We start from the raw sequence: 57224 nt of genomic DNA, 5'->3' as shown, positions 1-57224 counted from the left end.
TAGTCGAGAATTCTGATTTTAAAGAAATTTTCTCATAGTGCTTTGGTAATGTAGTGGCAATAAATGAGATACAACTTATTGTTATGATTATTGGTTTTAATACTCTTTTTGGTTCGAAAATTTGTTGAGAAGTAGAATTCCAATATTTATAAGAAATTGGTAGTATTGTTAGCACAAATAAGTCCGAATAATCTACTGTTCGGTTCATTCCAATTCCGTTTGAGAGAGCAAAATCAAAAATCGGTTGTGATAATTCCGATTTCCAAAACACGAATAAAATTCCGCTCAATATGTAAATCGGTTTTATTTTCTTTGGAAAGAACGTGCTGAAAAAATAAGGAAAAGCAAATAGTCCAGCAAAATCAGATAGTTTTCCAGTCAGATAATTATGATACTCAAATTTTAAGAACAAATCGTTAAGCAACAACAGAAAAATTGAAGCAAGAAATATAATCCGAAATAAGTGTTTATCTTTTGTCACGATTTTTTTCATACTTATTGCCAACTTAAGGATATGAATTCGTTTTAATGATTTATATACAACGTTAAACGAAGTTCGCTTTTTTTTATGACAAAATCAAAGACTATTTTTTGAGTAAATAGCCTATGAGCCTTTGACAGAGATTTTGTGCTTAGTGATGTGTTTCTTTACCATATTTTTTTAGAGCAGTTTCTACATCTAATAAAGGAACTCGCATAGTACCATCAGAAAGGTTTTGCTTTTCGTAAATATCTAAATTATGTATGTCGTAAGATTTTCCATTTAAGTCTATCATTATAACATCAAAAGTAAAAGCAGTATCTGTATGCGCTATAAACCAATGTACATTATCTTTTTCATCAGAAATAGATGAACTCTCACCAAGTTTGGCAATTTTATCAATGCTTGGTTTTATGATTAAATTGTTACTTTCTTTTCTAATTTTTTCATAATGCCGTAAATGCATTTCTCCTTTTAAAATTAAATGAGCCGATGCCATATTACTGTGACCATGCGGAATGATAGCTCTGTTTTTTTTCATTCCAAAAATCTTTTTTATAAATACAGTTTGTTCAGGTAAACCTTCTAGTTTTGGAAATTTTACAGGTTTTGTATTTACTCCAAGATTAGGATATTCAAACCCTTTAATAAGGTTTTCAAATTTTATGAATTTTAATAGGTCTTCTAGCTCTATTTGGTTATATAAGTCTTCAATTTTAGATTGCCATTGCGTAGCAGTAATAGTTTCTGTTTTTAAATCTGAACAGTACTCGTTTAATTGAATTGCCCAATGATTTGCAATTGGCTTTATGTTGTAGCCAAAAGCATTATAAGCAAAAAGAGAGTCTATAAGAGCAAAACTCGATACAGATGCCAAAAGTCCTTTTGTAAATTCTCTTCTGTCCATGTATTTATAGTACTTAAACTACTAATTTCGGTTATTTTTCTAACAAAATCAAGCAATTAAAATTGCACTGAATAAATTAGCAGTACCTTTGCAGCTAATAAAAGAATGACGCTAAAAAATAGATTGTCATTTAACAAACAATTTATATGTCATTTAATTCATTAGGTTTATCTGATGCTTTATTAAAAGCAGTCAGCAAACAAGGTTATACAACACCATCTCCAATACAACAAAAAGCGATTCCTTTAATTTTAGAACGTAAAGATGTTTTAGCATCTGCACAAACTGGTACAGGTAAAACAGCTGGTTTTACATTGCCAATGTTGCAAATATTATCTCAAGGTCAGCAATTACGTCATCGTCCTATACGTGCATTGGTATTAACACCAACACGTGAATTGGCTGCACAAGTGTATGATAATGTTAAAGAGTATAGTGCTTTTTTAGATATTAGAAGTACAGTAATTTTTGGAGGTGTTAACCAAAGACCTCAAGTTGCTACTTTGCGTAATGGTGTTGATGTGTTAATAGCAACACCTGGACGTTTGTTAGATTTGCACAATCAAAAACTGCTATCGCTTGCTAATGTTGAAATATTAGTTCTAGATGAAGCTGATAGAATGCTAGATATGGGATTTTTACGCGACATTAAAAAAATAATGAGCATAATGCCTGCTAAACGTCAAAATTTATTGTTTTCGGCAACTTTTTCAAAAGACATTAAAGCTTTAGCAAATGATATTTTACATCATCCAATTTTAGTTGAAGCCACTCCAGAAAATTCTACTGTTGATGCTATTGACCAAAAAGTGTATCGTGTGGCAAAAGGGTTAAAGTCTGACTTATTAGTGAAGTTAATTTCTGATGGTAATTGGGAGCAGGTTTTGGTGTTTACGCGTACCAAGCATGGTGCCAATAAGCTTACAAAAAAGCTAATAAGCAGCAATATTTCTGCAATGGCTATTCATGGTAATAAAAGTCAAGGTGCTCGTACTAAAGCACTCGATGGATTTAAAAAAGGAACAACAAGAGTGTTGGTGGCTACAGATATTGCAGCTCGTGGATTAGATATTCCGTTATTACCACATGTTGTAAATTATGAATTGCCTAATATTTCTGAAGACTATGTACACCGAATTGGTAGAACTGGTAGAGCAGGAGCAAGTGGTGAAGCAGTGTCGTTAGTAAGTGCAGACGAAACATCGTTTTTACGTGATATTGAAAAATTGGTTGGCCAACGTATTCCGAGTGAAATTATTGAAGGTTTTGAGCCAGATCCAAACGCATCAACCGAACCTTTTAAACCAGGACAAGGTAGACAGCGCAATGCTAATCCTAGGAATTCTAACACAAATAAGCCTAAAAGCGGAAATGCGAATAGAAATAGAAATAACAGAAACAAAAGACCAAATCGTCATAACGACAGAAAAGAATAACTTAATGCGTGCCACTTTAAAAGATAAAATTATTTCTATTTGTGATAAAAAAATAGAAACAAAAGGGTTAAATGTTGGGCTTTCATTCTATGCCTTTTTTGAAAATAAAAACACAGATCCAGAGTTGTTAATGGAAGCAGCAGAATGGTGGATTATGACACACAAGCTTAATCATTTTGAAAAAGCAACAAAAATTAAAAAGTTAGTTATAGGAGAATAATGTCTTCTCGAGCGCAGTCGAGAGGTTATTTTATATGAGATTTTAAAAACTTAGGTCTCGACTGCGCTCGACCTGACAATCAGATAATGGAATCACAACCAAACAATCCTTTACATGGTATTAAACTCGAGCAAATTGTAACCGAGTTAGAAGCTCATTATGGTTGGGAATATATGGGAACACTAATTAATATTAGGTGCTTTACTGATAATCCTTCGGTAAAATCTAGTTTAAAGTTTTTGCGTCGTACGCCTTGGGCACGAACAAAAGTTGAGAATATGTATTTAAATATGCTAAAAAATAAAGGCTAGTTATCGTCTTCGTCTTCTTCAAACTCAATTACTTCGACATCGTATTCAGCTTCTGTAAACTCATCTCTACTCATCCAATATTCAGAAGTGATTAACTGATAAGCAGATTCGCCAATAGGTTTTAAATTCCAAATAATACTTTCGGCTTCATCAAAATTTTCTTTACCTGCTAAGTGGTTTGAGTATAAACGTTTAATAACATTGCTGCCAGATAGTGTTTTGCTAATTGCTTTTAAAACAATCTCTTTATCAATGTCTTTGTTTGGTTGTATTTCAAATTCAACTACAGATGCTTTTGCGCTTGGAAATGTGCCATTATAAGCTTTAAACAATAACTGATTGATGTTAAATAACTCATGATGAAGCGAAATATCGCTGTATTCTTCAGAGATTTTGTCCAATAACATTTCGTGCGAAATTTGCTCAATCTGATTATCATTTAAACTATCAGAAAGTTTATATTTTAAAATTATTTCTGCAGCTTCATTTGGCTCGAAATCTGAAATAGCCATAAATAACAAATCACGTAGTTCTTCAGGTTTTGATTGCTCGGCATCTGGAAATCCAAAAAGATCGAGCAATTGAATAAAATCGTTATTTGTCCAAGCACCATTTAGTTCTTCAACAGTTTTAACGTTATTTATTATAATATGATAGGTCATTTCTTTTTATTTTTTTCTTAATTCGAATAAGTCTTTACGTCTGTCTTTTAAATTTCTAACACTTCCAAACTGATTAAGTTCTCGTAATAAATCGATATCAACATCAGCAATAAGAATCATTTCGGTATTTTGTGTTGTTTGTGCTTTTACACCATCGCTAGGAAAAGCAAAATCGCAAGGTGTAAATACCATTGATTGCGCAAACTGTATATCCATATTATGCACTTTAGGTAAATTACCAACACTTCCTGCAATAGCTACGTAGCATTCGTTTTCTATAGCACGAGCTTGTGCACAATGACGAACTCGCGAAAATCCGTTTTGTGTGTCTGTTAAAAAAGGAACAAATAGAATATCCATACCTTCATCAGCAAGAATTCTGCTTAGTTCTGGAAATTCAGAATCATAACAAATTAAAATTCCAATTTTACCACAATCGGTATCAAAGGCTTGTAATTTATTTCCACCAACCATTCCCCAAACTTTGGCTTCGTCTGGTGTAACGTGTAATTTTTCATAACGCTCAGTTGTACCATCACGTCTGCATAAATAGCCAACATTGTAAAGTTTATCTCCTACAATTTCTGGCATACTACCAGTAATAATATTAATGTTGTATGATATAGCTAATTTAGAAAAGCGCTGTACAATTTCCGTTGTATGTTTAGCTAATTCTCTTATAGCTTCTGGTGTAGATAAGTGATTGTTTTCAGCCATTAAAGGCGCGTTAAAAAACTCTGGGAATAATGCAAAATCACTACGATATCCAGATACTGAATCTACAAAAAATTCGGCTTGATGCATTAAATCATCTAGAGTTTTGTAAGAACGCATTTGCCATTGTACAAGACCTAGACGTACTATTTTTTTTACTGTTGATGCTTTTTTGTTTTTCTTCTCGTAATAGATATTATCCCATTCTAAAAGCACTGCATATTCTCCTGATGCATTATCACCTTCTAAGTAGTTTTTTAAAATTCTTGCTGGATGAAAATCATTAGATATTTGAAAGTTTAAAACAGGATCGTGAATTTCTTTACGACGAACTTTATCGATATACTCTTTAGGAGTTAAACTTTCAGAATATTTATGATAATTTGGAATACGTCCACCAAAAGCTAAACCTCTTAAATTTAGTCGCTCACATAACTCTTTTCTGTAGTCGTACAAACGTCTGCCTAAACGCAAGCCTCTATATTCAGGTCTGATAAATACATCTATACCATAAATTACATCTCCATCTTTGGTGTGTGTATTAAAAGTATAATTACCAGTAATATCTTTATAGGTATGGTTGTCTTCAAACTTATCATAATCAACCATAATACATAAAGCACAGCCAGCAATTTGATTGTTTATTTTAATTACAACTTGACCTTCTGGAAATTCGCTAACCAGTTTTTTAATCTGCTCTTCTTTCCAGATAGAATCTGGCATTGTTACATAAGAAGCAACCATAGCTTCTTTTAGCTCTTGGTAATCTTCAATTTTTAAAAATTCTAATTCAATATTTTCTATTGTATTCATAGCAGGGAATATAACTAAAAGTTATGGTAATTGGAAGTTAATCTTGTGTTTAATTAAGATAAAATATGGCATTACATGCTTCTTTTAGTAGCTGTAAAACTATCAATGTTTTTTATTTTTTTACCTGTTACTTTAAAAGACAATTCTTTATCGTTTTGTGTTAAAGTAGCTGATGATATTTTAGTATTGTTTTCGTCTAAAATAGTAGCTTTAAGCATTTCGTTTTCTACTACGCCTTTAATGGTAAGTTTGTTACCAATGATTTGTAATTTTCCGTTATTATCAAACTCTTTATAAGCTAGAGTTCCAATTATTTCATTATTGTTTTGATTAAGAATTACTTCTGTTTGTGAAGTAGCATTTTTAGTAGTCCACATGCCTGAATATGTAACTTTATCTGGTAATAACTCTGGGTCTATTTCGCCAACTACTGGTTTAGAAGTTGTTGTTTCTTCTTCAGGAGTTATTGTTGTTTTTGTGTCTTTTTTGCAACCAAAACTTAAGCTGCATAACATTACTAGCAATAAAAATTTAATTCTCATAAAGGTGATATTTATTTGGTTTAATAATCTGTCAAATGTAATTCTAAATACTATATTATTTAAAATTTACATCTTTTTTTTAAACGCAAAGAAATATAAGCTAAAAGATTAGAAATGATACAGAGTAGGATAATTATATAGATTGATTCTTCAAAAATTGGAAAGATATTTCTAGGGTCTTCTGTTATATCTTTATATAGAATAAGTGTGATTGTAAAAGTTAAAACAGAAATAAAAATATATAACCATTTAGGGACTGTCTTTTTTTTATTTTTTTCAAAAGTTAAAATAAAAAGAATACATACTAATGAAGGAAGGTTTAATACTGTCAACATCATAAAGAAAAGTAAAAGTCCTCTTATATTATAAAAAATGAATGTATAAAGCAAACTGAAATATGTTAGATACAAAATGCTGAATAAAATTATTTTTTCATCTTTTCTCATTTATAAATACATTTTCATTTCAATCATGTGCTTTTTAAAGCCAACTTTTTCATAAGCTTTTATAGCGTTTACATTATCATTATAAACTTCGAGTCTTGCTTCTTCTAAACCTCTGTTTTTAGACCACTGTAAAAGAGTTTCAATAATATTTTGTATTACACCTTTGCCTCTAAATTCTGGTTTTACATACATAAACCCTAAATAAGCATATTGAGAATTAATATGATATGGTTTTGCATTTACTATTTTGGCATAACCAGATGCAATAATGTTGTTGTTAATATGAGCAACAACAACTTCTACTTCCTGAGAGAGCAGCATTGCTTTTAAATCGTAATAATGTGTTGGGTCTGGTTTTAAATTACTGTCAAAAGCACGTTCAAAAGATATGATTTCGTATTCAAAATCTAATAATGTTGTTAAATCATCTAGATCAGCAGTTCTGTATTTAATATCTACCATGAGCTTAATTTACAATTTGAAAACTATTTTAATATACTACTAACAAAATTAGTAATCGTATTGACGCCATTGTTAGTTAGATGCTTAATAAAAGCACTTCCAATAATTGCTCCTTTGGCATGAGTGGTTGCTTGTGTAAAGGTTTCGTTATTAGAAATTCCAAAACCAATAATTTGAGGATTTTTAAGATTCATTTCTGCAATTCGTTTAAAATATTTTGTTTGCTCATCACCAAATCCAGAATTACTTCCTGTAACACTTGCGCTACTTACCATGTAAATAAATCCGTTTGAAATTGAATCTATAAAATTAATACGTTCAACACTTGTTTGAGGTGTAATTAAAAACATATTTATTAATTCATATTTTTCAAATGTTGCTTTGTACTGTTCATTATAGACATCGACTGGTAAATCAGGAATAATTAATCCATCAATACCAATTTCGGCACATTTTTTACAGAATGCTTCAACACCATATTGTAGCATTGGATTAAAATAACCCATGATAATAAGAGGAATATTAACCGATTTCCTGATGTCTTTTAGTTGACTAAACAACACTTCTGTTGTCATTCCATTTTTAAGCGCTTGGGTTGAACTTGCTTGAATAGTTGGACCATCTGCTAAAGGATCGCTAAATGGTAGCCCAATTTCAATCATATCTACACCACTTTTTTCTAAATCTTGAATGATAGTTACAGTGTCATTAAGATTAGGATAGCCTGCTGTAAAATATATGGATAGTAACTTTTTGTCTTCTTGTAATTTTTTGTTGATTCTATTCATAATTCGCCATTCCCGCGAAGACAGGAATCTATTTTTTATGTTACACTTTGTTTGTGGATTCCGCATCAAGTGCGGAATGACAAAAATTGATTTTTTATAATTTGAAATGGTTAATATATGTGTCTAAATCTTTATCTCCACGACCAGACAGACTCAAGACTACAATATCGTTTGGTTTAAATTTTTTCTGCTCAAAAATGGCTAAAGCATGTGAACTTTCTATAGCAGGAATAATACCTTCTAATTTACATAATTCTAATCCAGCTTTCATAGCTTCATCATCTGTAATAGATATAAATTCAGCACGACCAGTTTTATATAAATTTGCATGCATTGGTCCAACTCCAGGGTAATCTAATCCTGCTGAAATAGAGTAAGGTTCGATAATCTGACCATCTTTAGTTTGCATGAGTAGTGTTTTACTACCATGAATAATCCCTTCTTTTCCTAGAACTGAAGTTGCAGCGCTTTCACCAGAATCAACTCCTAAACCTGCTGCTTCTACTGCTATAAGTTTTACTTCTGTATCTTCTAAATAATGATAGTAAGCTCCAGCTGCATTACTTCCTCCACCAACACAAGCTACTACATAATTTGGTTTAGTTGTTCCTTCAAGTTCGTATAATTGCCATTGAATTTCGTCTGAAACTACAGACTGAAAACGAGCTACCATATCTGGATAAGGATGAGGTCCGACAACGCTACCAATTATATAATGTGTATCAACAGGATTGTTAATCCAATCGCGAATAGCTTCGTTTGTAGCATCTTTTAGTGTTCTGCTTCCTGATAAAGCAGGAACAACAGTCGCACCAAGCATTTTCATACGTGCAACATTTGGAGCTTGACGAGCAATATCAATTTCTCCCATATAAACAATACATTCTAATCCCATTAAAGCACAAACAGTTGCAGTTGCAACACCATGTTGTCCTGCACCAGTTTCGGCAATAATTCGTTTTTTACCTAAACGTTGCGCCATTAAAATCTGACCAATAGTATTGTTTATTTTATGTGCTCCTGTATGGTTAAGGTCTTCACGTTTTAAGTAAATTTTGGTTTTGTGTTTAGCAGAAAGACGTTTTGCAAAATAGAGCGGAGAAGGACGACCTACATAATCTTTTAAAAGCTGGTTAAACTCTTTTTGAAAAGATGGTTCTCCCATTATTTTTAAATAATTTTGACGTAATTCTTCTACATTTGGATACAGCATTTCTGGTATGTATGCACCTCCAAATTCTCCATAGTAGCCTTTGTTGTTGACGTTATAACTCATAATTTTTTTGTCATCCTGAACTTGATTCAGTATCTTTTTTATTTTAGTTCAATTTATGATGGATTCCGCATCAAGTGCGGAATGACAAATTTTGTTTAAATTCTTTTAATAATTTTATATTTTTAAATCCTGGTTCTATTTCAAATTTGCTGTTAATGTCTATTGCATAACAGTATTTTGAAGCATTACTTTCTTGAAATTGTTTTAAATTTTCAACTTGGTCCAGACCAATTCCTCCACTTAAAAAATAAGGTTTGGTAGATGGATATTGTTCTAAAACAGACCAATTAAAGGTGTAACCATTTCCTCCAGGAAGTTTGCCTTTTGTGTCAAATAAAAAGTAATCACAAACTTCTTCATAAGGCTCTAAAACTGAAAAATCGAACGTGTCTTTTATTGAGAATACTTTGATGACATTAACATTATTGTCATGCTGAACTTGTTTCAGCATCTCGTCATCAGATTCCGAAATAAATTCGGAATGACAAAGCTTCTTTAATTGTTTGCAAAATTCAGGTGATTCATGACCATGTAATTGAACACAATCAAGATTGTGTTCTTCAAACATTTCTTTAATAAAATCAATACTTTCATCTACAAAAACGCCAACTTTTTTTATTGTGTCTGAAATTTGAGGAATTGTTCCTTCAAAATGTCTTGCAGACTGATGGTGAAATATAAACCCGAGATAATCTGGTTGCAAGCTTGCAACTTCTGTGATGTTATCTTGATATTTCATTCCGCAAATTTTTAGTTTCATATTTCCTGTCATTCCTACGTAGGCAGGAATCTATTTAATTTTATGTTCGATTCATTGTCGATTCCGCACCAAGTGCGGAATGACAAACTCATTCATTTAAGTTATTAATAAATTCTTCTGCACTTTTTCCAGCATTTTCAGTTTTCATGAAATTCTCTCCAATTAAAAACCCTTTATAACCATAAGGTTCTAATTCTTTTATGGCTTCAATATTACTAATGCCACTTTCTGATACTTTTACAAAGTCGTTAGGAATTAATTGACTTAGTCTTTTACTAGTATCTAAACTAACTTCAAAAGTTTTTAAATTTCTATTATTTACGCCTAACATATCTAAGCTTGGCATGATAGATTTTTGTAATTCTTCTTCATTATGCACTTCCAATAACACTTCTAAATTTAGGCTTTTTGCTAACCTAGAAAATGTTCTTATTTCTTCTTTTGTGAGTATAGATGCTATTAATAAAATAACATCTGCTCCATAGGCTTTGGCTTCTATAATTTGATATTCGTCAATAATAAATTCTTTACGTAGTAAAGGTAAATTGCAACTTGCTCTTGCAGTCAATAAATCATCTAAAGAACCTCCAAAGTATTTTGCGTCTGTAAGTACAGACATTCCGCAAACTCCTGCTTTTTCATAGCCTTTTGCAACATCAAATACATTTAAATTTTGGTTGATAACTGATTTTGATGGAGAGCGACGTTTATGCTCTGCAATGATTCCAGTGGTACTATTTTTTAGCTTTTTGGCGAGAGAAATTGTTTCTCTGTTAAACAATACTGATTGTTCTACTTGCGATATTGGAATAAGTTGTTTTCGAAGTTTAACTTCAACGCTTTTGTCTGCAACTATCTTATCTAAAATATTCATTAATTCTTACTTAGTTTAACTAATTTATCAAAACTCTGCTTTGCCTTTCCTCCCAATAATGACTCTTTTGCCAATTCAAAACTATCTTCAATAGACTTTTTTGTAACTGTTGAAATTGCCATAGCTGCGTTTGCACAAACTACATTATTTTGCGAGTCAGTACCTTGACCATTTAAAATGTGTGAGAATATTTTAGCAGAAGTTGCCACAGAATTTCCACCATGTATTTCGCTCTGATTTAAATTTTCTAATCCAAAATCTTCAGGATTAATAATGTATTCAGAATCGTTTCTAATCACTTTAGTTGGTCCTGTTAGTGATATTTCGTCATAACCATCTAAGGCGTGAAGAATTGTATAATTTTTATCGGTATTTTGATATAAATAGCCATACATGCGCAATAATTCTAAATTAAAAACACCAACTAATTGATGTTTAGGAAATGATGGATTTACCATTGGACCTAACATGTTAAAAAATGTTTTTATGCCTAATTCTCTTCTAATTGGAGCAACATTTTTCATTGCTGGATGAAATAAAGGTGCGTGTAAAACACAAATTCCTGCTTCATCTAAACTATGTTTTAAAAAATCTTTATCTGATGTAAATTTTATTCCTAAATGCTCCATTACGTTTGATGAACCACAAGCTGAAGATACACCGTAATTGCCATGTTTTGCAACATTAACGCCAGCTCCTGCTGTTACAAATGATGCTAATGTTGATATGTTGAAAGTGTCTTTTCCATCACCACCAGTTCCGCATAAATCAATCGCTTCATATCCTTTTAAGTCAACAGGAATACATAATTCTAAAAGAGCGTCTCTAAACCCAAAAAGCTCTTCAATAGTTATACTTCGCATCATAAATACAGTTAAAAAAGATGCGATTTGGCTTTGGTTATAATCTCCTTTAGAGATGTTAACTAAAACTTGTTTTGCTTCTTCACTAGAAATATTTTCCTGATTTATAAGTCTGTTTAATATTTGTTTCATCTTAACTATTTATCCAGTTTTTTAATATTTGTTTTCCGTTAGGTGTTAAAACCGATTCAGGATGATATTGTACACCTCTAACATCATAAGTTTTATGTCTTAAAGACATTACTTGACCATTTTCATCAAAAGAAGTTGCTTCTAAAACTTCTGGTAGATTTGCATCAACAACCCAAGAATGGTAACGACCAACTTCAAAAGTTTTATCTAGTCCATTAAATAACATTTCGTCATTTACACAGCTTGTGACTTTAGTTGCAACACCATGAAAAACATTTTCTAAATTTATTAATGTGCCTCCAAAAACCTCACCAATAGCTTGCTGACCTAAACAAACACCTAGAATACTTTTTGTAGGAGCATATCTTGCTATAATAGGCTTAAGTAATCCAGCTTCATCTGGTATTCCTGGACCTGGTGATAATACAATTTTATCGAATGCCTCTACATCATCTATATGCAATTGGTCATTTCGTTTTACAGTAACTTGACAGTCTAAATCTTCTAAATAATGAACAAGATTATAGGTGAAACTGTCATAATTATCAATAACTAATACGTTTTTCATAGCTATAGGTTTTCTGCTAATTCAATAGCTTTTGTTAATGCTCCTAATTTATTGTAAACTTCTTGTAATTCGGTTTCTGGATTAGATTTTGAAACTAATCCTGCGCCAGCTTGCCAATGCAATTGATGGTTTTTACTTAAAAAGGTTCTAATCATTATGGCATGATTAAAGTTACCATCAAAATCCATAAAACCTATTGCACCTCCGTAAAAATCACGGCTTGTTTTTTCATATTTTTCTATAAGTTGCATGGCTTTGTGCTTTGGCGCTCCACTTAATGTTCCTGCTGGAAATGTATCTGCGACCACTTGCATGGTTGTTGTGTCTTTATGCTTATTACCAGTAACTTTACTTACTAAATGTATAACATGTGAGAAGAATTGTACTTCTCTATATTTTTCAACTTTTACATTACTACCATGTCTGCTCAAATCGTTTCGAGCTAAATCTACCAGCATAACATGTTCAGCATTTTCTTTGTCATCTATAGATAATTTTTTTGCCAATTCAGCATCTTTTTCATCATTGCCTGTGCGTTTAAATGTGCCTGCAATTGGATGAATTTCAGCCTTTCCTTTATTAATTACTAATTGCGCTTCTGGTGAACTTCCAAATATTTTAAAGTCACCATAATCAAAATAAAAAAGATAAGGAGAAGGGTTTATGCTACGTAATGCTCTGTAAACATTAAACTCATCGCCTTTAAACTGTTGAGAGAATTTTTTTGAAAGTACAAGTTGAAACACATCACCACGAGCACAATGCTTTTTTGCTAAATCTACGTGCTCTTTATATTCTACATCTGTAAGATTTGAGGATGTTTTGCCTTGAGTTGAAAAATTAAAAGCTGAGTAGTTTTTAGATTTTATTAGTTGAAGAATATCATCAATATTATTATCTGTATCAAAACAGTGTGCAAAAACGTAAGCTTCGTTTTTAAAATGATTTATAGCAATGATGTTTTGATATACTGCGTAGTATATATCTGGAATATTTAAATGGTCTTCCTTTTTTGAAATCTCAACATCTTCAAAATAACGTACAGCATCATAAGCTATATAGCCAAAAATGCCATTATTTATAAATTTGAAATTTTCTTCAGACTGAACTTTAAATCGTTTTGTGAACTTATGAATGACTTTAGTTACACTTGTAGTTTTCTTAATCTTATTTTTAAAGACTGTCCCATCTGGAAAAGTTTGAGTGATAGCTTCATCTTTTATTTTTATAGACGCAATAGGATTGCAGCAGATGTATGAAAAACTATTATCGTTAGCATGATAATCACTACTTTCTAATAAGATACTATTTGGGAATTTATCGCGTATTTTTAAATATATGCTTACAGGTGTAATAGTATCTGCTAGTATTTTTTTGTAGTGTGTGTATAAACTGAATGTCTTCATAAAATTTTAAATAAAAAAAAGGCTTGTCGTGAATGACAAGCCTTTATATGTTGATTTTTAAATATACAAAAGGGTTACTTCACGAAATTGAGTTTCGAAAGTTCCACCACCAAGTATGATTTAAAATTGTGTTCATTTTTGTTTTTAATGTTTGTCAAATATAGAAATGAAAATTAGTTTTTCAAACTATTTAAGTTAAAATTAAAAAAGAATCCTGCAAATGCAGGATTCTCGTCACTAAATGTTGCTAAAAATCAATTCTTTTTTAGAATTTTAAATTCACATTTAGGTCAAACTCATCGTAGATAGCTTTGTCTTGTAAGTTTTCAAAGAAGCTAGTCGATCCATATCTTACATCATATTTACTTCTGTCAATTTTTAAAGCAGCAGTTGCTGAGTTTTTATCAACAGTCATATCAAATGTATTTGTGTTTGTATTTCCTTTAATAGTTAAGGCTCCAGTAACTTTATATTTACCGTCTTTACCTTCAACTTTAGTAATTTTAAATGATGCAGTTGGGTGTTTTTCTACTCCAAAAAAGTCATCAGATTTTAAGTGACCTTCTAATTTACCTTTCATTCCACCTTCTAAATCTGTTACAGTTAAAGATGTCATGTCCATTACAAAATTACCTCCAGTAAGTTTGTTGTCTTTAAATGTTAGAGTTCCCTCTTTTAAACTAATTGTACCTTCATGTTGACCAGTTACTTTGTAACCTTTCCAAGTTATTTGGCTGTCTTTTACATTAACAGTTTTGTCAGAAATTGAAGTAAATGATACTACAGTTAACGCTAGTACAAATACAAATGCTGATTTTAAAATGTTGTTTTTCATAGTGTTTAATTTTAAGCTTTAAGTTTTGTTAATAAATTATTTAATTGTTCTAATTCTGTTTGAGATAAATTTGATGTCATTTGTTGTTCTATATCATCAATTATTGGATCTAATACAGATAATGTTTTAAGCCCATCTTGAGTTATAAAAATTTCAATCTTTCTGCGATTTTTTGCGCAAGTATTTCGCTCTACAAAACCTTTCAAAAGTAATTTATCAATTAAACGTGTAGTATTACTCATTTTATTGACCATTCGATCTTGAATATCTTGTAGGTTTAGCGGTTTTTCATTTTGACCTCTTAAAATTCTCAATACATTAAATTGTTCTACAGACAAGTCAAAAGGTTTTAAAACAGACAACATTTCGTCCTTAAAGTACGTATTTGACAAAAACACATTTATTATTGTTTTACGTGACAATGGTAATGTTTTACTGGTTTTTAAAATATCTTCTAACTCTTTCATATACAACAATTGTATATACAAATGTAATATTTATATCAACTCAAAAAATATATTTAGCTATAATATTTTGTTAAAGTTTTAATAGGTTTCATTCAGATTTATAACTTTATATCATGAGGATACTTACCTATTTATTAATAATTTTACTGGTTTCATGTAAGGATAAACCAGAAGCAACTAATAGTGCTGCAAAAATTGAAAACGATAATGTTGAGGAATCAATTGAGTTAGAAGTTTATGATTTTGATGGGTTGCAAAAATATTTGAGTACTACTACAGATAAGATTTATGTAGTTAACTTTTGGGCAACTTGGTGTGCACCTTGTGTAAAAGAACTGCCATATTTTGAAGAGTTAAACTATAAATATGCCGATAAAAATGTTGAGGTTATTTTAGTAAGTCTAGATTTTCCAAATAAATATGAGTCAAAGTTAAAACCATTTATAATTAGTAAAAACTTAAAGTCTAAGGTAGTTGCATTAAACGATGTAGATTCTAACACATGGATTCCAAAAGTTCATGAAACTTGGTCTGGCGCTATACCAGCAACTATCATTTTTAATAAAAATAAACGACAGTTTTACGAACAGTCATTTACATACAATGAATTAGAAACCGAAGTCAAACAATTCTTAAAATAAATATTATGTACACATTAAAAACATTTATTGCAGTTATTACAATAGTAATTGCATCTGCATTTACAACCACTAGCAATGGTTATAAAGTTGGTGATATTGCAACCGATTTTAATTTAAAGAACGTTGATGGTAAAATGGTATCCTTAGCAAATTATAAAAACGCTAAAGGGTTTATTGTCATTTTTACTTGTAATACTTGTCCTTATGCTGTTGCTTATGAAGATAGAGTAGAGGCTTTAAACAAAAAATATGCTTCAAAAGGGTATCCTGTTATTGCTATTATGCCAAATAACACAGATGTTAAGCCAGGAGATAATATGGAAGCTATGAAAGCAAGAGCTAAAGCTAAAGGGTTTACTTTCCCTTATTTAATGGATGAAGGACAAAAAATTTATCCTCAATATGGAGCAACAAAAACGCCTCATGTGTATTTACTTCAAAAAACCAAAAAAGGGAATCAAGTTAAATATATTGGAGCTATAGATGATAATTATCAAGATGCTGCAGCTGTAAAAACTAAATATGTTGAAAATGCTGTTGATGCATTATTATCAGGTAAAGAAATTTCAGAAAAAGAAACTAGAGCAATAGGTTGTTCAATTAAAGTTTAAAAATTAAGTCTCCATTTTAAAAGGAGAAAAATGTTAAAAATTGAATCCGAAGCGTAACACTTCGGATTTTTTTTCGTCTTTATCATAAAGAAAAGTTAATTTAGCATAGTTTTTGATAGTAAATTATGGCAGATTTAACACAACTAGATTGGGTAGAGCAACTTAATAATGACAATAACGCTGTTATTTTAGATGTACGTACTCAAGATGAGGTAGATGAAGGAAAAATTCCTAACGCTCTTCATATAGATATTTATAAAGGTCAAGGGTTTATTTATGAAGTAGATGCTTTAGATAAATCTAAAAACTATTATGTGTATTGTAAAGCTGGTGGGCGAAGTGCTCAAGCTTGCGCAGTTATGAATCAATTAGGTTTTAAAAACACCTATAATTTAATAGGAGGATTTAGTCAGTGGACTGGAGACGTCGAATAACAAAAACATCAATCAAAATGAAAAAAGTATTAACAATTTTAAGTGTTGCTATAATGGTATTAGCAACTAGCTGTAAAGATGAATCACAAGGAGAAATTAAATTAGTAACTCCAGAAGAAATGCAAACACTACTTGAACAAAAAGATGTACAATTAGTAGATGTAAGAACACCAAAAGAGCTTGAAGATGGATTTATTGACAATGCTCAAAACATAGATTTTAATTCACCAACATTTGATGAAGACATATTAAAATTAGATAAATCTAAACCAGTTGTATTGTATTGCAAATCTGGTGGACGTAGTGCTAAATGTGCTGAAAAGCTTCAGGCGGCAGGATTTATTAAAATTTTTGATCTCGATGGAGGTATTACCAAATGGAAATTTAAAGGATTTAAAATCCAGACAGAAAACTAACAAAAAAGCTGAGTTTAATACTCAGCTTTTTTTATTTTCAATAATTACTATCTCTCATATTAGCATAAATTTATGAAACCTTTATAGGTGACATTAGCTTACTTCTATTATTTTTGTTGCTTTACGTAAATCAATATCTTTTTATAAGATTGAAAAAGTTAAGCAATGAATAAATTTTTATTAGGTCTCATTTTTTTACTTACTGTTTCACTTTCAACAGTCCAGTCACAGATTTTAGAACCAGTAAAGTGGGATACTTCTATTGAGAAAATATCTGATACTGAATACGATTTAATTGCTAAAGCTACTATAGATAAAGGATGGCATCTATACTCTCAAAATGTGCCAGAAGATGGTCCAATTCCAACTACATTTACTTTTACAGCTAATGATGAATATGAATTAGTAGGTAAAACATCAGAAGAAAAAGGTCATACAGTTGATGATCCAGTTTTTATGATGAAAATTAAGTTTTTTGAAGATAAAGCTGAGTTCAGACAACGTGTAAAAATTTTGAATAAAGACTTAGCTAGTATTATAGGTCAAGTCGAATTTATGGCTTGTGATGATAAGCAATGTACACCTCCAAATTATATAGATTTGGAGTTTGATATAATAAAAAAAGACCCATCAAAAGCTAATGTAGTAATTCCAGTAACAATAGATGATAGAAGTAAGGCATTATCAGAAGCTTTAGAAATGAATGTTACAGGATGGGAAAATTTTAAACAAGAAAAGGTAGAAGAGAAAAGTAATTTTACAATTTTCTTATTAGGGTTTTTAGGCGGATTAATTGCTTTACTAACACCTTGTGTATTCCCAATGATACCATTAACAGTTTCGTTTTTTACTAAAAGCGGAGCTAATAGCCAAAAAGGAATGGCAAACTCAATTATGTATGGGTTTTTTATCTTTTTAATATATGCTATTTTAAGCCTTCCATTTCATTTAATAGATACTATTGATGCTGAAATACTTAATAATATTTCGACCAATGTTACCTTAAATGTTATATTCTTCGTGATTTTTGTAGCCTTTGCTTTTTCATTTTTCGGATTTTACGAACTTACATTACCATCTTCTTGGAGTAATGCATTAGATAGTAAAGCAAATAGAATTGGTGGAATTATCGGAATATTTTTTATGGCTTTAACGCTAGCAATTGTGTCATTCTCTTGTACAGGACCAATTTTAGGAACCTTATTAGGTAGCTCATTATCTTCAGATGGAGGTGCAACTCAATTATCACTTGGTATGAGTGGTTTTGGTTTAGCTTTAGCATTACCTTTTACATTATTTGCTATGTTTCCAAAGTGGTTAAATTCGTTGCCTAAATCTGGTGGATGGTTAAATACAGTAAAAGTAGTGTTAGGGTTTATAGAGCTTGGTTTAGCGCTTAAATTCTTATCAAATGCAGACTTAGTTGAGCATTGGGGACTTTTAAAAAGAGAATTGTTTATAGGGCTTTGGATTGTTATAGGCATTGGATTAGCATTGTATTTATTTGGAAAAATAAAATTTCCTCATGATGGGCCAATTAATAAACTAAGTAAAGGTAGAATTGGTTTTGGATTGCTTACAATTGCATTTGTTGTGTATTTAATACCTGGATTAACAAATACTAAAGCGGCAAACTTAACTCTGTTAAGTGGTTTTCCACCTCCATTATTCTATAGTTATTATGATAAAAGTTCTGAGTGTCCGCTTGGACTTAATTGTTATAAAGACTTAGATGAAGGCGTAGCAGCAGCTAAAGCACAAAACAAACCAATAATGTTAGATTTTACGGGTTGGGCTTGTGTTAATTGTAGAAAAATGGAAGAGCAGGTTTGGAGCCAACCAAAAGTGTTTAATATTTTAAATGACGATTATATAGTTATTTCTCTATATGTAGATGATAGAAAAGAATTAGCAACTGATATGCAATTTGACTATTTGAAACATAACGGAACTGTCAAAAAAATAAAAACCATAGGAGATAAATGGGCTACATTGCAAACGATTAACTTTAAAAACAACTCACAACCTTATTATGTGTTATTAAATCATAATATGGAATTGCTAAATCATACAACAGCATATACTCCAGATATTGAAGAGTATTATAATTGGTTAAAAACTGGGCTTAAAAATTTTAAAAACCAAAGTAAATAGTTAAATTTTTATAAAAAAAATACTTTTATACTCATTTTAATGCGTTTTATCTAAAATATAGTTGATATTTTAACATATCTGATACATTTGCAATAGCAAGTATCCCCAAATCTTGAATTAATAACACCTTTAATTTAAGATATTATGAATGACGCTTTAATAATACTATCAATAATTGGATTGCTATTCTCTGCAATGTATGTGTATTCTTATTCTTCAGAATACTTAGCAGAAAGAAAACTAAGAGCAATTGAAAAAAGGCAATTACAAAAAGAAGCTCAAATTAATGAGCAGCATGCTTTAAAAGAAAAAATTATCTCTGAAAAATATGAAAAACTTCAGCAAAGAAGTAATGAGATAAAAGCTGAATTTGAAAGACTATCACAATTCAGACAAAATGTATTTCAAAAGCATAGCTTAAAAAATAAAAATAACAATGTAAATATAGCTTAGGAAAGCTTAAAATATTTTTCAAGCCTCTCATAATGAGAGGCTTTTTTTATGCCTTAATTTAGTAATTGGTAAATAATATATTGTCTTCGGACAATAATTCATCTCATTCATCCAATATCGTTTTAAATTATACATACAACAGTCTAATTTTACTTCACTCCAAAGCTGATCCTTTATCTTAAATGGATTACAGAGACATTCCATTTATTATATGTAATACTATTACATTTTATAACAACCATCATTATGTAAAAGTTGCGTAATGCTAAAAAATCAACTAAATAATAATATTATGTTTAAAAAATTTATTGCATCAATAATGATGCTAGTAATGCTATTAGGAGCATCATTTACTCTTGTAGCACAAGAAGATTACAAATTGTGGGAAGATATTATGCTTACTCCAGATTTTACGAAATTAAAGATATTAGAAACCAATATGCGCAAGCATAATCAAACGTACCATAAAAGTGGACCTTTTGAAGCTGCAGTTTATATTATTGTATCTGGCCCAAATTCAGGAAACATTATATGGGAAATGGGACCAATGATGTATAAGCATAACGATACTCGACCAGATTCAGGAGGTCATGATGAAGATTGGAGAGATAATGTTATGCCATACATTAAAAAAATGCATACAATTGAGTATTGGAGAGCAGATGATAAATTAAATAATACAGGTATGCTTGATGGAGACCAAACAAAATACCCTATTATGTTTGTAAGGTATTATGAGGTTGAAGATGGTTTAACGCCTGGTGTAAACTTGTTTTTTGAAAGGGTAAGTAAAACTGTTAAAGCTCTTGATGGAGTTAATCCTTGGGGAATTTATTATAACGAGTTTAGACAAGGTGATCTTGGTAGACACATTGCTACTTTTAGTTTTAGTCCAAATTGGGCTGATTTTGATAGAGATGTAAATTGGGTAGAAAATTTTAATAAGGTTAATGGAGAAAACTCTTGGCAAAACCAGTTAGAATTAGAGCAAATAACATTCAAAAATCAATGGGATGAGATTTGGGTCTATAATAAAAATATGAGTGGAAAGTAAAGCTATTGATTGTAAAAATAAATAGAGTTAGTTATAATATGTATAGTTAAAAGCCTCACTTATAGTGAGGTTTTTTTTAATATTAAAAGTTATTGCTTAACAAGAAGTAACTCAATAGTAGTAACAACTTCATCAGATATTTTACTTTTTACAATACTAGGAATTTTAATATTATAATCTGAAGGCAGTAATTTAAAGCTACTAGATAGAGTTATATTCCCATCAGTATTTTTTAATTTGATAGTAACATTATTAATAGGTTTTGTTACACCATGAAAAGTTAATTCTCCACTAATTTTGTAAGTGTCTTTTAGTTGTTTGAAATCAAAATCTTTAATTTTACCTTTAAATGTTGCTTTAGGATATAAGTGCGATTCAGCATAATTTTCATTAAAATGTTCCTCCATTAAAGCATTTTTAAACCGAAAAGCTTTAACAAGTACTAAAGCAGCAAACTCACCATTTTCTGTGTTTAGGATAGCAGTTACTGAGTTGTTTTTTGCTGCTACTTCTTCAAAAGAGGGTACAGATGCTTCAAAACTTATTTGCCCTGTTTTGGTTAAATATTTTTGTTGTGCAAATGTTGAAGCACCAAGTAGTATAAAAAAGTATAATAAAGTTTTCATGAGTTTGTTTTTTAATTTTCTAAAAGCCCATCCGCTTGCCATTGAATAATAGTGTCAATTAAATTTTGAGGCAATCTTGGTCCTCCAAAAGGCATTAAAAATCCTAAATCTGTTGTGGATATTCTATCAATTAAATCTCTATTTTGCATTGCTTCTTTAACATTGTCGTAAGTTAATAATGGCATAGGAGCTCCATTTTGGGGAGGATTAGAATGGCATATAATACAATTATTATCTATAATTGGTTTTACATCATTTACATATGTGATAAGCTCAGGAAGTTCTGTTTGATCAACTAAATCATTCTCACTTACATTTGTACAACCAAGTAAGGCTATAAAAAACAGATAAAATCTTATTTTATAAATATTTTTCATGTTAAAAAACTCTACTTAAATTAAACCCAAAATATATATTCCCATCTGTCCAATCACCTGAAGCTTGACCTAAAAAACCATTTGCATTCATAGCTTGAGCGTTTGTGAAATGCATTTGAAAAACGTGTCCACCAGTTTCTAAATCAAACCCAATTGATAAAGGGTTTTTAAATGGTGAGTTAGCTGCTCTATTTAAATGCCATCCGTAATCAGCGTTTATAGACCAACGTTTTCCTAATTTATATCGTCCACCAATTCCTAAAGCGTATTGAGAATTTTTTTGTTCATTAATGGCTACATAATTATCATGGAAAAAAGTAGGAGCTAATTCAACTGAAAAGCTAGTATTTATTTTTCTAGAAATTATTAATTGAGCTGTGTAGCCTAGCCTATGTCTAAACTCTAATTTAGGTAAATTGTCTTTGTCTAATGCTGTGTTTATTAAAATTGAATTATAACCAACGATAGAGACTGGAAAACCATTATCTATTTGTTTAGCAAGGCTGTATTTTATTGAGCTTTCATATATTTTTTGAAATGAACTTCTTGAAACACTTATGTTAAATCTGTCAGAGAGACCATACACAAAGTTTAGCTGTGTAACAGCATCATCTAACCCAAAAAAAGTATCAAAACCATTTTTTATACTGCCAAATCTGTGAGACACTATCAAAGTAAGTTCTTTTTTTGCTACTAGTTTTGTGGATTCAAAATTTACAATTTTAAGGCCCTTAAACGCAGCAATTGTATAGCTATTTTGCATTGTGTCGACATCAATTTCAGCAAGTAAATCATCTTGAGACCAAGTTATAATTGGGAGTAAAAGTATTATGTATAGTATACTTTTCATTTTATTGTTTTATTACTCTTTTTGTTTCAACTCTTTTGTCTGATGTGATTTTTACTAAATACATTCCGCTATCCCAATTAGATATATTTAATTGTAAACCGTTTTCTGAGTTTATATCTCTTGTTAAGATTTGTTTACCAAGTAAGTTATAAACTTCAAGATTGGCATTCGTTATTCCGTTTCTTAGTTCAATATTTAACATTGAATTTGATGGGTTTGGGTGCATAAAAAAGCTGTTTTCTCTTTCATAATCTTCAACACTTAAAAAGGTGCTCCAAAAGGTTACTCCATTTTGAGCTCCATTTCCAATATATTCAAAAGGCGCTGCTGCACTAACAAACGTTCCTGCAACCCATATGCCTTTGTTTACAGCAACCACTTCACGCTGATGACCAGCAGAGCCCCATTGTAAGTAGTCTTGCATTGCTGTTGATGAGCCAAAAGTACTTGAGTTATATAATCCTAATTCCGAGTCTGCAACAGTCAGATTTACAGTGCTAATAACCGTTACTTCTGCTCCTGCAACTAAATTTAACGAACCTTGTGTTACTGTTAATGTATTAAGTTGATCGTAACTAGGAAAATTACATAACCAATAAGTGCCAATATTTACTGTGCTAGATCCATAATTATGAATGGTTACTGCTCCAGTTGACGGATTAACAATTTTTAGTCTTATTTGTGCATTTGATAATGTTAACATTGATACTGTGAGTATGAATGTTAATAGTAATTTGAAAGTGTAATTGTTTTTCATAATATATTTTTGATTAATTAATAATTGTGCATTGGTCTAGTTTAATCTCTTCTAGCAAATCATCATAGCCAATAAATCGTCCTTTAATTGTTATTTTAAAATTGTTTTCGGTTACTGTTATTTCTTCAGTAAACTGACAAAAAATGGTTTCATTTATTGTAATTGTTTTATTGCTATGTTGAGTAATATTACCAGAGATTTCTATTGTTTTGTTTAAGTACTTATTTTCTGCATTTGTTGAATTGTCTTTAAACTCGTTTATTATATCTTTTGATGCTGTTTTGTATACAGACACTTCGTTACTTATATTTCTGTGTTCTTGATATATGTATTTATATACTAAAACACTTATAATAAGTAGTATAAATATGGCAATCCATTTACGCATTGTTTAATGAGTTTTTAAGACTTATTTATAACAGTAGTAGGCAAGTTCATTAATTATTTAGCTTTTAACTACTTCAACTTATTGTTGAAGCAGTTAGCTAAAAATCAAAATTAAATTTGGGGTCAGCTAAAAAAAATTAGGTAAATAAAATTTTTTCTTTTTCATTATTTTTTATGTCTAATTTTTTTCAAAAGTTAAAGTGTCTGTTCCACCATTTCCTCCGCTTATATCAATTAGATTTATAGTTGTGCTATTATGTAAAACTATATCCCAATCATCATTCAAATCTTCAAAAACATTAGTGTCTGGTACTGGAAAAGAAATATTAAAATCTATGTCATCATTTGAGCTACTGTCATCGTTACTATTACTATCTGTAACAGACCAACTTCCTGTGTAAGTTGTAGTTCCATTTGTGGCTGTTAATGTTCCATTAGCAGAAAAAGTGAAATTGTAGCCAGTAAAATCATTAGTTTCGTTTTGTCCAGAATCTACATAACTAGTAATTCGCCATGTGCCAACTTGCATTGCATTTGTTATTTGTAGTATTTCAGCACTATTATCATTAGAGCTTGAATTATCATCGTCTGATGAACACATTGATGACATTAACGTAAAATTTAACATTAATAGCATTCCGTAGAAAAGTCCTTTTTTCATAATTTGAATAGTTTTGAGTTATTTATATTAGTTACAATTATTTTCATATCGTAGTCTATCATTATTTCCATCTCTTAAATCGATTTTTGTTTCTCCTGAACCTTCATCAATTTCATGTAAATACCAGTTATTATTACAATATGGTAAACTTGGAATATCAATTACTACAACAATATTGTTTCCAGTACCACTAGTTGACCAAGTACCATAGACTGTAGTGCTTGACCAGCTTACAGAAATGCTTCCATCAATAAAAAAATTGAACAGGTAGCCATCATATAAATCATCATAATCGTTATTGTTACGTTCAAGCTTATCAACAGTCCAATTTGGGCATTGAGTTAAAAGAGTTGAGAGTTGACTTGGTGTACAATTATCACAATCATCATCATTGTAATCATAATCATCATCTTCATCACAATCATTAATATAGTTTTCAATAATGTTTTCTAATTCATTTAAGTTATTTATGGTAAAGGATGTGTTATCTGATAATGTTACTGTTATAGGAAAATTAATGCTTACAATATCGTTTTCGTCAATGCTATCAATAAAAACATAAAGCTCAAAATCGCTATTTATAGTTACGGTTTGGAGTAATTCATTATTGGCATTAAAAATTGAGGCAGTAATTGGATATTGAAAATCTAAACATTCAATATCATCATCACTTTCATTTTCTCCATTACAATTAATAGAATAATTATTTAATTCGGTTGAGTTATTAATTGTAACTTGAGTAAAATCGTTAAGTACAATTGTTATTGGATATGTTATGTTTATATAGTCTGTATCGTCATCAAACTCATCAAATATATCTTCAATAGTATCATAGTCGTTTTCAGAGTTTACTATAATTTGAGTTCCATTAGCAACAACAGTTATAGGTAATTGTATGTTAAAGCAATTTGCATAATCTATAATGTTGTCATTAGATCCATCATTCATTGCTGTGCGTTGCATGAGATTAGCAATACTTGAATTGGCTTGCAAAATTTCATCATCTGGAGCTTGTATAAACTCAACTTCTTCTTTTCTGCATGATGAGAATGATATTAAAAAAAGTAGCGCAATAATTTTAAAGTCAATTTTCATTGTATAAAATGTTTCTTTAATACTAAAACAACTATAACCTTAAAACTCCTGAAAATATTTCGAAAAATATTTTCTACCTTTAAAATATCAAAACGTTAAGCCTTGCCAAAAGATATAAATCAGAATATTTGTAATGAACGTGCCTTTGCTAGTGTTTATAAAAAATATGCTGATGATTTGCATAATTTTTTATACTACAAATACGGAGAGCAATTTAATCCTAGAGATAAAACACAAGATGCTTTTATGAAACTATGGGATAATTGTAAAGATGTTACATTAAGTAAGGCTAAATCGTTTTTGTTTACAGTTGCTAATAATATGGTGTTGAATGATATTAAACACCAAAAAGTTGTTTTAAAACATCAGCAAGCAAATCATAAAAATTATACAAACGAAACACCAGAATTTGTTTTAGAAACCAATCAATTTCTCGAGAAATACCAAAAAGCGTTAAGTAAGTTAACAGAAGATCAAAGAGTCGCTTTTTTGCTAAATAAAGTAGAAGGGAAAAAGCATAAAGAAATAGCTGAATTTTTAGGAGTTACCCAAAAGGTTATTGAGTATCGTATTTATAGTGCTTTTGATGTTTTAAAGAAAGAACTAGAAGGTTTTAAAATAAAATAATCAGGAGTTTTAAAGGTGAAGTTGTTTTATTGTTAAATAGGAAAGATTGATGGATAAAGATTACTTATTAAAAAAATGGTTAAATGATGAGTTGTCAGACACAGAAAAGGAAGCTTTTTTGCAATCTGATGACTATAGTTTTTATAAAGACATTATAGATAATGCTAATCATTTTAAAGCTTCAAATTTTTCTAAAGCTGAAGATTTTGAAACTTTTAATGTGAAATACCAGTCACAAAAGCCAAAGGTCAAAAAACTTAAATGGTTAAATCCTTTATTACGTGTGGCAAGTATAGTAGTTATAGGGTTTGCATTATATTTTACAATCTTTCAAGAAACGACAATAGAAATACAAACATTAGCCCACGAACAAACAACAATTGAGTTGCCAGACGCATCAATAGTTACCCTAAATGCAAAATCACAAGTTAGCTATGATAAAAAAGCATGGAGCAAACACAGAGAAATAAAACTTGCAGGTGAAGCGTTCTTTATAGTATCAAAGGGAAATACTTTTGATGTTATAACTAAAGATGGAAAAGTTACTGTAGTAGGAACTCAGTTTAATGTTAAGCAAAGAGATAATTATTTTGAAGTTAAATGTTTTGAAGGTGTTGTGAAAGTAACGTCGCAGTCTGTAACAAAAACACTAAATGCTGGAGATACTTATAGATTTTTAGATAATGAATTTTCTGAAAGTAAAACGATACTCAAAGAACCACAATGGACAAAAAACAAAAGCAGTTTTGAAAGTGTTCCATTAAAAGAAGTTATCGCGGAGTTAGAAAGACAATATGATATTAAAATTACAACTAAACAATTAGATGGCAGTCGTTTGTTTACAGGTGTATTTACACATAATAACTTAGAAAATGCGTTAATGTCTGTATCCCAACCTATGAATTTGACCTATGAAATTAATACAGCAAATCAAGTTGTTATTCATGGCAATAAAAGGTAAGCAGTATTTATTAAGTATCATTTTATTTTCTTTTTTTTCTTTCACTATTTCTGCGCAAGTCAAAAATGAGAAACAATCACTTATTGCAATTTTTGAAGCTATTCAAAATCAATATAACTATCAGTTTAATTATGCTGAAGATAGTATTGAGAATGTATATATAATTCCGCCTAAAAAGGAATTAACATTAGAAGACGTGTTGCGTTATTTAGAACGAAATACGCCTTTTAGTTTTACTATTATTAGCGACAATATTATATTAGTAAAACAAAAAGAAGGGTTTGTAATATGCGGATACATAAAAGATATAGAAACTCAATCAGTATTAACCTCTGCGACAATTCAAAGTAATACAAGTTCAACAGTAAGTGATAATAATGGATTTTTTCAACTTTTAGTTAAAAGTGAGTCCGAACTAATTTCAATTAAATATCTAGGGTTTAAAACAGTAACTAAACTTGCATCGGTATTTAATAAAGAAGTTTGTTTAGATACCTATTTGTATCCAAACTTTCAACTACTATCAGAAGTCATTATATCAAACTACATGATAAGCGGTATTAATAAGTTAAGCGATGGCTCTTTCGAAATTGATTTCTCTAATTTTGAAATATTACCAGGAGTTGTAGATGCTGATGTTTTACAATCTGTTCAGGCATTTCCAGGAATACAAAGTATAAACGAAACGGTTTCTAATATTAACATTAGAGGAGGTACACATGATCAAAATTTAATACTGTGGGATGGTATTAAAATGTATCAGTCTGGACATTTTTTTGGTTTAATTTCAATGTATAACCCACAAATTACTGATAAAGTGTCCTTGCAAAAAAATGGCTCTAATGTTATTTATACAGATGGTGTTTCTGGTACAATAGCTATGAAAACAGATAATGAGATTAACTCAAAATTTAGAGCTAGTCTTGGAGGTAATTTTATAGATGCAAATGCATTTGCAGATGTGCCAATTAGCGAAAAATCATCCATACAATTTGCAGCTCGAAAATCAATTAGTGATTTTTTAAAAACACCAACATATACAAACTTTTTTGAACGTATTTCACAAAACACTGAGGTTGATAACAATACAAATAATAGTGTTAATTCAGATAAAGAATTCGATTTTTATGATACCTCATTACGTTGGTTGTACCAAATAAGTGATAAAGATGTATTGCGAGTTAATTTTATAAATGTAAGTAATGAACTTATTTTTAACGAGAATGCAATTATAAATTCTAATCAAGAATCTCGTGAGAGTAGTCTAAAACAAAATAGCATAGCAGGAGCAGTGTTTTATAATAGAGTTTGGAATGATAAATTTCAAACATCAATCGAAGTTTATGAAACAGATTATAAATTAAAAGCTATAAATGCTAATATATTAGATGAGCAAAGATTTTTACAAGAAAATAGTGTGTCAGAATCTAGTCTAAAACTCACTTCAAATTACAGAATTACTGAGCAGCTAAATTTGCTTTCAGGTTTGCATTTTGTTGAAACAGAAGTAACAAATCTTGATGACGTAGATAATCCATTATACAGATTAAAGATTTCTGAAGTTGTTAGATTATATAGTGCTTTTTCTCAAATCGGATTTGTTTCAAAAAACAGAAATACGGCTTTTAATATTGGAACAAGATTCAATTATTTAGATAAATTTAAAAAGAGCATTTTAGAGCCAAGATTTAGTTTTAATCAAAAGTTTTTAAATGATTTTAGGTTTGAAATTCTAGGAGAGTTTAAACATCAATACACATCGCAAGTTGTTAATTTTCAGAATGATTTTCTTGGTATAGAAAAGCGCAGATGGCAATTATCAAATAAAGAAGAAATTCCTGTTATTACAAGCAAACAACTATCTACAGGTATTAGTTTTAGTAAAAAGGGATGGCTTTTAAGTTTAGAAGGTTATTACAAAATGGTTGATGGTATAACTTCTCAAAGTCAAGGATTTCAAAATCAGTACCGCTTTAGTAACGTAAGTGGAAGCTATGACGTAAAAGGTATTGATTTTCTCTTTAGAAAAGGTATAGGTAGTTTTAGTGGTTGGTTAAGCTATTCTTTTATGGATAATACTTATAAATTTAATTCGTTAGATGAGCCTAGCTTTCCAAGTAACTATAACATTACTCATGCACTTACATTAGGAACAGCATATACCAAAAATAGATTTAAAGTTTCAGCAGGATTTAATTGGCATTCTGGGAAACCTACAACCGAGCCAATTATTGGAAACGAAATAGTTAATAACGAAGTTAATTTTGGAGCAGCAAATAATCAGTCTTTAGAAGATTATTTACGTCTCGATATATCAGCTATTTATGATTTAAAATTTTGCCATCATGTAAATGCAACTATTGGATTATCAGTTTGGAATGTGCTTGATAAAGAAAATATAATAAATAGCTTTTATAGTGTGCAAGATCAAAATCTATTAAAAACAAACCAGCAGTCTTTAGCTATAACTCCCAATGCGTTTATAAGAGTTTATTTTTAATAAAAAAACTCCATAAATACTTGATTTACAGAGTTTTATGTGGAGTCGGAGAGAATCGAACTCTCGTCCAAACAAGTCACCAAATAGCCTTCTACACGTTTAGTTTTTTCATGGTTTTCGATTGTAAGCTGATTAAAAACACTCTACTCACAACTTATCTTCTTAAGTTTCAAAAGCAAATCAAAGCGCTTCACTTTCTATGTCAACTTTTACGATGCCTCTAATTAGAACGCCGCTGACCAGGGCTTTCAAGAGACATTTAGCTTTCCTACCTAGTAGGACAAAGGCAAATTCTTACTGTAATTCAGAATTAAGCAGCTAAAGCGTAGTTATTCTCGCCGTTTAAAATTTGATCTAGCCTTTTACGTGTTTCAAAATCATTACACGACGTGCTTACTACCTAATAAATCTCGCTGTCAAAACCAGTCGACCCCATTATTAATAGTATTTTGGCGTTCCCTTTCAGGTCGCGCTTTCAACTATATCTTTTGCAAAAGGCAAAAGGATGCCGCTTTAATCGCTAACGCAGTCTGCAAAGTTATCAAAAAGTTTGGTAAACCTTGCAAATCCTATTATTTTCGTGCAAAAATTATTCCAATCATAAGCTTATGAAATTCGCCATCATAAAAGAACGTAAAAATCCGCCAGATAGACGCGTAGTTTTTTCACCAGAAAAGCTAGCAGAAGCTAGAGCACAATTTCCAAAAGCCGAGTTTATTGTTGAGTCTAGCGATGTTCGCATTTTTCCAGATTCAGCATACAAAGCATTAGGATTTAAGGTTACAGACGATGTGTCAGATTGCGATGTGATGATAGGCGTAAAAGAAGTGCCAATTGAGAATTTAATACCAAACAAAAAATACTTTTACTTTTCTCATACTATTAAAAAGCAACCTTATAACAGAAAGCTTTTAGTAGCCATGTTAGAGAAAAATATTGAAATGTATGACCACGAAACTATTGTAAAGAAAAGTGGAGCACGTTTAATTGGTTTTGGTCGTTATGCAGGCTTGGTTGGAGCGTATAACGGATTTAGAGCTCTTGGGTTGCGTGATGGATTATTCAACTTACCTAAAGTAGAAACATTAGCCGATTTAGACGAGGTAAAAAGAGAGCTAGATAAAATTAAACTTCCAAATATCAAAATATTGCTTACAGGAACAGGAAAAGTTGCCCAAGGAGCAAAAGAAATTCTTGATCACTTAAAAATAAAAGAAGTAAGTGATGCGTTATATTTAACGTCAAAGTTTACAGAACCAGTTTATGTTATGGCAGATGTTATGGAATATGCAAAACGTAAAGATGGCAAAGTAGGTGAGAAGTGGGAGTTTTATAAAGACCCAACAGGTTACGAAAGTAATTTTATGCCATATGCTAAAGAAACAGATATGTTTATAGCTGGACATTTTTATGGTAATAATGCGCCTTATTTGTTTACAAGACAAGATGCAAAATCAAAAGATTTTAATATCAATCTAGTGGCAGATATTAGTTGTGATGTTGATGGACCTGTGGCTTCAACATTAAGAGCTTCAACTATTGCAGATCCGTTTTATGGTTATGATGCAAAAACTGAAAAAGAAGTCGCTTTTAATGCTAAAGATGCAATAACAGTTATGGCAGTCGACAACTTACCTTGCGAACTACCAAAAGATGCTAGTGAAGGTTTTGGTGAGATGTTTTTAGAACACGTTATTCCTGCATTTTTTAATGGTGATGAACGAGGAATTTTAAAGCGTGCAAAAATTACTGAAAACAAAAAACTAACCGAACGATTTTCATATTTACAGGATTATGTAGACGGTAAACTTTAGGTTTATTGGCTTTTAATTTACTACATTGCTCCAAACACTTTTTTAATGATTAAAACTGCAATAGTTACTGGAGCTGCTTCCGGATTGGGTTATGAGTTGGCACTATTGTTAGCTAAAGATTCTTATAATCTTATTTTAATTGATATAGATACAATAAACTTAGATGTTGCAAAGCAAAGCATTTTAGAGTCTTATAGTGTTGATGTAAAATTAATTATAAAAGATTTAAGTGAAGAGAATGTTGCAGAAGTCATTTTTGAAGAGATTAAAGATACTCCAATAGATGTTTTAATTAATAATGCTGGTTTTGGGTTGTTTGGTACATTTTCAGATACCGATTGGAAACGTGAATTAGAAATGCTGCAAGTACATATTATTACAACTACGCATTTAACAAAACTTGTTTTAGATGGAATGATAAAACAAAAATCTGGAAAAATTCTAAACATGTCATCTTTGGCTGCGTTTCAACCAGGTCCTTTAATGTCTATCTATTATGCCTCAAAAGGATATATGTTGTCATTTTCAGAAGCCATAGCCAACGAACTAAAAGGTACTGGAGTTACTGTAACTGCATTATGTCCTGGACCAACAAAAACATCATTTCAAGATGTAGTTTCTAATGGCACAACAGATAATAAAATTACATTTAACATGGCTTGTCCGCAAAAAGTTGCGGCTTATGGTTATAAGGCTATGCATCAAGGAAAAACTGTAGCAATTCCAGGAGTGTTTAATAAATTTTTATCTGGATTACCACGTTTTTTATCAAGAAATAGAGCAACATCTATTGTGAGGCAAATACAAGAACGCAATAGAGAGGTTTAGTATAACAGAAAATTATATTGGATAATATTCTTTTACAACGTAGCTTTCTTTACTGTAATCTATAAAATAGTAGTGTAGTGAGTCCGATTTATCAAACTCACCATTCTTATTAGAGTCTTCAATGGTTTTAAAATATATTCTGTTAATAATAATAACTGTTTCCCAATCTAATAATTCTTCATATTCGGGTGTCAGTTTTTTAAAGCCTGAACCATCTATTTTGCTTATATATAAAGTCTCTATGTCATTATAGTCAAGTTTATTATCGCTATTTGTGTCTTTGTCGTTTATGGTATAAATTAATAACTGTGATTTAGTAGTATCAAATATTTCTTTCATAAAACTCATAGATTTTATATTAATGATTTTGTTTGTAAGTGGTATTAGTTCTTCTGAATCTTTCTTCTGAAATTTAACATTTGATAAATTCCCACTTATACTATATTTATTACTATTTGAAACAGAAAAGCTATTGTAATTATCTGATCTATATGAACTTAATTTTGAGGCATAAATCTTATAGTTTCCAATTGGATGTAATAAATAATCTGTACTATCAATATGAATTGGTAAATCTGCTATTTCTATTAAACTAGTATCTTTTTTTATGTTTTGAGTTTCATTTTCTTTTGAAATTATTTTCTTATTGTCATTTGAATTGCAATTGAAAAGTAATGTCACTAATGCGAGTAATAAAATTAAGTTTTTCATATTTTTTTATTTAGAATTAATATTTCATTTTTAAAAAAGCTTTAAACATCCAAAACCCAATACTTAAAAAAGCACCAAAAGTTAAGGTGAATATCCAAGCTTCTATATGTTGGTTTGGATTCAGAATTATATCAAAAACATCTGAAAACAAATTGAATGGGTTCTGTATTATTTCCCATGAGTTATACCTCAAAAATCGTCCTAAATACATTCCAAACCCTGTAAGGAAAACGACAAAAACTATGAAGTAAAATAGTTTTTTAGGTTTTAAATATTTTTTGAGAACAGTTTCCATATCTAAAACAGATAGAAAAAATATAATTAAACCATTGTATGCAAAAGAGGTAACAACTAATACATCTAGCCACATAAAATGTTTGTCACTTAATCTTAAGTGTAGTAAATCAGTTATTATATATGGAGCGTTAGGCAAAAAAAGTAACCAAATACTAAACCATATTAATAACTTAATTTTGCTTAGCTTTTCTTTGTTTATTAAGTAAACTGAAATAGCATAAGGTATTATTGCAAGAAATAAATTCCATACCAGAAAGAGGTAAAAAAACGAATGCGTTAATTTTATTCTTATCATTAGTAAAATAATGCTTAGCACCATTGATGCTGAAAGTAATGATATTATTTTATAGCGATTTTGTAATATTGATTTTAATGTATCCATAAGTGTTTATTTAATTTCGATTTTATCACCTAGAAATTTTGGTTCTATATTAAAAAACACATCAATTGATGCTTTTGCTCTGGCTAAGTACTCTCTTAGTTGTGTTTTCAATCCGTAACTTCCTACTATAGATTTTGCATTAAAAGCTATAGCTTTTATGTTATTATTTTTGGCTAAGTAAATTGCGCGTTCGTTGTGGAATTTTTGAGAAATAATTGTTATTGAATTTTGACCAAAAATTTCTTTTGCTCTTATAACCGAGTCTAATGTTCTAAAACCTGCATAATCTAAATAAATTTTATCTTCAGGAATACCTTCGGCTATTAAATCATTTTTAAAATCTGTTGGTTCGTCATAACCTTCTCTACTATTATCTCCACTTATTAAAAGAAAGTCTATTTTTTTAGCTTTGTATAGTTCTAAAGCAGCATCAACTCTATACTTATAATACAGATTGATATTTCCATTACTAGTATATTTGCTAGCACCTAACACCAATCCTACTTTATTTTTTGGAATTGTTTCAGTGTTGTTATATAAATATTCACTTGCTTTATATGTGATAAAAAAACTAGTAAATATCATACCTATGAAGATAAATATTAGTAGTAAGAGAGTTATTTTAATGTATTTCATATTTTTCAATCCTTAATTTTTGTTTATAATTATTAACTGAGATTTTGAAAATATTGATTGTCTAAATTCTTCTATTGAAACTTTTAAAAGTTTTTTATAATCATAATGATGAAATGAGTTTGCATTTTTTCCAATTAAATAAGATTTGTAATAATATTTATAATAGTCAGGTAGAATTATAACTCCAAGAATAATTGCTCCATATAGATATAGACTTCTTTTTCCGTTCCCAAAACATAAGCATTGTAAAGCAATTTCGTCTTCAACTTTTGTCCCATAACCTGTTATAGTATGATATGCATCGTGTCTTTCTACTTTAGAGATAAGTTCGAAATTGTTTTTTTTTAAAAACTCACCTAACTTTTTTCCAATAGTGCCATCTGGGTAGGTTAATAATTCAGCTTTATAAATTCCCCAAGGTTCATGGTTTTTAAATAGGTTTGTATAAATCTTTTGTGATTTATCGAATAACCATTCTATTAAGTGTTTTCTTATTTTCATTTTTAAAGTACTTTGTATTTCAAAGTGTGTTGATAAAAAAAATGTTCTATTGTTTATTTATTAATTTTTCTAGTGCTTCAATATGTTTGCTAAACTCTAATCTTCCCAATTTTGTAGTAGAGTAGCGTGTATTAGGTTTTCGACCGATGAATTGTTTTTCGACTTCAATATATTCGGCAGCTTCAAGAGCTTTAACATGGCTTGCCAAATTACCATCAGTGACATCAAGTAATTCTTTGAGCATATTAAAATCGGCATACTCATTCACCATCAAAATAGACATTATGCCTAATCTAATCCTGTGATCAAATACTTTATTAATATTGTTTATTATACTCATAGATTATTTCTACAAAGGCAGAAATTTATTTTTTAACATCATATTTAAAATGCATCCAAGAACCGTAAATAATATGCATTACTCCAAACCCTAACACCCAAAGCCAAAAACCATATCCTGGAAACCAAGCACAAATTAATCCCAAAAATAACTGTATAAAACCTAAATAACGAATGTCTCCAATACTATATTTAGATGCGTTTATTAATGCCAATCCGTAAAATATGAGCATTAATGCTCCGGTTTGACCATATTTTTGTTGATTTAGAATTATTAGTATGTATAATCCGCCAACAACCAACGGAATCAAAAAATTTATAACTAAGCGTCTAGAAGTTGCATCCCAAATTTTAGCGCCATGTTTTTTTGCTTTACGTGTTGTTAATAGTATGCCTGTAATAACACTTAAAGCTGCTACTAAAAACAAGTCTAATATTACAAGTTTAAATACCTTGCCATCAAGAATTAATGTGCCTTTACTATATTCAACTACAAGCCAATATGCTACTGCAGCACCAATAAGTGCATATATTCCTGCTAGTATTCCTGATAAACCACTAAGTGAAATAAAACGAGAAGATTTGTTCATTAAATTTTTGATCTCGCTTATATCTTTTAAATAATCTTTTGATTCCATATAAAGTACTTTGAATTACAAAGTTAATTTTTATTTTTAATCACACAAGTTAAAAGTTTATTAAATTTGATGGTATTTAAATTTTTTATTTTACTGTGAAACCAGCCGAAGAATACATACTAAAACAACCAGAGCCATTCAAATCTATATTGTTGCACGTACAATTATTGATAGAGCATACGTTGCCTGAATCTCATATGGAATACAAATGGAAAATACCTTGTTACTATATTGGTACTCGTCCAATATGTTATTTAAATCAAAGTAGAGATTATGTAGATGTTGCCTTTTGGCATTCAGCTCATCTGTCTAGTAATCTTGATAAATACTTGGTGAGCGAAAAACGAAAGGTTATTAAATCTTTAAGGTATAAAATATTAGAAGATATTAACGACGAAATTTTTATTAGAATTCTGAAAGAAGTAGAGTCTTTTAAAAACAAATCGTTCTTAAAGTAATTACAAATCTCGGTAAACTATATAATTTTCAAAAACTAAGCCTTTAAAAGATTTTTTCTGCTTTTTTTCTACTTCGTAATAGTGAGAATCAAAAAAAGGAAGTGCAGTAATACTCACATCAGATTTTAGAACATCAAAACCGTTTATTGAAGCTCTAGACTCCATAATACGTAATAGTTTAGAAGCAATGGTTTTTCTTTGGTAATCTTTATGTACAAATAAACCATCTAAATAATTTCCTTTAGTTAAATACGAAAACCCTATTATTTGGTTATTAGCTTCGGCAACAATAAAATAATCATTATTTATTCTCTTTTCCCATTTTTCAATGTCATCAGCTCCAGAAGCCCAAACTTTTATTTGTTTATCAGAGTAATCCCTTGAATTTATATTTATAATAGTATTTCTGAAAAGTGAAGTGATTTCAGGAATATCATCTATTGTAGCTTGTCTAATTTCAAAATCCATAGTTTAACTTTATTTTAAACTATTAATGGTTTTTCTAATAGCAACCAAGTTGGTTAGTAAGCCTTCTAAATTATCTAAATGAAGCATATTGGCACCATCACTTTTTGCATTTGCAGGATCAAAATGAGTTTCAATAAATAAACCATCCACATTATTTACAACACCTGCTCTGGCAATAGTTTCAATCATGTCTGGACGACCTCCTGTAACTCCAATAGTTTGATTTGGTTGTTGTAAAGAGTGAGTAACATCTAATACTGTTGGTGCATATTGACGCATTGTTGGAATACCTCTAAAATCGACAATCATATCTTGATAGCCAAACATAGTACCTCTATCAGTAATCCATGCTTTATCATTACCAGCATCTTTTACTTTTTGCACAGCATGTTTCATACTTTCAGGGCTCATAAATTGACCTTTTTTAAGGTTAACTACTTTTCCTGTTTGTGCAGCAGCAACTACTAAGTCTGTTTGTCTAACTAAAAAGGCTGGAATTTGTAATACATCTACATATTCTGCAGCCATAGTAGCATCAGATATTTCGTGTATATCAGTAACTGTAGGAACATCAAAAGTTTCAGATACTTTTCTTAAAATTTTTAATGCTTTCTCATCGCCAATTCCAGTAAAACTATCAATACGACTTCTGTTGGCTTTTTTAAAGCTTCCTTTAAATACATAAGGAATTTTTAGAGCATCTGTAATGCTAACTACTTTTTCGGCAATACGTAATGCCATGTCTTCTCCTTCAATGGCACATGGACCACAAAGCAAAAAGAAATTGTTAGAATTTGTATGTTTTAATTTTGGAACGTCGTTAAGAGTCATCAGCTTAAAAATTTAAGCCACAAAGATAATCAAATTAAAAACTTCTTTTAATACTATTTCTAATCATCCAAAGCGACATGATAAAGTTACCAATAACAAAAAATCCACCTAAAATTAAAAATTGTTTTACTTCGTTAGAAAGACTTACAATGTTTAGAAAATCAGACAGGTAAGCCAAAATCATATACGATGATAAACAAACAAATATAATTCCGAGTGAAAAATTAAGGCTGTTATTTGGTTTTACTAGTTGCCAAATAAAAGGGATTCCAAATAACAAAATTGGGTAAGCTGTAATGCCTTCACTTCTATTAACGTCGGTAAACCAATACAAAATCACTACAATGAAGTAGAGATAAGGTATAAACTTTGAGTATTTACTAATTATTTTCATCTGTTTGCTATTTAAAAAATTCAGATGTAAATCGCCAATTAGTTAAGCGGTTGGAAGGTGTGGCTATTTACTATTAATCAATTATTTAAACGTAAGATAAGCATTCAAATTATGTTAAATTTAAATTATAACATATAATTAACGTATTGTACATATATTATCTAATTTATCTAAAAATATAATGTACCTTTGCACGCTTAAAAATAAGGCATCATTATGGCTAATATTAAAAATATCGCGATTATCGCTCACGTTGACCACGGAAAAACAACCTTGGTAGACAAAATCATGTATCATTGTCAGTTATTTAGAGAGAATGAAAACACTGGAGATTTAATTCTTGACAATAACGATTTAGAGCGTGAAAGAGGAATTACAATTACATCTAAAAACGTTTCTGTAGTTTACAAAGACACAAAAATTAATATCATTGATACTCCTGGTCACGCGGATTTTGGTGGTGAGGTAGAACGTGTATTAAATATGGCTGATGGCGTTTTGTTATTGGTTGATGCTTTTGAGGGTCCAATGCCACAAACACGTTTTGTATTAGGTAAGGCTATCGATTTGGGTTTAAAACCTTGTGTGGTTGTAAATAAAGTTGATAAAGAAAACTGTACTCCAGAAGAAGTACATGAAGCTGTTTTTGATTTAATGTTTGAACTTGGTGCAGAAGAATGGCAGTTAGATTTCCCTACTGTATATGGTTCGGCAAAACAAAACTGGATGAGCGATGATTGGAAAAAACCAACGACAAACATAGAGCCATTGTTAGATATGGTTGTTGAACATATTCCATCACCAAAAATAGAAGAAGGTACAGTACAAATGTTGATTACATCTTTAGACTTCTCATCATTTACTGGTCGAATTGCAATTGGACGTTTACAACGTGGCACTCTTAAAACAGGAATGAACATTTCATTGGTAAAACGCGATGGAAGAATAGTAAAATCTAAAGTTAAAGAACTACATGTTTTTGAAGGTCTAGGACGTAAAAAAGTTGAAGAGGTTCAAGCTGGAGATATTTGTGCATTAGTTGGTTTAGAAGGATTTGATATTGGTGATACTGTAGCAGATTTTGAAAATCCTGAAGGATTAAAAACAATTGCTATTGATGAGCCAACAATGAGTATGTTGTTTACAATTAACGATTCGCCTTTCTTTGGAAAGGATGGAAAATTTGTAACATCTCGTCATATTAAAGAACGTCTTACTAAAGAGCTAGAAAAGAATTTAGCTTTACGTATGGCAGAAACTGATAGTGCTGATAAATTTATGGTGTTTGGTCGTGGAGTATTGCATTTATCTGTATTAATTGAAACGATGCGTCGTGAAGGTTATGAGCTTCAAATTGGGCAGCCACAAGTTATCATTAAAGAAATTGATGGTGTAAAATGTGAGCCTGTTGAAGAAATGACTATTGATTTACCAGAAGTTGTTTCAGGTAAAGCTATAGAAATGGTATCTGTACGTAAAGGTGAAATGGTAAGCATGGAAGCCAAAGGAGAGCGTATGGTTTGTAAATTTATAATCCCTTCACGTGGAATTATAGGTTTGCGTAATAACTTACTTACTGCAACTGCAGGTGAGGCTATTATGACACACCGTTTTATTGAATACCAACCGTTAAAAGGAGGAATTCCAGAGCGTCAAAATGGATCGTTAGTATCTATGGAGAAAGGTCAAGCAATTCCATATTCAATTGATAAATTACAAGATAGAGGACGCTTTTTTGTTGATCCAGGAGAAGATATTTATGAAGGTCAGGTTATTGGAGAAAATTCTCGTGGTGATGATATGGCTGTTAACGTTACAAAAACTAAAAAGTTAAGTAACGTACGTTCGTCTGGAGCAGATGATAAGGCAAGAATTATTCCTGCTATTAAATTCTCTTTAGAAGAAGCCTTAGAATATATTCAAAAAGATGAATATGTTGAGGTAACTCCTAATCATTTACGTTTGCGTAAAATTTTATTGACTGAAGTTGAGCGTAAGAGAAATAAAAGTATTTAATCTAAATAGTTTATAAAGAAAAAGGAATCTAATTTAGGTTCCTTTTTTTTAGAATTATAGTAGGTTTGTTATATTATCATTTAATCAAAGTTATAACTATGGAATTATTTAATATCACATTTACCGATTGGATTGGTTATGCTGCAATGGCTACTGTTCTAATTTCATTTTTAATGAAAAACGTAAATACTTTAAGATTAATCAATTCATTTGGATGCTTGTTGTTTGTTGCTTATGGGCTTTTATTAGAGCCAATATCATTTCCTATTATCATTACAAATACAGCAATATTTGCTATTAATTTATATTACTTGTTTGTAAAGAAAACAAACTAAGATTGTTTATATTTACTAAAATTTAATTATGATTTTTCTTTATTTCGATCCAGGATTAGGAGCTATGATTGCACAAGCTGTAGTTGCTGCAGTAGCAGCTGTAGTACTATTTTCTAAAAACTTAATGTATAAAGTAAAATTGTTTTTTGGTTTAGTAAAACATAATGACGAAAAAGACGATGTTTTTGATGAAATAAACATTAAAGACTCTGATTTAGAAAACAAAAACTCAAGTGATAGCTAAAAACTTTCATTCTTCATCATTTAGAGATCCTTCTGGATATGTGTTTATTGAAGATGGAATAATAAAACGAGTTATACATCCAATTTATTTTGAACAGTATAATAAATTAACCGAGTCAGGGTTTTTTAAGGTTTTATTTAATAATCGTTTGCTTATTCCACATCAAGAACTAACTTATACTAATGAGCAAATAGTTATACAGCCAAATAAAGTTTCGTTTATAACCTATCCTTACGAATGGAGCTTTAATCAATACAAAGAAGCAGCATTACTTACTTTAAAGCTTCAAAAATATAGTTTGGAGCATGGCTTTTCACTAAAAGATGCATCAGCTTTTAACATTACATTTCATAATGGGAAGGCAATTTTTATCGATACATTGTCGTTTGATTTTTATGCAGAAAATTCACCTTGGAGAGCATATAAACAGTTTATAACACATTTTTTAGGTCCATTGGTTTTGTCTTATTTTCATGGCGCGCAAATGCTAAAGTTAACTAGTAATTTTATTGATGGAATTCCAGTTAAAATGATAAGTTCATTATTACCATTTAAAACAAAACTTAATCCATTTTTATATTCTAATATTCACCTATTAGCTAAGCTTGAAGAGAAACATAATGAAGATTACAAAGGGACATCTAAAAAGGCTTCTTTATCAAAAAAAGCACAGTTAAACATTATAGAAAGTCTTTACGATTATATTAAAAAGTTAGAATTAAAAGAGACATCTGAATGGGGTAAATATTATAGTAAAATCAATTATTCAGACTCTGCATTTATTCTAAAATCTGAAATAATTAATTGTTGGATTGCTACAATGAAACCTAAAACATTAATTGATATTGGAGGTAATGATGGCACTTTTGTAAGGCGAATCAATTATAAAATTGAAGAGACTTTAGTTTGTGATATAGATAATAATGCCGTAGACTATAATTATAAAACATTAAAAATTAACAAGGAACAATCTATGTTGCCTTTCGTTCTTGATGTGCTTAATCCTTCAGCGGCAATTGGATTAAATAATAAAGAACGCTTTTCATTTTTAGATAGAATAAAAGAATATGCTCCAGATGTAACTTTAGCATTAGCTGTAATACATCATATGACTTTATCTGGTAATGTGCCTTTTGATAAATCTGCACAATTTTTCAGTAGTTTTTCAAAATACTTGATTATTGAGTTTCCAAAACGTGAAGATTCATGGGTAAAACGTTTACTTAATAATAAAGCTGAATTTAAAGAACATTTTGATTTTTATAATCTTGAAGCTTTCGAAAAAGCGTATTCTAAATACTTTGAAATTATTGAAAACAAAGCTATTGATGATTCTGAAAGAGTTATGTATTTACTTAAAAACAAATGCTAAAAAAGGTAAAAGAAAATATACTTTCATTCATTAATAGTGATAAACATGTGCCTTTTATTGCCGCTTTTATAAGTGGATTTTACCCATTTGTTTTTTATATTTCAAATAATTATTCTGCTGTTAATTCAAAAGAGCATTTAGCTTTTTTTGTATTGTTTTTTATTGGAATTTCACTACTTATTTTTTCACTATTTTACTTTGGTTTTGGATTAAACAAAAGATTAATAAAGTATAGAGCCCATTTGCTTTTTGTATTACTTATTGTTGTGACATCTTCTTTAATGTCTCAAGCAATATATTTAGTTTTTAAGAAAAAAATACTATTACTCATATTAATATTAAGTATTGCTTTGTCAATTAAATTACATAAGCACTATAAAAAAATTATTATTCTATTAATGTTAATGTGTGTTTTGCCAATACCAAAGGTTATTATTAAGGCATATAACTACTTAATACCAATGACATGGAGTGTTTTACCTGACGAAATAGAAAATGTTCAGTTTAAACATAAACCTAATATATACCTTATTCAGCCTGATGGTTATGTAGCAGAAACAATGATGGAAAGTGAAACGTATAATTTTAAGAGTGATTTATATGGTTGGCTTTCCATTAATGACTTTAAAATATATCCAGATTTTAGAAGTAATTATCCAGCAAGTTTAGCTTCAAATGCTTCTCTGTTTTCAATGAAGCAACACTATTTTGGAGAAACGCTTTTGCCATCTTTAGAAGTGCCCAATGCAAGAAAGATTATTAGTGGAGATAACCCTGTGATTTCCATTTTTAAAAATAACAACTATAAAACATATTTCATAGTAGAAGATGAATATTTTCAACAAAATAGGAAAGAGAGTAACTATGATTATTATAATATTAAATTAAATGAAATACCTTTATTTAGTAATGATAATAATATTAAAAAGGATGTTTTTTTAGATTTAAAGCAAGCAATAAGTTTAAGCGATAAAACACCAAAGTTTTTTTTCATTGAGAAGTTATTGCCACACCATGTTCATTTTTCTGCTGAAGAAAATAAGGTGGAAACAGAAAGAGATTGGTACATAAAAAGGGTAGGTGAAGTTAATAATTGGATTAAAACAACAGTTAATTATATCTCTAAAGTAGACCCAAATGCAATGATTATTATATTGGCAGATCATGGTGGTTGGGTTGGTTTGGAAAATTATAATGATATGTATAGTACTGAAAATCCATATTTAATTAAATCAACATACTCTTCTTTGGCAGCTGTAAAATGGAATGGGTTTTTAACATCAGATTATGACGCTAACTTAAAGTCGAATGTGAATGTCTTTAGAGTATTGTTTTCAGTTTTAAGTGAAAACAAAACATATTTACAAAATCTTGAAAGCGATTCAAGTTATAATTTACGTTTAGGATTGTTTTCTAAATCAGTTTATGAAGTAATTGATAGCAATGGAAATGTAAATATTGAAAGGCTAAATAAATGAAAGTTAAATTTAATGAATTGTTGAAGCATAAATACAGCTTACCAATATTATCTGCAATTGGAGTTGGTTTATACCCAATTCTTTATAACTATGATTCAAATCTTACCTTGATTAACTCTTGGAGTCAATTTTTTTATTTAATATTTTGTTTTTTAATCATACCTCTAATTCTTTTTTACTTAGTTTATAAACTAACTAACACATCAAAGAGATTAATAAATTATAATAAGCAAATACTTGCAATTTTAAACATTTCAACTTTTTTTATTTTACTTCTAATAAGTACAAATAGCTTCAGTAAGAAAAAGTTTTTGCTGTTAATTGTTATTGCTTGCATTTTAGGCTTGTTCTTGTTTAAGTATTTAAGAAAAATAATAGCTTTTCAGTTTATAATTGCAGTAGTAGCAATTGTTTGGGTAATCCCAAGAATAATAGAAAGTCAATCATATTCATTTAATTGGGCAAAACAACCTGACGCAATTGAAAATGTTAAATTTAAAAAGCGACCAAATGTTTATATTATTCAACCAGATGGATATGTTAGTTTTAATGAAATGAAAAATGAGCTTTATGATTATGATAATAGCAAATTTGAGACATTTTTAGAAGATAATAATTTTAAAGTTTATAATAATTTTAGAAGTAATTATTACACAACTTTGAGCTCTAATACTTCAATGTTTACAATGAAGCATCATTATTATAATAATCCTAAACCAAATTTTAATGAGTTATATAATGCAAGAGAAATCATGGCAGGTAGTAACCCAGTTGTTTCAATATTTAAGCAAAATAATTATAAAACATCATTAATAGTTGAGAGCCCATATTTATTAGTAAACAGACCAAAATTAAATTATAATTATTGTAATATAAATTATAGTGAAATTCCATTTCTTTCAAAAGGATTTGAGTTTTATAAGAATGTTAATGAAGATTTAGAGGCAGCAATTATTAAAAATTCTAAATCAGACAATTTTTATTTTATAGAAAAACTAAGTCCAGGACATATTAGTACTTTAGAGAAAGACTCAAAAGGAAAAGAAGAAGAAAGGAAAATTTATTTAAAACGAGTTGAAGAAGCTAATAAATGGCTAAAAAGTATGATTGGTATTATAAATAATTATGATAATAATGCGTTAATAGTGATAGTATCAGATCATGGAGGTTTTGTTGGGTTTGATTATACTAGACAATCAAAAACCAAGCAAACAGATAGAGATTTGTTGTACTCAGTATTCTCAGTAAATTTAGCGATAAAATGGCCAGATAATATAGCTCCAGAGTTTGATGACAAATTAACAACCTCAGTAAATCTATTTAGAGTACTATTTTCTTACTTAAGTAATGATAAAAAGTATTTAAATCATTTGCAAGACGATAAGAGTTTTATAATAATAAATAATGAGTCCCCTTTTGGTGTATATGAAATGATTAATGAAAAAGGAGAAATAGTCTTTTTTGAATATGTTAATTAGCGTATTTTAGCTTAAAAATTAAATTCTATTTATAAAGTAATTAAATATAGTGTTGATAATAAGGATGTTTGGAACAAATTTGTAGCCAATTCAAAAAATGCTACTTTTTTATTCGAAAGAGACTTTATGGACTATCATAAAGATAGATTTCTTGACTATTCATTAATGATTTATAAAAACAATCATCTATTTGCTTTACTTCCTGCAAATAAAAAAAACAGTGAAATATTTTCACACGAAGGATTAAGTTATGGAGGTTTATTATTAAAAAAGAAAACTGAATTTGATGATGTTTTAGAGTGCTTTAAAGCTTTGCTTAAATTTTTGAGTGAACAATCATTTGCTAAGTTGCATTTAAAAATCATACCTAAAATATATAATGAATTACCAAGTGATGAGATAGATTACTTACTTTTTATTGTTAAAGCACAAATTAGTAGAAGAGATTTAACAGCTACAATTAATAATTTAAAGAAAGTTGATGATCTTTCATCTAACCGTAAAAGAGGCCTAAAAAAAGCCATTAAAAATAATTTGGTTGTTAAAGAAGTTAGTGACTTTAAAGAATTTTGGAACAGTATCTTAATACCCAATTTAGGGTTAAAATATAAAACTAAGCCAGTACATTCAGTAGAAGAAATAGTTGCACTAAAAAATAAATTTTCAAAAAACATTAGACAATTTAATGTATATAAAGAAAAAGATATTGTAGCTGGTGTGACAATATTTGAAACAAAGCATGTTGCTCATGCTCAATATATTTCTGCCAACGAAAAGAAACAAGAACTTGGAAGCCTAGATTTGGTTTTTAATGTTTTAATTAATGATGTATTTAAAGGCAAAAGATATTTCGATTTTGGAATTTCTAATGAAAATCAAGGGTTGAATATAAATTCTGGATTATTGTCATGGAAAATGTCTTTTGGTGCACAACCAATTGTTCATGATCATTATATAATAGACACAAAAAATTATAGCCTTCTAGAGAGTGTATTAATATGATAAAGTTTTTAGACTTACATAAAATCAATTCACGTTTCAATACCGAATTTAAATCACAATTTAATAGTGTTTTAACTTCTGGACATTATATACTTGGGGAACAAGTAGAGCAATTTGAAACCAATTTTGCTAACTATTGTGGTACAAAACATTGCATTGGTACTGCAAACGGACTAGATGCACTCACACTTATACTAAAAGCATATATCGAGCTTGGTAAACTAAAACCAGGTGATGAGGTTATTGTGCCTGCAAATACATTTATTGCAACTGTTTTATCTGTGCTTCATGCCAATTTAAAACCTGTTTTAGTTGATGCAAATGAGGAATCGTTTAGTATTTCAGTTGCTGAAGTTGAAAAACATATAAATCCAAAAGTAAAAGCAATAATTGCAGTGCATTTATATGGTCAGTTAGCAGATATTGACTCACTTTATAATATTGCAAAACAACATAAATTATTACTTATTGAAGATGCAGCCCAAGCACATGGAGCAATAAGTACATCACACAAAAAAGCTGGAAATTTATCAGATGCAGCAGCATTTAGTTTTTACCCTAGTAAAAATTTAGGTTGTTTAGGTGATGGAGGAGCTATAACTACTAACGATACCAAGTTATCTGATTGTATAAAAATGCTCCATAATTATGGAAGTTCATCTAAATATGTAAATGATATTATTGGGACTAATAGTAGGTTAGATGAATTACAAGCGGCTTTTTTAAGCATCAAATTAAAGCAACTTGATGAAGATAATTTAAAACGACAAGATATAGCTGCGTTTTATCTTTCAAATATTAAGAATAAAAAGATAAAGCTTCCGTTTTTTAATCATACTAAAGATCATGTGTTTTATGCGTTTGTAGTTAGAGTTGATGACAGAAAAGACTTCATTAATTATTTAAATGCTAATGAAGTTGGTTATTTAATTCATTACCCAATTCCGCCTCACAAACAAAAAGCATTAGCAATGTTTAATCATAGGTCATTTCCAGTTACTGAAAAAATTCATGATACTGTAGTTAGTATTCCGATAAGTCCAGTAATGACAGATGAAGAAGTACAAACAGTTACCCAAATTTTAAATTCGTATTAATTGAAAAAGTTTATAAATTATATAAATAATAACGTGCTGTTTAAAGTAGCACATCTTAATTCGGCAACAATAGTTACTAAAATTATTGCTGGAATTTTGACTTCTAAAGCAATAGCCATTTTTATTGGAGTAGAAGGGATGGCTCTTATTGGGAATTTACGTAATTTTTTAAGTGCTGTACAATCGTTTGCTATTCTAGGTTTTTATAATGGTTTGGTTAAATACATAGCCGAATTTAAGAACGATGTTTTACAGTTAAGTAAAACACTGTCTACAGCATATTATTTAGGTTTTTTCTCTACTATTTTAATGTCGTTTTTCTGCTATTATAATGCAGATAGTATAAATGTGTTTCTGTTTTCATCAAACTACAATTACGCATACGTAATTAAGGTTTTAGCTTTGGCACTTCCGTTTTACTCTTTAAATCTGTTTTGTTTCTCCATAATGAATGGATTTTCAAAATACAGAATGTTGCTGGTAATTAACATTATTGGTCAGATTTTAGGATTGTCAATAACATTATTATTAATCTATCAGAACAATATTGATGGAGCATTAGTATCAGCAGTAATTACGCCATCTTTAATTTTATTAATGACGTTAGTTGCTATCTTTAATCAGAAAAGTTTAGTCTCTTCAGTAAAAATCACCAATGTTAGTCTTGATATTTTAAAGAAATTTAGTCCGTTTGCTATTATGGCATTGGTTTCTGCAATTGCATTACCATTAATATCTATAGTAATTAGGAATTATATTATTGATACTGTAGGAATCAAACAAGCAGGATATTGGGAAGCTATGAATAGGATTTCTGACTACTACTTAATGTTTATCACATCTATAATGACTTTGTATATTTTACCTCGTTTTAACGAAATAAATAATAAAAAGGAGTTTAGAAAAGAAGTATTCAATTTCTATAAAAGTGTAATTCCAATTTTTGGTGCTGGATTAATTTTAATATATATTTTAAGACAGTATGTAGTGACTTTAGTTTTTTCAGATGCTTTTCAGCCTGTTGAAGATTTGTTCTTTTGGCAATTATTAGGCGATTTTATAAAAGTGCTTTCTGTAGTAATTGCATATCAGTTTATTGCCAAGAAAATGTTTTGGCACTTCATTATAATTGAAATATTTTTAGTTGTTATAATGTACTTTTCTAGTGTATATCTTATTGATGCCTTTGGAGTTAGAGGAGCAGTTATGGGTCATTTTGTTAGCTATTTAATGCATTATGGTATTATTTTATTAATATTTGGTAGTTCGCTTTTTGGTGTTCTTCATGAGGAAGAACAATAATTTTTCAAAAACAGTATTGGTTGAAAAGATTGATAAACCACTTTAGTAATAATATGCTAGTTAAAATAGCATCATTAAATTCTGCTTCTGTTTTAACAAGAATTGCAGCAGGATTAATTACTTCTAAAGTTATTGCTCTTTTTGTAGGACCTGTTGGTTTGGCTTTAATAGGAAACTTGAGAGATGTATTTAACACGCTTCAATCGTTTTCCACTCTTGGGTTTTATAACGGAATTGTTAAGTATGTTTCAGAGTTTAAAAACGATGCAAAAAAACTAACTCAAACAATATCTTCAGTCTTTTATTTAATGCTAATTGCAACTATTATAGTTGCGCTCTTTTGTTTTTTTGGAGCTGGTTATATCAATCAGTATATATTTCCAAATGGTGAAAATTATAGCTACATCATAAAGTTAATTGCAGTTGCAATACCTTTTTATGCATTAAATATTTTAATGACATCTATTTTAAATGGGCTTTCTAGGTTTAAAACCATATTGAAAATCCAAATTATAGGACATGTTTTAAGTACATGTTTAACAGTTGTTTTAATATGGAAACAGCACATACATGGAGCGCTTTTAGCAATTGTTTTAGCAGAAATTTTGTTTTTTATAATAACACTAAATGGAGTTTCTGATAAACGATATTTTTTATCACTAATAAGTAAAAAAAACATCAGCTTAAAAAAGATAAAGAAATTGAGCACGTTTTCAATAATGGCTCTATTTACAGCTACAATTGCTCCTTTAGTGGCTTTGTCAATTAGAAATTATATAATTGATACAGTTAGTATAGATGATGCTGGTTTTTGGGAAGCAATGAATAGACTTTCTAATTATTATTTAATGTTTGTAAGTTCATTGTTGACTTTATATGTTCTACCACGATTTTCTGAAATTAACACAAAACTAGAGTTTAGAAAAGAAGTGTTTAGTTTTTATAAAACCATTATGCCAATTTTCGCAGTAGGTTTAATAGCGATTTATTTTTTAAGACATTTTATAATTGCTATTGTGTTTTCTAAAGAGTTTCAAGCTGTTGAAACCTTGTTTTTTTGGCAATTACTTGGCGATTTTATAAAGGTGTTATCTATAGTTATTGCAGTGCAGTTTTTAGCAAAAAAGATGTTTTGGTATTATATGATTACTGAAGCTTTGTCTGTAATAGTACTTTATTTTTCGAGTGTATACCTAATTGATTTATATGGAGTGAAAGGAGCAACAATGGCGCATTTTATAACTTATGTAGTTTATTTTGTGGTTATACTACTCATATTTAGTAAATCGCTTTTTGGAAGATTGCCAAAAGACGAATCTGCTATTTAGGGCTCCATGTTTTAATATACTTTTCAGCAATTGTAGTATATAAATGTTCTTTCTCAACAAAAGCTCTAGCGTGTTTTGAGATTTCGGTTATTTTTTCTGGATTAAGAATTAGCCATTCTAATTTTTCGGCAATATATTTTGCATCTGGTAATGCATTTATACAAACTGTGTCTTTCTGCAAACCATAAAAATCTAACCATTCTTGCTCAGCACCTGTAAAAACTACTTTTCCTTTTGCCATTGCTTCTAAAGCATTAAACCCTTGATCGTAACTATATACTTGATCTAATATAATATGCGCAGAATTAAACATGTTTATATACGTGTCATAAGGTAAGCTTCGTGTTGTGATGACTTCAATTTTTTCAGAATATTTTTCTTGAATAATTTTTAGGCTAGCTTCAAAAATATCATTCCCCTTTTTGTAATAATTATGCTCATTAATACCATGAAAAATAATGATTTTGCCTTCTGTTTTGGGCTCAATATATTTTAATTTTTCGGTATTGATTGGGTTTGGTATTAATCCTAAATAGAGCTTATTTTCTTGTAATGGTAAGTGATAATCAATATCTGAAGCTATTACTCCTTTTATGTTTTTATATACAAAACCATGTAATTCTTTATAAGGATTAGAGAGGTAGTCTAGTATATACAAAAACTCATTACTTTTTTCCTTGTTAGCTTCATAAGGTGTTAAAATGGAGTAACGTAGCTTGTTTTTATTAGCAAATTTTACATTTGTATAATCGGCTCCACAGGATAATAAATACACGTTTTTATTGTGTTCAAAAACAAATTTTAAAAGTTGTATTTCAGTTTTTGCGTAAGTGCCAAAAGCCTTTTCGTTTATAAGTTGTACAACATCATAGTTTTTAAATTTCTCTTTATGTGAATTGAATTGTTTTTTTATGTGTAATGAAGTAATATCAATCTTAAAAAGCCTAAAAAGAACTTTTTTTACAAAAAGCATAATGCCTTTTGTGTATTTAATTTCAAAATGAATATCAACAGGATACTTTTTAAAATAGTCACCACTACCAGCAATAGTTACTTCATGTCCTAAAGCGATTAACCCTTCTTTTAACGAATTATGAAGTCGACTATATTCACCTATTAATAAAATCTTCATTTATTTATATACATTTGTTTTTACATGCATTTACAAAGAGTGTGTTTCAAAGATAGTTTTTAATGTCTAAATCCAATAATAAAAAAATTTGCATCGTTGCACAATCTTTATCAAAAGGAGGAGCAGAGCGTTCGTCTGCATTACTCTCTAAAATGTTGTTTAGTTTGGGTTATGATGTGCATATTGTTACTATATTATCTGGAGTTGATTACGAATATTCAGGCAAGCTTTTTAATTTAGGTGAACTTAAAGATAAACGTGATACTTTTTTTGGAAGACTACACAGATTACAAGTGTTTAAAAAATATTTAAAAACACATCAGTTTGATGTAATTATTGATAATCGGTCACGTGTACAAGCTTTTACAGAATTTATCATTACCACATTTATTTATAAACTACCAACTGTTTATGTGATTCATAATTTTGAAACCTCTAAATCGTTTACAAAATATGCTTGGCTAAATACACTTTTGTATAAAAACAAGATGATGACTTGCGTTTCTTCTGAAGCAAAAATGAAGTTTGAAACGCAATTTAAACTCAATAGAATTAAAGTAATTTATAACGGATTCGATTTTAAAACTATTGAGTTACAATCACAAGAACAAATAGCTGATCAAATAGCTGATTATATTATTTATTATGGCAGAATTGATGATGACCATAAAAATTTAATATTGCTATTAGAGGCTTACAAGCAGTCTAAACTGATTGCTCAAAAAATAAGATTGCTAATTCTTGGTGATGGACCTGATATTCAGTCTATTGAAAATTATTCAAAGCAATTACAGATAAATGATAATGTGGTTTTTAAAGGGTTTACATCAAATCCTTATCCTTATGTAAAGAATGCCAAATTCACGTTATTAACAAGTAGGCATGAAGGATTTCCAATGGTAATACCAGAATCGCTTTCATTGGAAGTCCCTGTGATTTCTGTAGACTGTAAATCTGGGCCAAGCGAGGTAATTACTAACGGATTTAATGGTCTTTTGGTTGAAAATTATAATGCAAAAGCACTAGCAGATGCTATGAATAGTTTTATATTTGATTTAGATTTATACTCAAAATGTAAGTCTAATGCCAAGAAAAGTGTTGAACAATTTTCAGTTGAATACATATCAAAAGATTGGCAAAATGTTATAAATACTTTAGATGAAACATCCAAGACTAATTTTTAATAATAAAGTTGATGATTATTAAGATGTTACATGTGACCATTGAAAAACAATAAAAATTAGCACATGAAAACTAAAATTGAAGATGCACAGATTGTAGTTATTCCTCAAGTTCATGAAAAGAGAGGAAAATTAGCTGTTATTGAAAAAGATGCTATTCCTTTTAACATGAAACGTGTGTATTATTTGTATGATATACCAAGTGGAACTAATAGAGGAGGACATGCGCATTTAAAACAGCAATCTGTTATAATCGCAATGAGTGGAAGTTTTGAAGTTATTTTAGATGACGGAAAAGAAAAAAAGACATTTATGCTTAACAAACCTGATTCAGGACTTTATATTCCAACAGGAATTTGGCGTGAGATTAAGAATTTCTCTTCAGGAGCTGTGTGTTTGGTATTAGCATCAACAGAGTTTGATGAAGCCGAATATATTAGAGATTACAAAAAATTCAAATTAATTAAAGGAGCTTAAAAACATACCTTTGTTGCGTAAAAATACCTTTAACTTCACAAATAACTTTAGCAAAGGTGTATTTAAATAAAGTAAAAACCGTTGCTTTTTGTTTAAATTATTAAAGTCTAGTTTTTTAATATATTCACTGGCTTTTTTGTTATTTCCAACCAATTTGTATTGTATTGCTATAGCGTAGCGATTAATATCTAAATATTTTTTTAGCGAATCATTGTGCTTTGCTTCATCTTCATATTGGTCTAAATTTAAAAAATGCCTCAAATTAGTATTAGAGTTTGTAATTCGGTTATCAGCATCCAGCATATAATAAGCAGTAACTGTATTGCTAAATGCAACCGAATGCTTTAAGGCAATTCTCATCCATAAATCGGTGTCTTCTCCAGCGCCAAGTGTAATATCCTCATCAAAATTACCAATAGAACTGAATATATGCTTTGGAATCATTACAGCAGATGTCCAGGCTATTCCATTAATTATACTCGACTCAAAATAGTCGTTTACAATTCCCATCCAGTTTGGAGTTTTTGGAATTTTATAATATTCTGAAGCAATTTCTAAATCTCCAATTTTACAGGTATACGCAGTGGCATACAAACCACAATTTGGGAATTTATTATAAAGCATTAAAAAGGTTTCTAAATGATTAGGAAGCCAATAATCATCAGCATCTAAAAAAGCTATAAACTCCGAACTTGCTTTGGTAAGACCAAAATTTCTAGCATGAGATACGCCTTTGTTTTCGATGGTAAATAGTTTTATTCTCTTATCATTTATAGATTTTATAACGTCTAAACTATGGTCTGTTGAACCATCATTAATGACAATAATTTCAAAATCCTGATTGGTCTGATTCAAAACACTACTAATTGTATTTTGTATATGATTTCCTTTATTGTAAACAGGAATTATGATTGAAAATAATGACATTAGTTTTTGGTTTTGTAGGAGCAATAATATCCCAATTTATAAAAATCGAATAATAAAATTGAGGGGCTTGATGAATTAAAATTTTTAAGCAATATAGGTTTTGTTGTTTTAAATACTAATAAAACAAGTTTGTCTAGCATTACTTTTTTTAATTTAGAATGAAGTACTGCAATTTTAAATTTTTTCTCGTCTAGTTTGTTGGCTTCTAATAAAAAAACAAGATTTCTAATGGTGCTTTCTGCCTTATTAACATAAGTATTTGCATCATCATCAGCAGCATGTATAACAGGATTATTAATAAAGCTTAAATCAATTTTATTAGCTTGTAGAGTGTGAAAAAAAAGCACATCTTCATTACCATAGGTTGTTAAACTTTCATCAAAAGGATAAGTCTCGATAACGCTTTTTTTAATTAAAAAGTTAGAGGATATTAATACGTGTCTGTTTTCTCCATTACTATCGTAACTAGCTTCTCTTGTTTTTGTGTATAACCATCTTAATTTATATGGTTTTTCTGGAGCTTTCTCCTTTGGCATCATACCTCCAATAACTACATCTTTATGTATAGAGTTTAAATAACTAGCTATAAAATTTTCTTCTTTTGGAAATGTGCCAGCATCAACGAAAAGCAATGTATTGTAATTAGCTTTTTTTGCTAGTAAATTACGGATGGCACTTCTACCAATATTATTATCTAAAACGGTAAAAACAGTATGGCTTAACGTGTCTATTTTTGTGTTTTCAGAAAAGGGCTCTGTTGAACAGTCATCAATTACTATAATTTCAAATGCAATAGCACACTGCATTAATTGCTGATGAATTTCTTCAACTAAATCAACAATATTATAATTATAAACAGGGATTAATACTGATAGCATTGACACAAAATTAATGCTTAAAAATACATTATTTTAAGACTTGATGATTGCTGCAGTACTTTTTATGATAAAATTAGCTAGTAGCTTTACGCTGTACAACTTCGTAAACTTTGTTTTCGTCGCGCTTTAAAGTTTTACTAGGATAGCGTAATAAAAGCGCATAATCGTGAGTTGCCATTAAAATAGTGTTACCATTTTTATTAATTTCTTGTAACACTTCCATTACCTCAATACTTGTTTGAGGGTCAAGATTTCCTGTTGGCTCGTCAGCAAGAATTAATTCAGGATCGTTTAATAAAGCTCTTGCAATAGCAATACGTTGTTGTTCTCCACCAGAAAGTTCATGAGGAAATTTAAAACCTTTGGTTTTCATAGCAACTTTATCAAGTACTTTTTCTATGCGTTCTGATATGGCATTTTTGTCTGTCCAACCAGTTGCTTTTAGTACAAATTCTAAATTGCTATTTACTGTTCGGTCTGGGAGTAATTTAAAATCCTGAAATACAATGCCTAATCGTCGTCTTAAAAAAGGAATGTCATTTTCTTTAAGTGTTCTTAAGTTAAAATCAACAATATGACCTTCGCCTTCAGTTAATTCTAAATCGCCATAAAGTGTTTTCATAAAACTACTTTTTCCACTTCCTGTTTTACCAATAAGATATACGAAATCACCTTTTTTCATTTCAAAATTAACATCAGATAATACCATGCTATCACCTTGAAATATGGATACATTCTTTAATTCTAAAACAGTTTCAGACATTTTTAAGTAATTTTTTTAGGAGTTGTAAATGTATTATTAAAAAATTCAATTATCAAATTACAATTTATATTACAGCAAATCATTTTTAATAACTTCGTTTATAATTAAAATATAATTCTTTCGTTATAGCTTTTATATTGATTTATCTTTGAACTACAACAAAAAACGAACTTTAATGGTTAACAAAAAAATCATACTTTTTATAAGTTTTATTTTACTAAACTTAAATTTTTACGCACAGCAATCGGCAACATATACCAATTCGTTAGTCGATTATCAAAAAGCACTTACATTATATAATAACAAGCAGTATCTAGCAGCCCAATCGATGTTTGATAAAATCAAAGATGATACAGATAATGAGCAGTTAGAATCTGACTGTAGTTATTATTATGCCAATTGTGCTGTAAGATTAAATCAGCAAAATGCAGATGCCTTAATTGAAGATTTTGTTGAAACCTATCCTACAAGTACAAAGCGTAACACCGCATTTTTAGATGTTGCAGATTATTATTTTGATAATGCTAAATATGCTTATGCCAGAAAATGGTATGAAAAGGTTGATGAGAATAGTATCTCTAGAGCAGAGCGCGATAAATTTTCATTTAATTATGGATACAGTTTGTATTCAACAAAAGATGAAAAAGGAGCTCAAAAATATTTAAATCGTGTAGTAAACTCTAAAGAATATGGTTCTGAGGCTAAATACTATATAGGCTTTATGGCTTATGAAGGCGACGATTACGACAAGGCTAATGAGTATTTTGAGCAAGTTAGTGATGAGGAGAAATACAAAGAAAAGCTGTCATATTACCAAGCAGATTTAAACTTTAAGCTAGGTAATTTTGAAAAGGCTATTGCACTTGCTAAAGAGCAATTGCCAAAGAGTGATGCTAATGAAAAATCAGAATTGTCTAAAATAATTGGAGAAAGCTATTTTAACCTTCAAAAGTATGCTGAAGCCATTCCGTTTTTAAAAGATTATAAAGGCAAAAAGGGAAAGTGGAATAATACCGATTATTACCAATTAGGGTATGCTTATTACAAGCAAAACGATTTTGAAACAGCCATTTCAGAATTCAATAAAATAATTGGTGGTAATAATAGTGTCGCTCAAAATGCCTATTATCATTTAGGTGAGAGTTATATAAATCTTGATAAAAAACAAGAAGCATTAAACGCATTCAGAAATGCTTCTCAAATGGATTTTGATCTTAAAATTCAAGAAGATGCTTGGCTGAATTATGCAAAAATTAGTTACGAAATTGGTAATCCTTATCAATCTGTTCCTCAAGTACTAACTAGCTATTTAAACAAGTATCCAAAAACAGCTTATAAAGAAGAAATCGAAAGCCTTTTAATCGATTCTTATATCACATCAAAAAACTATCAGGAAGCCTTAAAATTATTAGAAGGCAAAAATAGTTTTGAAAATAAGGTGGCGTTTCAGAAGGTTGCGTTTTACAGAGGTATTGAGGTCTATAATGAAACCAAATATGCAGATGCTAAACGTCTTTTTGAAAAGTCATTAGGCGAACCAAGAGATGCTAAATTTACAGCTAGAGCAACCTATTGGAAAGCAGAAACAGACTATATTTTAGGGGATTATAATGATGCTTTGGTTGGGTTTAAACAGTTTCAGCAACAGTCTGAAGCTGCTTCAACTCCAGAGTTTAAAAATTTAGATTATAATATTGCGTATACATATTTTAAACAAAAAAGCTATGCTAAATCTACAGAGCATTTTAAAACGTTTATAGCCAATAAAAAGGAAGATAAATTACGTCTTAATGATGCTTACTTACGTTTAGGGGATGGTTATTTCGTGTCTAGCGATTATCAAAATGCAATTAATGCATACGATAAAGCCATCGCTCTTAATGAAATTGAAACTGATTATGCTGCATTTCAAAAAGCAATGAGCTATGGATATATAGGTCAAAACAACTCAAAAATTCAAGAGCTTAATAGCTTTATTGATAAATACACAAAATCTGCTTTGCGTGACGATGCCATGTATGAGTTGGCAAATTCGTACGTAAAATCAAATCAGTCTAGTAAGGCAATGGCAATGTACGACAGGCTAAATTCCGAATACAAAAACAGTGTGTTTATTCCTAAATCGTTATTACGTCAAGGTTTAGCTTACTATAACGAAAGTCAGAACGAGCAAGCATTAAGCAAATTTAAAAAAGTGGCTAAAGAGTATCCAAGCTCTGAAGACGCTATACAGGCTGTATCAACTGCACGATTAATTTATATTGATTTAGGTAGAGTTGATGAGTATGCTGCTTGGGTAAAAACTCTTGATTATGTAAATGTAACAGATGCCGATTTAGATAACACAACA

Annotated in this window: 64 protein-coding genes and 1 other RNA gene (2 of these 65 only partly in view); 29 read left to right on the top strand and 36 right to left on the bottom strand. The window is 29.7% G+C overall.

Going from position 1 to position 57224, the window contains the following annotated elements; all coding sequences use genetic code 11:
• Together IEW41_RS03190 and IEW41_RS03185 are read right to left on the bottom strand one after the other, a co-directional pair.
• A protein-coding gene (locus IEW41_RS03190) for a hypothetical protein (protein ID WP_188604886.1) crosses the window boundary here: on the bottom strand, positions 1-289 show its 5' portion. Its footprint begins 311 nt before the window's first position; only the first 289 of its 600 coding nucleotides appear in the window; it begins with the start codon at positions 287-289; its stop codon lies beyond the left edge, outside the window.
• Between the two features lie 343 nt (positions 290-632).
• Entirely contained in the window at positions 633-1388 is a 756-nt protein-coding gene (locus IEW41_RS03185; RefSeq protein ID WP_188604885.1) for a cupin domain-containing protein, read from the bottom strand.
• Positions 1389-1534: 146 nt separating this feature from the next.
• Here IEW41_RS03185 and IEW41_RS03180 point away from each other — a divergent pair, with 146 nt between their 5' ends.
• From IEW41_RS03180 to IEW41_RS03170, 3 genes are all read left to right on the top strand, one after another.
• A complete protein-coding gene (locus IEW41_RS03180) occupies positions 1535-2824 on the top strand; it encodes a DEAD/DEAH box helicase (RefSeq protein WP_188604884.1) in 1290 nt (429 codons plus the stop codon).
• Positions 2760-3044, top strand: a complete 285-nt coding sequence (locus IEW41_RS03175) for a DUF6500 family protein (RefSeq protein WP_229660151.1) — start codon at positions 2760-2762, stop codon at positions 3042-3044. The genes IEW41_RS03180 and IEW41_RS03175 overlap by 65 nt, the downstream gene beginning before the upstream one ends.
• Before the next feature lie 86 nt (positions 3045-3130).
• On the top strand, positions 3131-3355 hold the full coding sequence (locus IEW41_RS03170) for a VF530 family protein (protein WP_188604882.1): 225 nt from the start codon (positions 3131-3133) through the stop codon (positions 3353-3355).
• On the opposite strand, the gene IEW41_RS03165 is transcribed toward IEW41_RS03170, so the two are convergent.
• The 13 genes from IEW41_RS03165 to IEW41_RS03105 all read right to left on the bottom strand — a co-directional run bounded on the left by IEW41_RS03165 (position 3352) and on the right by IEW41_RS03105 (position 14963).
• Entirely contained in the window at positions 3352-4017 is a 666-nt protein-coding gene (locus IEW41_RS03165; protein ID WP_188604881.1) for a hypothetical protein, read from the bottom strand. The two genes, IEW41_RS03170 and IEW41_RS03165, sit on opposite strands and share 4 nt — an antisense overlap.
• Positions 4018-4023: 6 nt before the next feature.
• On the bottom strand, positions 4024-5544 hold the full coding sequence (locus tag IEW41_RS03160; protein ID WP_188604880.1) for a bifunctional GNAT family N-acetyltransferase/carbon-nitrogen hydrolase family protein: 1521 nt from the start codon (positions 5542-5544) through the stop codon (positions 4024-4026).
• 71 nt (positions 5545-5615) lie between these two features.
• A complete protein-coding gene (locus IEW41_RS03155; protein ID WP_188604879.1) occupies positions 5616-6086 on the bottom strand; it encodes a hypothetical protein in 471 nt (156 codons plus the stop codon).
• Positions 6087-6532: 446 nt separating this feature from the next.
• Entirely contained in the window at positions 6533-6994 is a 462-nt protein-coding gene (locus IEW41_RS03150; RefSeq protein ID WP_188604878.1) for a GNAT family N-acetyltransferase, read from the bottom strand.
• Between the two features lie 23 nt (positions 6995-7017).
• The gene (gene trpA / locus IEW41_RS03145; protein WP_188604877.1) at positions 7018-7782 is read right to left on the bottom strand and encodes a tryptophan synthase subunit alpha; all 765 of its coding nucleotides are present in this window, start codon (positions 7780-7782) and stop codon (positions 7018-7020) included.
• Positions 7783-7876: 94 nt separating this feature from the next.
• On the bottom strand, positions 7877-9058 hold the full coding sequence (trpB, locus tag IEW41_RS03140; protein ID WP_188604876.1) for a tryptophan synthase subunit beta: 1182 nt from the start codon (positions 9056-9058) through the stop codon (positions 7877-7879).
• Between the two features lie 70 nt (positions 9059-9128).
• Positions 9129-9818: a phosphoribosylanthranilate isomerase gene (locus tag IEW41_RS03135; protein WP_188604875.1), complete on the bottom strand. Its 690-nt coding sequence runs from the start codon at positions 9816-9818 to the stop codon at positions 9129-9131.
• Between the two features lie 88 nt (positions 9819-9906).
• Complete coding sequence (gene trpC, locus IEW41_RS03130; RefSeq protein WP_188604874.1) at positions 9907-10692, bottom strand: indole-3-glycerol phosphate synthase TrpC; 786 nt, start codon at positions 10690-10692, stop codon at positions 9907-9909.
• Positions 10692-11687, bottom strand: a complete 996-nt coding sequence (gene trpD, locus IEW41_RS03125) for an anthranilate phosphoribosyltransferase (RefSeq protein ID WP_188604873.1) — start codon at positions 11685-11687, stop codon at positions 10692-10694. Before trpD ends, trpC begins: the two co-directional genes overlap by 1 nt.
• A 1-nt stretch (position 11688) precedes the next feature.
• Positions 11689-12255 (bottom strand): anthranilate synthase component II, encoded by a 567-nt coding sequence (locus IEW41_RS03120; protein WP_188604872.1) that lies wholly within the window; start codon positions 12253-12255, stop codon positions 11689-11691.
• 2 nt (positions 12256-12257) lie between these two features.
• Entirely contained in the window at positions 12258-13661 is a 1404-nt protein-coding gene (locus tag IEW41_RS03115; protein WP_188604871.1) for an anthranilate synthase component I family protein, read from the bottom strand.
• A 265-nt stretch (positions 13662-13926) separates the two neighbouring features.
• A complete protein-coding gene (locus tag IEW41_RS03110) occupies positions 13927-14496 on the bottom strand; it encodes a YceI family protein (RefSeq protein ID WP_188604870.1) in 570 nt (189 codons plus the stop codon).
• A gap of 11 nt (positions 14497-14507) precedes the next feature.
• A complete protein-coding gene (locus IEW41_RS03105; protein WP_188604869.1) occupies positions 14508-14963 on the bottom strand; it encodes a MarR family winged helix-turn-helix transcriptional regulator in 456 nt (151 codons plus the stop codon).
• Positions 14964-15076: 113 nt separating this feature from the next.
• On the opposite strand from IEW41_RS03105, the gene IEW41_RS03100 reads away from it, so the two are divergent.
• From IEW41_RS03100 to IEW41_RS03070, 7 genes are all read left to right on the top strand, one after another.
• The gene (locus tag IEW41_RS03100) at positions 15077-15604 is read left to right on the top strand and encodes a TlpA disulfide reductase family protein (RefSeq protein ID WP_188604868.1); all 528 of its coding nucleotides are present in this window, start codon (positions 15077-15079) and stop codon (positions 15602-15604) included.
• Between the two features lie 5 nt (positions 15605-15609).
• A complete protein-coding gene (locus tag IEW41_RS03095) occupies positions 15610-16215 on the top strand; it encodes a thioredoxin family protein (RefSeq protein WP_188604867.1) in 606 nt (201 codons plus the stop codon).
• A gap of 125 nt (positions 16216-16340) precedes the next feature.
• Positions 16341-16649: a rhodanese-like domain-containing protein gene (locus IEW41_RS03090; protein WP_188604866.1), complete on the top strand. Its 309-nt coding sequence runs from the start codon at positions 16341-16343 to the stop codon at positions 16647-16649.
• Positions 16650-16666: 17 nt separating this feature from the next.
• The gene (locus tag IEW41_RS03085; RefSeq protein ID WP_188604865.1) at positions 16667-17065 is read left to right on the top strand and encodes a rhodanese-like domain-containing protein; all 399 of its coding nucleotides are present in this window, start codon (positions 16667-16669) and stop codon (positions 17063-17065) included.
• Positions 17066-17230: 165 nt separating this feature from the next.
• On the top strand, positions 17231-19219 hold the full coding sequence (locus IEW41_RS03080; protein WP_188604864.1) for a protein-disulfide reductase DsbD family protein: 1989 nt from the start codon (positions 17231-17233) through the stop codon (positions 19217-19219).
• A gap of 144 nt (positions 19220-19363) precedes the next feature.
• Positions 19364-19672 carry a hypothetical protein gene (locus tag IEW41_RS03075; protein WP_188604863.1) on the top strand — a complete coding sequence of 103 codons (309 nt, stop codon included), beginning with the start codon at positions 19364-19366 and terminating at the stop codon, positions 19670-19672.
• Positions 19673-19964: 292 nt separating this feature from the next.
• Positions 19965-20726: a hypothetical protein gene (locus IEW41_RS03070; RefSeq protein ID WP_188604862.1), complete on the top strand. Its 762-nt coding sequence runs from the start codon at positions 19965-19967 to the stop codon at positions 20724-20726.
• An 89-nt stretch (positions 20727-20815) separates the two neighbouring features.
• On the opposite strand, the gene IEW41_RS03065 is transcribed toward IEW41_RS03070, so the two are convergent.
• The 7 genes from IEW41_RS03065 to IEW41_RS03035 all read right to left on the bottom strand — a co-directional run bounded on the left by IEW41_RS03065 (position 20816) and on the right by IEW41_RS03035 (position 25479).
• On the bottom strand, positions 20816-21352 hold the full coding sequence (locus IEW41_RS03065; RefSeq protein ID WP_188604861.1) for a YceI family protein: 537 nt from the start codon (positions 21350-21352) through the stop codon (positions 20816-20818).
• An 11-nt stretch (positions 21353-21363) separates the two neighbouring features.
• Positions 21364-21729 carry a hypothetical protein gene (locus IEW41_RS03060; RefSeq protein WP_188604860.1) on the bottom strand — a complete coding sequence of 122 codons (366 nt, stop codon included), beginning with the start codon at positions 21727-21729 and terminating at the stop codon, positions 21364-21366.
• Position 21730: 1 nt separating this feature from the next.
• Entirely contained in the window at positions 21731-22579 is an 849-nt protein-coding gene (locus tag IEW41_RS03055) for a DUF5777 family beta-barrel protein (RefSeq protein WP_188604859.1), read from the bottom strand.
• A gap of 1 nt (position 22580) precedes the next feature.
• A complete protein-coding gene (locus IEW41_RS03050; RefSeq protein ID WP_188604858.1) occupies positions 22581-23336 on the bottom strand; it encodes a T9SS type A sorting domain-containing protein in 756 nt (251 codons plus the stop codon).
• 13 nt (positions 23337-23349) lie between these two features.
• On the bottom strand, positions 23350-23724 hold the full coding sequence (locus tag IEW41_RS03045; RefSeq protein WP_188604857.1) for an OB-fold protein: 375 nt from the start codon (positions 23722-23724) through the stop codon (positions 23350-23352).
• Between the two features lie 177 nt (positions 23725-23901).
• Positions 23902-24384 (bottom strand): hypothetical protein, encoded by a 483-nt coding sequence (locus IEW41_RS03040; protein WP_229660150.1) that lies wholly within the window; start codon positions 24382-24384, stop codon positions 23902-23904.
• Positions 24385-24411: 27 nt separating this feature from the next.
• The gene (locus IEW41_RS03035) at positions 24412-25479 is read right to left on the bottom strand and encodes a hypothetical protein (protein WP_188604856.1); all 1068 of its coding nucleotides are present in this window, start codon (positions 25477-25479) and stop codon (positions 24412-24414) included.
• A 102-nt stretch (positions 25480-25581) separates the two neighbouring features.
• Here IEW41_RS03035 and IEW41_RS03030 point away from each other — a divergent pair, with 102 nt between their 5' ends.
• From IEW41_RS03030 to IEW41_RS03020, 3 genes are read left to right on the top strand one after another with little or no spacing between them, the layout of a single operon-like run.
• The gene (locus IEW41_RS03030; protein ID WP_188604855.1) at positions 25582-26106 is read left to right on the top strand and encodes an RNA polymerase sigma factor; all 525 of its coding nucleotides are present in this window, start codon (positions 25582-25584) and stop codon (positions 26104-26106) included.
• 49 nt (positions 26107-26155) lie between these two features.
• A complete protein-coding gene (locus tag IEW41_RS03025; RefSeq protein ID WP_188604854.1) occupies positions 26156-27067 on the top strand; it encodes a FecR family protein in 912 nt (303 codons plus the stop codon).
• The gene (locus tag IEW41_RS03020; protein WP_229660149.1) at positions 27018-29567 is read left to right on the top strand and encodes a TonB-dependent receptor plug domain-containing protein; all 2550 of its coding nucleotides are present in this window, start codon (positions 27018-27020) and stop codon (positions 29565-29567) included. The genes IEW41_RS03025 and IEW41_RS03020 overlap by 50 nt, the downstream gene beginning before the upstream one ends.
• Positions 29568-29604: 37 nt before the next feature.
• Here the strand turns inward: IEW41_RS03020 and ssrA are convergent.
• Positions 29605-30001, bottom strand: a transfer-messenger RNA (tmRNA) gene (ssrA, locus tag IEW41_RS03015).
• A gap of 174 nt (positions 30002-30175) precedes the next feature.
• Here ssrA and IEW41_RS14680 point away from each other — a divergent pair.
• Positions 30176-31381, top strand: a complete 1206-nt coding sequence (locus IEW41_RS14680; RefSeq protein ID WP_188604853.1) for an NAD(P)-dependent oxidoreductase — start codon at positions 30176-30178, stop codon at positions 31379-31381.
• Positions 31382-31426: 45 nt separating this feature from the next.
• Positions 31427-32209, top strand: a complete 783-nt coding sequence (locus IEW41_RS03005; protein ID WP_188604852.1) for an SDR family NAD(P)-dependent oxidoreductase — start codon at positions 31427-31429, stop codon at positions 32207-32209.
• A 12-nt stretch (positions 32210-32221) separates the two neighbouring features.
• On the opposite strand, the gene IEW41_RS03000 is transcribed toward IEW41_RS03005, so the two are convergent.
• The 6 genes from IEW41_RS03000 to IEW41_RS02975 form a co-directional block, all read right to left on the bottom strand.
• On the bottom strand, positions 32222-32920 hold the full coding sequence (locus tag IEW41_RS03000) for a hypothetical protein (RefSeq protein WP_188604851.1): 699 nt from the start codon (positions 32918-32920) through the stop codon (positions 32222-32224).
• Between the two features lie 16 nt (positions 32921-32936).
• Positions 32937-33599 (bottom strand): DUF1361 domain-containing protein, encoded by a 663-nt coding sequence (locus IEW41_RS02995; protein WP_188604850.1) that lies wholly within the window; start codon positions 33597-33599, stop codon positions 32937-32939.
• Between the two features lie 6 nt (positions 33600-33605).
• Entirely contained in the window at positions 33606-34184 is a 579-nt protein-coding gene (locus tag IEW41_RS02990) for a SanA/YdcF family protein (protein WP_229660148.1), read from the bottom strand.
• Positions 34185-34247: 63 nt separating this feature from the next.
• Entirely contained in the window at positions 34248-34736 is a 489-nt protein-coding gene (locus IEW41_RS02985) for a Coq4 family protein (RefSeq protein ID WP_188604848.1), read from the bottom strand.
• A 46-nt stretch (positions 34737-34782) separates the two neighbouring features.
• Positions 34783-35076: a winged helix-turn-helix domain-containing protein gene (locus tag IEW41_RS02980; protein WP_188604847.1), complete on the bottom strand. Its 294-nt coding sequence runs from the start codon at positions 35074-35076 to the stop codon at positions 34783-34785.
• A 25-nt stretch (positions 35077-35101) separates the two neighbouring features.
• Positions 35102-35713, bottom strand: a complete 612-nt coding sequence (locus tag IEW41_RS02975; protein WP_188604846.1) for a hypothetical protein — start codon at positions 35711-35713, stop codon at positions 35102-35104.
• A gap of 95 nt (positions 35714-35808) precedes the next feature.
• Here IEW41_RS02975 and IEW41_RS02970 point away from each other — a divergent pair, with 95 nt between their 5' ends.
• Positions 35809-36171 carry a DUF1801 domain-containing protein gene (locus IEW41_RS02970; RefSeq protein WP_188604845.1) on the top strand — a complete coding sequence of 121 codons (363 nt, stop codon included), beginning with the start codon at positions 35809-35811 and terminating at the stop codon, positions 36169-36171.
• Here IEW41_RS02970 and IEW41_RS02965 read toward each other — a convergent pair whose 3' ends face one another.
• From IEW41_RS02965 to IEW41_RS02955, 3 genes are read right to left on the bottom strand one after another with little or no spacing between them, the layout of a single operon-like run.
• Entirely contained in the window at positions 36172-36639 is a 468-nt protein-coding gene (locus tag IEW41_RS02965) for a GNAT family N-acetyltransferase (protein ID WP_188604844.1), read from the bottom strand. It lies immediately after the preceding gene.
• A 9-nt stretch (positions 36640-36648) separates the two neighbouring features.
• On the bottom strand, positions 36649-37470 hold the full coding sequence (kdsA, locus tag IEW41_RS02960; protein ID WP_188604843.1) for a 3-deoxy-8-phosphooctulonate synthase: 822 nt from the start codon (positions 37468-37470) through the stop codon (positions 36649-36651).
• 34 nt (positions 37471-37504) lie between these two features.
• Positions 37505-37864 carry a hypothetical protein gene (locus IEW41_RS02955; RefSeq protein WP_188604842.1) on the bottom strand — a complete coding sequence of 120 codons (360 nt, stop codon included), beginning with the start codon at positions 37862-37864 and terminating at the stop codon, positions 37505-37507.
• Positions 37865-38080: 216 nt separating this feature from the next.
• Between IEW41_RS02955 and typA the strand changes: the two genes are divergently transcribed.
• The 10 genes from typA (at position 38081) to IEW41_RS02905 (ending at position 49516) form a co-directional block, all read left to right on the top strand.
• Positions 38081-39880, top strand: a complete 1800-nt coding sequence (gene typA / locus IEW41_RS02950; RefSeq protein ID WP_188604841.1) for a translational GTPase TypA — start codon at positions 38081-38083, stop codon at positions 39878-39880.
• Positions 39881-39978: 98 nt separating this feature from the next.
• Entirely contained in the window at positions 39979-40215 is a 237-nt protein-coding gene (locus IEW41_RS02945; RefSeq protein ID WP_188604840.1) for a uroporphyrinogen decarboxylase, read from the top strand.
• A 28-nt stretch (positions 40216-40243) separates the two neighbouring features.
• Positions 40244-40459 carry a hypothetical protein gene (locus IEW41_RS02940; protein ID WP_188604839.1) on the top strand — a complete coding sequence of 72 codons (216 nt, stop codon included), beginning with the start codon at positions 40244-40246 and terminating at the stop codon, positions 40457-40459.
• Positions 40449-41831, top strand: coding sequence for a class I SAM-dependent methyltransferase (locus tag IEW41_RS02935; protein WP_188604838.1), 1383 nt, complete (start codon positions 40449-40451; stop codon positions 41829-41831). The genes IEW41_RS02940 and IEW41_RS02935 overlap by 11 nt, the downstream gene beginning before the upstream one ends.
• Positions 41825-43309 carry a sulfatase-like hydrolase/transferase gene (locus IEW41_RS02930; protein ID WP_188604837.1) on the top strand — a complete coding sequence of 495 codons (1485 nt, stop codon included), beginning with the start codon at positions 41825-41827 and terminating at the stop codon, positions 43307-43309. Before IEW41_RS02935 ends, IEW41_RS02930 begins: the two co-directional genes overlap by 7 nt.
• Before the next feature lie 311 nt (positions 43310-43620).
• Positions 43621-44787, top strand: coding sequence for a sulfatase-like hydrolase/transferase (locus IEW41_RS02925; RefSeq protein WP_188604836.1), 1167 nt, complete (start codon positions 43621-43623; stop codon positions 44785-44787).
• A gap of 126 nt (positions 44788-44913) precedes the next feature.
• The gene (locus IEW41_RS02920) at positions 44914-45789 is read left to right on the top strand and encodes a GNAT family N-acetyltransferase (RefSeq protein ID WP_229660147.1); all 876 of its coding nucleotides are present in this window, start codon (positions 44914-44916) and stop codon (positions 45787-45789) included.
• Positions 45786-46886, top strand: coding sequence for a DegT/DnrJ/EryC1/StrS family aminotransferase (locus IEW41_RS02915; protein WP_188604835.1), 1101 nt, complete (start codon positions 45786-45788; stop codon positions 46884-46886). Before IEW41_RS02920 ends, IEW41_RS02915 begins: the two co-directional genes overlap by 4 nt.
• A complete protein-coding gene (locus IEW41_RS02910; protein WP_188604834.1) occupies positions 46887-48188 on the top strand; it encodes an O-antigen translocase in 1302 nt (433 codons plus the stop codon).
• Between the two features lie 53 nt (positions 48189-48241).
• A complete protein-coding gene (locus tag IEW41_RS02905) occupies positions 48242-49516 on the top strand; it encodes an O-antigen translocase (RefSeq protein WP_229660146.1) in 1275 nt (424 codons plus the stop codon).
• Here the strand turns inward: IEW41_RS02905 and IEW41_RS02900 are convergent.
• On the bottom strand, positions 49509-50648 hold the full coding sequence (locus IEW41_RS02900) for a glycosyltransferase (RefSeq protein WP_188604832.1): 1140 nt from the start codon (positions 50646-50648) through the stop codon (positions 49509-49511). The two genes, IEW41_RS02905 and IEW41_RS02900, sit on opposite strands and share 8 nt — an antisense overlap.
• Before the next feature lie 62 nt (positions 50649-50710).
• Here IEW41_RS02900 and IEW41_RS02895 point away from each other — a divergent pair, with 62 nt between their 5' ends.
• Both IEW41_RS02895 and IEW41_RS02890 read left to right on the top strand, forming a co-directional pair.
• Positions 50711-51832 carry a glycosyltransferase gene (locus tag IEW41_RS02895; RefSeq protein WP_188604831.1) on the top strand — a complete coding sequence of 374 codons (1122 nt, stop codon included), beginning with the start codon at positions 50711-50713 and terminating at the stop codon, positions 51830-51832.
• A 63-nt stretch (positions 51833-51895) separates the two neighbouring features.
• Positions 51896-52306, top strand: a complete 411-nt coding sequence (locus IEW41_RS02890; RefSeq protein WP_188604830.1) for a sugar 3,4-ketoisomerase — start codon at positions 51896-51898, stop codon at positions 52304-52306.
• Here IEW41_RS02890 and IEW41_RS02885 read toward each other — a convergent pair.
• From IEW41_RS02885 to IEW41_RS02875, 3 genes are all read right to left on the bottom strand, one after another.
• Positions 52289-53233 carry a glycosyltransferase family 2 protein gene (locus IEW41_RS02885; protein WP_188604829.1) on the bottom strand — a complete coding sequence of 315 codons (945 nt, stop codon included), beginning with the start codon at positions 53231-53233 and terminating at the stop codon, positions 52289-52291. The two genes, IEW41_RS02890 and IEW41_RS02885, sit on opposite strands and share 18 nt — an antisense overlap.
• Positions 53233-54111, bottom strand: coding sequence for a glycosyltransferase family 2 protein (locus IEW41_RS02880; protein WP_188604828.1), 879 nt, complete (start codon positions 54109-54111; stop codon positions 53233-53235). The genes IEW41_RS02885 and IEW41_RS02880 overlap by 1 nt, the downstream gene beginning before the upstream one ends.
• Before the next feature lie 73 nt (positions 54112-54184).
• Positions 54185-54874, bottom strand: coding sequence for a cell division ATP-binding protein FtsE (locus tag IEW41_RS02875; RefSeq protein WP_188604827.1), 690 nt, complete (start codon positions 54872-54874; stop codon positions 54185-54187).
• Positions 54875-55049: 175 nt separating this feature from the next.
• Between IEW41_RS02875 and IEW41_RS02870 the strand changes: the two genes are divergently transcribed.
• On the top strand, positions 55050-57224 hold the 5' portion of the coding sequence (locus IEW41_RS02870; RefSeq protein WP_188604826.1) for a tetratricopeptide repeat protein. 846 nt of this gene lie beyond the right edge of the window; the window shows 2175 of its 3021 coding nt (coding positions 1-2175); the start codon lies at positions 55050-55052; its stop codon lies beyond the right edge, outside the window.

The sequence above is a fragment of the Aquaticitalea lipolytica genome, assembly GCF_014641635.1.
Taxonomy (GTDB): Bacteria; Bacteroidota; Bacteroidia; order Flavobacteriales; family Flavobacteriaceae; genus Aquaticitalea; species Aquaticitalea lipolytica.
This window is presented reverse-complemented; position numbering and strand designations above follow the sequence as displayed.

Excerpts from the sequence above, each read along its gene's own strand:
- IEW41_RS02915 (WP_188604835.1), top strand. The coding sequence starts at position 45,786 with ATGATAAAGTTTTTAGACTTACATAAAATCAATTCACGTTTCAATACC.
- typA (WP_188604841.1), top strand. The coding sequence starts at position 38,081 with ATGGCTAATATTAAAAATATCGCGATTATCGCTCACGTTGACCACGGA.
- IEW41_RS02940 (WP_188604839.1), top strand. The coding sequence starts at position 40,244 with ATGATTTTTCTTTATTTCGATCCAGGATTAGGAGCTATGATTGCACAA.
- IEW41_RS03060 (WP_188604860.1), bottom strand. The coding sequence starts at position 21,729 with ATGAAAAATATTTATAAAATAAGATTTTATCTGTTTTTTATAGCCTTA.
- IEW41_RS03050 (WP_188604858.1), bottom strand. The coding sequence starts at position 23,336 with ATGAAAAACAATTACACTTTCAAATTACTATTAACATTCATACTCACA.
- IEW41_RS03105 (WP_188604869.1), bottom strand. The coding sequence starts at position 14,963 with ATGAAAGAGTTAGAAGATATTTTAAAAACCAGTAAAACATTACCATTG.
- IEW41_RS03160 (WP_188604880.1), bottom strand. The coding sequence starts at position 5,544 with ATGAATACAATAGAAAATATTGAATTAGAATTTTTAAAAATTGAAGAT.
- IEW41_RS03095 (WP_188604867.1), top strand. The coding sequence starts at position 15,610 with ATGTACACATTAAAAACATTTATTGCAGTTATTACAATAGTAATTGCA.
- IEW41_RS03170 (WP_188604882.1), top strand. The coding sequence starts at position 3,131 with ATGGAATCACAACCAAACAATCCTTTACATGGTATTAAACTCGAGCAA.
- IEW41_RS03070 (WP_188604862.1), top strand. The coding sequence starts at position 19,965 with ATGTTTAAAAAATTTATTGCATCAATAATGATGCTAGTAATGCTATTA.
- IEW41_RS03085 (WP_188604865.1), top strand. The coding sequence starts at position 16,667 with ATGAAAAAAGTATTAACAATTTTAAGTGTTGCTATAATGGTATTAGCA.
- IEW41_RS03155 (WP_188604879.1), bottom strand. The coding sequence starts at position 6,086 with ATGAGAATTAAATTTTTATTGCTAGTAATGTTATGCAGCTTAAGTTTT.
- trpA (WP_188604877.1), bottom strand. The coding sequence starts at position 7,782 with ATGAATAGAATCAACAAAAAATTACAAGAAGACAAAAAGTTACTATCC.
- trpC (WP_188604874.1), bottom strand. The coding sequence starts at position 10,692 with ATGAATATTTTAGATAAGATAGTTGCAGACAAAAGCGTTGAAGTTAAA.
- IEW41_RS03055 (WP_188604859.1), bottom strand. The coding sequence starts at position 22,579 with ATGAAAAGTATACTATACATAATACTTTTACTCCCAATTATAACTTGG.
- IEW41_RS03025 (WP_188604854.1), top strand. The coding sequence starts at position 26,156 with ATGGATAAAGATTACTTATTAAAAAAATGGTTAAATGATGAGTTGTCA.
- IEW41_RS03075 (WP_188604863.1), top strand. The coding sequence starts at position 19,364 with ATGAATGACGCTTTAATAATACTATCAATAATTGGATTGCTATTCTCT.
- IEW41_RS03180 (WP_188604884.1), top strand. The coding sequence starts at position 1,535 with ATGTCATTTAATTCATTAGGTTTATCTGATGCTTTATTAAAAGCAGTC.
- IEW41_RS03035 (WP_188604856.1), bottom strand. The coding sequence starts at position 25,479 with ATGAAAATTGACTTTAAAATTATTGCGCTACTTTTTTTAATATCATTC.
- IEW41_RS02975 (WP_188604846.1), bottom strand. The coding sequence starts at position 35,713 with ATGGAATCAAAAGATTATTTAAAAGATATAAGCGAGATCAAAAATTTA.
- IEW41_RS02895 (WP_188604831.1), top strand. The coding sequence starts at position 50,711 with ATGTCTAAATCCAATAATAAAAAAATTTGCATCGTTGCACAATCTTTA.
- IEW41_RS03165 (WP_188604881.1), bottom strand. The coding sequence starts at position 4,017 with ATGACCTATCATATTATAATAAATAACGTTAAAACTGTTGAAGAACTA.
- IEW41_RS03005 (WP_188604852.1), top strand. The coding sequence starts at position 31,427 with ATGATTAAAACTGCAATAGTTACTGGAGCTGCTTCCGGATTGGGTTAT.
- IEW41_RS02875 (WP_188604827.1), bottom strand. The coding sequence starts at position 54,874 with ATGTCTGAAACTGTTTTAGAATTAAAGAATGTATCCATATTTCAAGGT.
- IEW41_RS03000 (WP_188604851.1), bottom strand. The coding sequence starts at position 32,920 with ATGAAAAACTTAATTTTATTACTCGCATTAGTGACATTACTTTTCAAT.
- IEW41_RS03045 (WP_188604857.1), bottom strand. The coding sequence starts at position 23,724 with ATGCGTAAATGGATTGCCATATTTATACTACTTATTATAAGTGTTTTA.
- IEW41_RS02920 (WP_229660147.1), top strand. The coding sequence starts at position 44,914 with ATGGACTATCATAAAGATAGATTTCTTGACTATTCATTAATGATTTAT.
- IEW41_RS02995 (WP_188604850.1), bottom strand. The coding sequence starts at position 33,599 with ATGGATACATTAAAATCAATATTACAAAATCGCTATAAAATAATATCA.
- IEW41_RS02980 (WP_188604847.1), bottom strand. The coding sequence starts at position 35,076 with ATGAGTATAATAAACAATATTAATAAAGTATTTGATCACAGGATTAGA.
- IEW41_RS14680 (WP_188604853.1), top strand. The coding sequence starts at position 30,176 with ATGAAATTCGCCATCATAAAAGAACGTAAAAATCCGCCAGATAGACGC.
- IEW41_RS02890 (WP_188604830.1), top strand. The coding sequence starts at position 51,896 with ATGAAAACTAAAATTGAAGATGCACAGATTGTAGTTATTCCTCAAGTT.
- trpB (WP_188604876.1), bottom strand. The coding sequence starts at position 9,058 with ATGAGTTATAACGTCAACAACAAAGGCTACTATGGAGAATTTGGAGGT.
- IEW41_RS03135 (WP_188604875.1), bottom strand. The coding sequence starts at position 9,818 with ATGAAACTAAAAATTTGCGGAATGAAATATCAAGATAACATCACAGAA.
- IEW41_RS02945 (WP_188604840.1), top strand. The coding sequence starts at position 39,979 with ATGGAATTATTTAATATCACATTTACCGATTGGATTGGTTATGCTGCA.
- IEW41_RS02965 (WP_188604844.1), bottom strand. The coding sequence starts at position 36,639 with ATGGATTTTGAAATTAGACAAGCTACAATAGATGATATTCCTGAAATC.
- IEW41_RS02900 (WP_188604832.1), bottom strand. The coding sequence starts at position 50,648 with ATGAAGATTTTATTAATAGGTGAATATAGTCGACTTCATAATTCGTTA.
- IEW41_RS03175 (WP_229660151.1), top strand. The coding sequence starts at position 2,760 with ATGCGAATAGAAATAGAAATAACAGAAACAAAAGACCAAATCGTCATA.
- IEW41_RS02990 (WP_229660148.1), bottom strand. The coding sequence starts at position 34,184 with ATGATATTTACTAGTTTTTTTATCACATATAAAGCAAGTGAATATTTA.
- IEW41_RS03090 (WP_188604866.1), top strand. The coding sequence starts at position 16,341 with ATGGCAGATTTAACACAACTAGATTGGGTAGAGCAACTTAATAATGAC.
- IEW41_RS03110 (WP_188604870.1), bottom strand. The coding sequence starts at position 14,496 with ATGAAAAACAACATTTTAAAATCAGCATTTGTATTTGTACTAGCGTTA.
- IEW41_RS03185 (WP_188604885.1), bottom strand. The coding sequence starts at position 1,388 with ATGGACAGAAGAGAATTTACAAAAGGACTTTTGGCATCTGTATCGAGT.
- IEW41_RS03065 (WP_188604861.1), bottom strand. The coding sequence starts at position 21,352 with ATGAAAACTTTATTATACTTTTTTATACTACTTGGTGCTTCAACATTT.
- IEW41_RS02905 (WP_229660146.1), top strand. The coding sequence starts at position 48,242 with ATGCTAGTTAAAATAGCATCATTAAATTCTGCTTCTGTTTTAACAAGA.
- IEW41_RS03120 (WP_188604872.1), bottom strand. The coding sequence starts at position 12,255 with ATGAAAAACGTATTAGTTATTGATAATTATGACAGTTTCACCTATAAT.
- IEW41_RS03100 (WP_188604868.1), top strand. The coding sequence starts at position 15,077 with ATGAGGATACTTACCTATTTATTAATAATTTTACTGGTTTCATGTAAG.
- IEW41_RS03115 (WP_188604871.1), bottom strand. The coding sequence starts at position 13,661 with ATGAAGACATTCAGTTTATACACACACTACAAAAAAATACTAGCAGAT.
- IEW41_RS02885 (WP_188604829.1), bottom strand. The coding sequence starts at position 53,233 with ATGTCATTATTTTCAATCATAATTCCTGTTTACAATAAAGGAAATCAT.
- IEW41_RS03040 (WP_229660150.1), bottom strand. The coding sequence starts at position 24,384 with ATGAAAAAAGGACTTTTCTACGGAATGCTATTAATGTTAAATTTTACG.
- IEW41_RS02880 (WP_188604828.1), bottom strand. The coding sequence starts at position 54,111 with ATGCTATCAGTATTAATCCCTGTTTATAATTATAATATTGTTGATTTA.
- IEW41_RS02930 (WP_188604837.1), top strand. The coding sequence starts at position 41,825 with ATGCTAAAAAAGGTAAAAGAAAATATACTTTCATTCATTAATAGTGAT.
- IEW41_RS02955 (WP_188604842.1), bottom strand. The coding sequence starts at position 37,864 with ATGAAAATAATTAGTAAATACTCAAAGTTTATACCTTATCTCTACTTC.
- IEW41_RS02985 (WP_188604848.1), bottom strand. The coding sequence starts at position 34,736 with ATGAAAATAAGAAAACACTTAATAGAATGGTTATTCGATAAATCACAA.
- IEW41_RS03020 (WP_229660149.1), top strand. The coding sequence starts at position 27,018 with ATGAAATTAATACAGCAAATCAAGTTGTTATTCATGGCAATAAAAGGT.
- kdsA (WP_188604843.1), bottom strand. The coding sequence starts at position 37,470 with ATGACTCTTAACGACGTTCCAAAATTAAAACATACAAATTCTAACAAT.
- trpD (WP_188604873.1), bottom strand. The coding sequence starts at position 11,687 with ATGAAACAAATATTAAACAGACTTATAAATCAGGAAAATATTTCTAGT.
- IEW41_RS03150 (WP_188604878.1), bottom strand. The coding sequence starts at position 6,994 with ATGGTAGATATTAAATACAGAACTGCTGATCTAGATGATTTAACAACA.
- IEW41_RS03080 (WP_188604864.1), top strand. The coding sequence starts at position 17,231 with ATGAATAAATTTTTATTAGGTCTCATTTTTTTACTTACTGTTTCACTT.